The 54,812-nt window shown below is 69.6% G+C and carries 57 protein-coding genes (2 of these 57 only partly in view); 8 read left to right on the top strand and 49 right to left on the bottom strand.

Annotated features, from left to right (window positions below; translation table 11 throughout):
• The 6 genes from ACFWZU_RS04210 to ACFWZU_RS04185 form a co-directional block, all read right to left on the bottom strand.
• On the bottom strand, window positions 1–262 hold the beginning of the coding sequence (locus ACFWZU_RS04210; protein ID WP_439700154.1) for a CheR family methyltransferase. The gene continues 614 nt to the left of window position 1, outside the view; only the first 262 of its 876 coding nucleotides appear in the window; it begins with the start codon at window positions 260–262; its stop codon lies beyond the left edge, outside the window.
• Window positions 263–265: 3 nt separating this feature from the next.
• Window positions 266–1,984, bottom strand: coding sequence for a methyl-accepting chemotaxis protein (locus ACFWZU_RS04205; protein ID WP_439700153.1), 1,719 nt, complete (start codon window positions 1,982–1,984; stop codon window positions 266–268).
• A gap of 12 nt (window positions 1,985–1,996) precedes the next feature.
• Window positions 1,997–2,515: a chemotaxis protein CheW gene (locus ACFWZU_RS04200; protein ID WP_439700152.1), complete on the bottom strand. Its 519-nt coding sequence runs from the start codon at window positions 2,513–2,515 to the stop codon at window positions 1,997–1,999.
• Window positions 2,516–2,807: 292 nt separating this feature from the next.
• The gene (locus tag ACFWZU_RS04195) at window positions 2,808–4,781 is read right to left on the bottom strand and encodes a chemotaxis protein CheA (protein ID WP_439700151.1); all 1,974 of its coding nucleotides are present in this window, start codon (window positions 4,779–4,781) and stop codon (window positions 2,808–2,810) included.
• An 18-nt stretch (window positions 4,782–4,799) separates the two neighbouring features.
• A complete protein-coding gene (locus ACFWZU_RS04190) occupies window positions 4,800–5,162 on the bottom strand; it encodes a response regulator (RefSeq protein ID WP_439700150.1) in 363 nt (120 codons plus the stop codon).
• Window positions 5,163–5,180: 18 nt separating this feature from the next.
• The gene (locus ACFWZU_RS04185; RefSeq protein WP_439700149.1) at window positions 5,181–5,495 is read right to left on the bottom strand and encodes an STAS domain-containing protein; all 315 of its coding nucleotides are present in this window, start codon (window positions 5,493–5,495) and stop codon (window positions 5,181–5,183) included.
• A gap of 298 nt (window positions 5,496–5,793) precedes the next feature.
• Between ACFWZU_RS04185 and fliK the strand changes: the two genes are divergently transcribed.
• The 5 genes from fliK (at window position 5,794) to ACFWZU_RS04160 (ending at window position 9,862) form a co-directional block, all read left to right on the top strand.
• Window positions 5,794–6,951, top strand: coding sequence for a flagellar hook-length control protein FliK (gene fliK, locus ACFWZU_RS04180; protein WP_439700148.1), 1,158 nt, complete (start codon window positions 5,794–5,796; stop codon window positions 6,949–6,951).
• Window positions 6,948–7,214 carry a flagellar biosynthesis protein gene (locus ACFWZU_RS04175; protein ID WP_439700147.1) on the top strand — a complete coding sequence of 89 codons (267 nt, stop codon included), beginning with the start codon at window positions 6,948–6,950 and terminating at the stop codon, window positions 7,212–7,214. The genes fliK and ACFWZU_RS04175 overlap by 4 nt, the downstream gene beginning before the upstream one ends.
• Window positions 7,215–7,529: 315 nt before the next feature.
• Window positions 7,530–8,183, top strand: coding sequence for a c-type cytochrome (locus ACFWZU_RS04170; RefSeq protein WP_439700146.1), 654 nt, complete (start codon window positions 7,530–7,532; stop codon window positions 8,181–8,183).
• The gene (locus ACFWZU_RS04165) at window positions 8,180–9,091 is read left to right on the top strand and encodes a c-type cytochrome (RefSeq protein WP_439700145.1); all 912 of its coding nucleotides are present in this window, start codon (window positions 8,180–8,182) and stop codon (window positions 9,089–9,091) included. Before ACFWZU_RS04170 ends, ACFWZU_RS04165 begins: the two co-directional genes overlap by 4 nt.
• Before the next feature lie 138 nt (window positions 9,092–9,229).
• Window positions 9,230–9,862, top strand: coding sequence for a DsrE family protein (locus ACFWZU_RS04160; protein ID WP_439700144.1), 633 nt, complete (start codon window positions 9,230–9,232; stop codon window positions 9,860–9,862).
• A 269-nt stretch (window positions 9,863–10,131) separates the two neighbouring features.
• Here the strand turns inward: ACFWZU_RS04160 and ACFWZU_RS04155 are convergent, their stop codons facing one another.
• The 43 genes from ACFWZU_RS04155 to ACFWZU_RS03945 all read right to left on the bottom strand — a co-directional run bounded on the left by ACFWZU_RS04155 (window position 10,132) and on the right by ACFWZU_RS03945 (window position 52,190).
• The gene (locus ACFWZU_RS04155) at window positions 10,132–10,599 is read right to left on the bottom strand and encodes a chemotaxis protein CheW (protein ID WP_439700143.1); all 468 of its coding nucleotides are present in this window, start codon (window positions 10,597–10,599) and stop codon (window positions 10,132–10,134) included.
• Between the two features lie 28 nt (window positions 10,600–10,627).
• A complete protein-coding gene (gene motD, locus ACFWZU_RS04150) occupies window positions 10,628–11,638 on the bottom strand; it encodes a flagellar motor protein MotD (RefSeq protein ID WP_439700142.1) in 1,011 nt (336 codons plus the stop codon).
• A 127-nt stretch (window positions 11,639–11,765) separates the two neighbouring features.
• The gene (locus ACFWZU_RS04145) at window positions 11,766–12,506 is read right to left on the bottom strand and encodes a flagellar motor protein (protein ID WP_439700141.1); all 741 of its coding nucleotides are present in this window, start codon (window positions 12,504–12,506) and stop codon (window positions 11,766–11,768) included.
• A 1-nt stretch (window position 12,507) separates the two neighbouring features.
• The gene (locus ACFWZU_RS04140) at window positions 12,508–14,466 is read right to left on the bottom strand and encodes a chemotaxis protein CheA (protein ID WP_439700140.1); all 1,959 of its coding nucleotides are present in this window, start codon (window positions 14,464–14,466) and stop codon (window positions 12,508–12,510) included.
• A gap of 2 nt (window positions 14,467–14,468) precedes the next feature.
• Window positions 14,469–15,110 carry a protein phosphatase CheZ gene (locus tag ACFWZU_RS04135; RefSeq protein ID WP_439700139.1) on the bottom strand — a complete coding sequence of 214 codons (642 nt, stop codon included), beginning with the start codon at window positions 15,108–15,110 and terminating at the stop codon, window positions 14,469–14,471.
• On the bottom strand, window positions 15,107–15,514 hold the full coding sequence (locus ACFWZU_RS04130) for a chemotaxis response regulator CheY (protein ID WP_439700138.1): 408 nt from the start codon (window positions 15,512–15,514) through the stop codon (window positions 15,107–15,109). The genes ACFWZU_RS04135 and ACFWZU_RS04130 overlap by 4 nt, the downstream gene beginning before the upstream one ends.
• A 47-nt stretch (window positions 15,515–15,561) precedes the next feature.
• Complete coding sequence (locus ACFWZU_RS04125) at window positions 15,562–16,365, bottom strand: RNA polymerase sigma factor FliA (RefSeq protein ID WP_439700137.1); 804 nt, start codon at window positions 16,363–16,365, stop codon at window positions 15,562–15,564.
• 1 nt (window position 16,366) lies between these two features.
• The gene (locus ACFWZU_RS04120) at window positions 16,367–17,311 is read right to left on the bottom strand and encodes a MinD/ParA family protein (protein ID WP_439700136.1); all 945 of its coding nucleotides are present in this window, start codon (window positions 17,309–17,311) and stop codon (window positions 16,367–16,369) included.
• Entirely contained in the window at window positions 17,308–18,744 is a 1,437-nt protein-coding gene (gene flhF, locus ACFWZU_RS04115; RefSeq protein ID WP_439700135.1) for a flagellar biosynthesis protein FlhF, read from the bottom strand. Before flhF ends, ACFWZU_RS04120 begins: the two co-directional genes overlap by 4 nt.
• Before the next feature lie 120 nt (window positions 18,745–18,864).
• Window positions 18,865–20,958: a flagellar biosynthesis protein FlhA gene (gene flhA / locus ACFWZU_RS04110; protein ID WP_439700134.1), complete on the bottom strand. Its 2,094-nt coding sequence runs from the start codon at window positions 20,956–20,958 to the stop codon at window positions 18,865–18,867.
• Window positions 20,959–20,970: 12 nt separating this feature from the next.
• A complete protein-coding gene (flhB, locus tag ACFWZU_RS04105; RefSeq protein WP_439700133.1) occupies window positions 20,971–22,107 on the bottom strand; it encodes a flagellar biosynthesis protein FlhB in 1,137 nt (378 codons plus the stop codon).
• Window positions 22,108–22,111: 4 nt separating this feature from the next.
• Window positions 22,112–22,882 (bottom strand): flagellar biosynthetic protein FliR, encoded by a 771-nt coding sequence (fliR, locus tag ACFWZU_RS04100; RefSeq protein ID WP_439700132.1) that lies wholly within the window; start codon window positions 22,880–22,882, stop codon window positions 22,112–22,114.
• The gene (gene fliQ / locus ACFWZU_RS04095; RefSeq protein ID WP_325165549.1) at window positions 22,879–23,148 is read right to left on the bottom strand and encodes a flagellar biosynthesis protein FliQ; all 270 of its coding nucleotides are present in this window, start codon (window positions 23,146–23,148) and stop codon (window positions 22,879–22,881) included. The genes fliR and fliQ overlap by 4 nt, the downstream gene beginning before the upstream one ends.
• Before the next feature lie 62 nt (window positions 23,149–23,210).
• Window positions 23,211–23,975 carry a flagellar type III secretion system pore protein FliP gene (gene fliP, locus ACFWZU_RS04090; protein WP_439700179.1) on the bottom strand — a complete coding sequence of 255 codons (765 nt, stop codon included), beginning with the start codon at window positions 23,973–23,975 and terminating at the stop codon, window positions 23,211–23,213.
• 62 nt (window positions 23,976–24,037) lie between these two features.
• Window positions 24,038–24,418, bottom strand: coding sequence for a flagellar biosynthetic protein FliO (fliO, locus tag ACFWZU_RS04085; protein ID WP_439700131.1), 381 nt, complete (start codon window positions 24,416–24,418; stop codon window positions 24,038–24,040).
• 4 nt (window positions 24,419–24,422) lie between these two features.
• Window positions 24,423–24,758 carry a flagellar motor switch protein FliN gene (fliN, locus tag ACFWZU_RS04080; protein WP_439700130.1) on the bottom strand — a complete coding sequence of 112 codons (336 nt, stop codon included), beginning with the start codon at window positions 24,756–24,758 and terminating at the stop codon, window positions 24,423–24,425.
• The gene (gene fliM / locus ACFWZU_RS04075) at window positions 24,755–25,768 is read right to left on the bottom strand and encodes a flagellar motor switch protein FliM (protein WP_439700129.1); all 1,014 of its coding nucleotides are present in this window, start codon (window positions 25,766–25,768) and stop codon (window positions 24,755–24,757) included. Before fliM ends, fliN begins: the two co-directional genes overlap by 4 nt.
• A gap of 10 nt (window positions 25,769–25,778) precedes the next feature.
• Window positions 25,779–26,288: a flagellar basal body-associated FliL family protein gene (locus ACFWZU_RS04070; protein WP_439700128.1), complete on the bottom strand. Its 510-nt coding sequence runs from the start codon at window positions 26,286–26,288 to the stop codon at window positions 25,779–25,781.
• A 611-nt stretch (window positions 26,289–26,899) separates the two neighbouring features.
• Window positions 26,900–27,916: a flagellar hook-length control protein FliK gene (locus ACFWZU_RS04065; protein WP_439700127.1), complete on the bottom strand. Its 1,017-nt coding sequence runs from the start codon at window positions 27,914–27,916 to the stop codon at window positions 26,900–26,902.
• 67 nt (window positions 27,917–27,983) lie between these two features.
• Entirely contained in the window at window positions 27,984–28,415 is a 432-nt protein-coding gene (gene fliJ, locus ACFWZU_RS04060; protein WP_439700126.1) for a flagellar export protein FliJ, read from the bottom strand.
• A complete protein-coding gene (gene fliI, locus ACFWZU_RS04055) occupies window positions 28,412–29,752 on the bottom strand; it encodes a flagellar protein export ATPase FliI (RefSeq protein WP_439700125.1) in 1,341 nt (446 codons plus the stop codon). The genes fliJ and fliI overlap by 4 nt, the downstream gene beginning before the upstream one ends.
• A 172-nt stretch (window positions 29,753–29,924) precedes the next feature.
• A complete protein-coding gene (locus ACFWZU_RS04050; protein WP_439700124.1) occupies window positions 29,925–30,539 on the bottom strand; it encodes a FliH/SctL family protein in 615 nt (204 codons plus the stop codon).
• On the bottom strand, window positions 30,539–31,543 hold the full coding sequence (gene fliG / locus ACFWZU_RS04045; protein ID WP_439700123.1) for a flagellar motor switch protein FliG: 1,005 nt from the start codon (window positions 31,541–31,543) through the stop codon (window positions 30,539–30,541). Before fliG ends, ACFWZU_RS04050 begins: the two co-directional genes overlap by 1 nt.
• Window positions 31,544–31,549: 6 nt before the next feature.
• Window positions 31,550–33,223 (bottom strand): flagellar basal-body MS-ring/collar protein FliF, encoded by a 1,674-nt coding sequence (fliF, locus tag ACFWZU_RS04040; RefSeq protein ID WP_439700122.1) that lies wholly within the window; start codon window positions 33,221–33,223, stop codon window positions 31,550–31,552.
• A gap of 47 nt (window positions 33,224–33,270) precedes the next feature.
• Window positions 33,271–33,594 (bottom strand): flagellar hook-basal body complex protein FliE, encoded by a 324-nt coding sequence (gene fliE / locus ACFWZU_RS04035; RefSeq protein ID WP_439700121.1) that lies wholly within the window; start codon window positions 33,592–33,594, stop codon window positions 33,271–33,273.
• A gap of 151 nt (window positions 33,595–33,745) precedes the next feature.
• The gene (locus tag ACFWZU_RS04030) at window positions 33,746–35,173 is read right to left on the bottom strand and encodes a sigma-54 dependent transcriptional regulator (protein WP_439700120.1); all 1,428 of its coding nucleotides are present in this window, start codon (window positions 35,171–35,173) and stop codon (window positions 33,746–33,748) included.
• Window positions 35,174–35,553: 380 nt separating this feature from the next.
• Complete coding sequence (locus ACFWZU_RS04025) at window positions 35,554–36,108, bottom strand: PilZ domain-containing protein (RefSeq protein WP_439700119.1); 555 nt, start codon at window positions 36,106–36,108, stop codon at window positions 35,554–35,556.
• A gap of 348 nt (window positions 36,109–36,456) precedes the next feature.
• On the bottom strand, window positions 36,457–36,735 hold the full coding sequence (locus ACFWZU_RS04020) for a flagellar protein FliT (protein WP_439700118.1): 279 nt from the start codon (window positions 36,733–36,735) through the stop codon (window positions 36,457–36,459).
• Complete coding sequence (gene fliS / locus ACFWZU_RS04015; RefSeq protein WP_439700117.1) at window positions 36,732–37,142, bottom strand: flagellar export chaperone FliS; 411 nt, start codon at window positions 37,140–37,142, stop codon at window positions 36,732–36,734. Before fliS ends, ACFWZU_RS04020 begins: the two co-directional genes overlap by 4 nt.
• 16 nt (window positions 37,143–37,158) lie before the next feature.
• Complete coding sequence (gene fliD / locus ACFWZU_RS04010; RefSeq protein WP_439700116.1) at window positions 37,159–38,556, bottom strand: flagellar filament capping protein FliD; 1,398 nt, start codon at window positions 38,554–38,556, stop codon at window positions 37,159–37,161.
• 68 nt (window positions 38,557–38,624) lie between these two features.
• Window positions 38,625–40,028: a flagellin N-terminal helical domain-containing protein gene (locus ACFWZU_RS04005; protein WP_439700115.1), complete on the bottom strand. Its 1,404-nt coding sequence runs from the start codon at window positions 40,026–40,028 to the stop codon at window positions 38,625–38,627.
• Window positions 40,029–40,212: 184 nt separating this feature from the next.
• Entirely contained in the window at window positions 40,213–41,406 is a 1,194-nt protein-coding gene (gene flgL / locus ACFWZU_RS04000) for a flagellar hook-associated protein FlgL (protein WP_439700114.1), read from the bottom strand.
• 5 nt (window positions 41,407–41,411) lie between these two features.
• Window positions 41,412–43,283 carry a flagellar hook-associated protein FlgK gene (flgK, locus tag ACFWZU_RS03995; protein ID WP_439700113.1) on the bottom strand — a complete coding sequence of 624 codons (1,872 nt, stop codon included), beginning with the start codon at window positions 43,281–43,283 and terminating at the stop codon, window positions 41,412–41,414.
• Window positions 43,284–43,499: 216 nt separating this feature from the next.
• The gene (gene flgJ / locus ACFWZU_RS03990; RefSeq protein WP_439700112.1) at window positions 43,500–44,597 is read right to left on the bottom strand and encodes a flagellar assembly peptidoglycan hydrolase FlgJ; all 1,098 of its coding nucleotides are present in this window, start codon (window positions 44,595–44,597) and stop codon (window positions 43,500–43,502) included.
• Between the two features lie 18 nt (window positions 44,598–44,615).
• The gene (locus ACFWZU_RS03985; protein WP_439700111.1) at window positions 44,616–45,698 is read right to left on the bottom strand and encodes a flagellar basal body P-ring protein FlgI; all 1,083 of its coding nucleotides are present in this window, start codon (window positions 45,696–45,698) and stop codon (window positions 44,616–44,618) included.
• A 365-nt stretch (window positions 45,699–46,063) separates the two neighbouring features.
• Complete coding sequence (gene flgH, locus ACFWZU_RS03980; protein WP_439700109.1) at window positions 46,064–46,741, bottom strand: flagellar basal body L-ring protein FlgH; 678 nt, start codon at window positions 46,739–46,741, stop codon at window positions 46,064–46,066.
• Window positions 46,742–46,753: 12 nt separating this feature from the next.
• Window positions 46,754–47,539 carry a flagellar basal-body rod protein FlgG gene (gene flgG, locus ACFWZU_RS03975; protein WP_439700108.1) on the bottom strand — a complete coding sequence of 262 codons (786 nt, stop codon included), beginning with the start codon at window positions 47,537–47,539 and terminating at the stop codon, window positions 46,754–46,756.
• Window positions 47,540–47,556: 17 nt separating this feature from the next.
• Complete coding sequence (flgF, locus tag ACFWZU_RS03970) at window positions 47,557–48,297, bottom strand: flagellar basal-body rod protein FlgF (RefSeq protein ID WP_439700107.1); 741 nt, start codon at window positions 48,295–48,297, stop codon at window positions 47,557–47,559.
• 21 nt (window positions 48,298–48,318) lie between these two features.
• Entirely contained in the window at window positions 48,319–49,539 is a 1,221-nt protein-coding gene (gene flgE, locus ACFWZU_RS03965) for a flagellar hook protein FlgE (RefSeq protein WP_439700105.1), read from the bottom strand.
• A gap of 19 nt (window positions 49,540–49,558) precedes the next feature.
• Window positions 49,559–50,203, bottom strand: a complete 645-nt coding sequence (locus ACFWZU_RS03960) for a flagellar hook assembly protein FlgD (protein ID WP_439700104.1) — start codon at window positions 50,201–50,203, stop codon at window positions 49,559–49,561.
• Between the two features lie 9 nt (window positions 50,204–50,212).
• The gene (gene flgC / locus ACFWZU_RS03955; RefSeq protein ID WP_439700103.1) at window positions 50,213–50,635 is read right to left on the bottom strand and encodes a flagellar basal body rod protein FlgC; all 423 of its coding nucleotides are present in this window, start codon (window positions 50,633–50,635) and stop codon (window positions 50,213–50,215) included.
• Entirely contained in the window at window positions 50,635–51,039 is a 405-nt protein-coding gene (gene flgB / locus ACFWZU_RS03950) for a flagellar basal body rod protein FlgB (protein WP_439700102.1), read from the bottom strand. The genes flgC and flgB overlap by 1 nt, the downstream gene beginning before the upstream one ends.
• Before the next feature lie 221 nt (window positions 51,040–51,260).
• Window positions 51,261–52,190 (bottom strand): chemotaxis protein, encoded by a 930-nt coding sequence (locus tag ACFWZU_RS03945; protein ID WP_439700101.1) that lies wholly within the window; start codon window positions 52,188–52,190, stop codon window positions 51,261–51,263.
• A 347-nt stretch (window positions 52,191–52,537) separates the two neighbouring features.
• On the opposite strand from ACFWZU_RS03945, the gene ACFWZU_RS03940 reads away from it, so the two are divergent.
• From ACFWZU_RS03940 to flgM, 3 genes are all read left to right on the top strand, one after another.
• Entirely contained in the window at window positions 52,538–53,842 is a 1,305-nt protein-coding gene (locus ACFWZU_RS03940) for a methyl-accepting chemotaxis protein (protein WP_439700100.1), read from the top strand.
• The gene (gene flgA / locus ACFWZU_RS03935; protein WP_439700099.1) at window positions 53,842–54,537 is read left to right on the top strand and encodes a flagellar basal body P-ring formation chaperone FlgA; all 696 of its coding nucleotides are present in this window, start codon (window positions 53,842–53,844) and stop codon (window positions 54,535–54,537) included. The genes ACFWZU_RS03940 and flgA overlap by 1 nt, the downstream gene beginning before the upstream one ends.
• 98 nt (window positions 54,538–54,635) lie before the next feature.
• Window positions 54,636–54,812, top strand: partial view of a flagellar biosynthesis anti-sigma factor FlgM gene (gene flgM / locus ACFWZU_RS03930; protein ID WP_439700098.1) — the 5' portion only. 150 nt of this gene lie beyond the right edge of the window; the window shows 177 of its 327 coding nt (coding positions 1–177); it begins with the start codon at window positions 54,636–54,638; its stop codon lies off the right edge, out of view.

Genomic DNA, 54,812 nt, shown 5'->3' with positions numbered 1-54,812 from the left:
TGGTGCTGATCGCGCTGGCCAGCTCGCCCATCTCGCCGTCCGGGTCGCTGCGCAGCAGATTGCAGTACGCGTCGAACCCCTTCATGCCGAGCGCACGCAGGCGGCGCGCCAGGCGCCCCTGCACCAATTGCCGCTTCTGTTCGCTGAGTGCGATCCCGCAGTGCTCGTAGACGAACGCGCGCAGGAACTGGAACTCGCCGTCGCCGAGCACCGGGCCGATGGCGCCGGCCGTCGCGTGGTCATGGCTGGCGAGCGCGCTCATCGCTCAGAACTCCTTCCAGGCGCCCGCATCGGCAACGACTTCGGCCCTGCGCGGGGCGCGCGCCGGCGGCGTGTTGCGCACGGCGGCGAACACCGCCTCGGCTTCGGCCACCACCGAGGAGGCCTGCGGCCTGGCTGGCGCGGGCGCCGGCGCGGCGTCGCCCTCGAGGCGGAAGAACGCGACCTGGCGAGCCAGCTCGTTGGCCTGCTCCTGCATGGCGCGGGCGGCCGCGGCGGCCTCCTCGACCAGCGCGGCGTTCTGCTGGGTCATCTCGTCCATCTGCGACACGGCGTGGTTGACCTGGTCGATGCCGGCCGACTGCTCCTGGCTGGCCGCGGCGATCTCGGCCACGATGTCGGTGACCTTCTTGACGCTGTCGACGATCTCGGCGAGCGCCTTGCCCGACTGGTCGACCAGGTCGGAGCCGGCCTTGACCTTCTCGGCGCTATCGTTGATCAGCGTCTTGATTTCCTTGGCCGCGCCAGCGGAGCGCTGCGCCAGGTTGCGCACCTCGGTGGCGACCACCGCGAAGCCGCGACCCTGCTCGCCGGCACGCGCCGCTTCCACGGCCGCGTTGAGCGAGAGCAGGTTGGTCTGGAAGGCGATCTCGTCGATCAGGCTGACGATGTCGGAAATCTTGCGGCTGGAGGCATTGATCTCCTTCATCGCCACCACCGCCTGGGAAGCCACCTCGCCGCCGCGCTCGGCCTGCTCGCGGGCGCCGCGGGCCAGCTGGTTGGCGTGGCTGGCGTTCTCGGCGTTCTGCTTGACGGTGGAGGTCATCTCCTCCATCGAGGACGCGGTTTCCTCCAGGCTGGAGGCCTGCTCCTGCGTGCGCTGGGACAGGTCGTCGTTGCCGCGGGCGATCTGCTGCGCGGCGGTGCTCACCGCGCCGGAGCCGTGGCGTACCTCGCCGACGATGGCGGACAGCCGTTCGTCCATGCTGCGGAAGGCTTCCAGCAGCTGGCCAAGCTCGTCATTGCGCTTGACCTGGATCGCATGGCCAAGCTTGCCCTGGGCGATTTCACGGGCGACGCGGCCGGCGTAGGCGAGCGTGCCGATGATCGAGCGGCTGAGCGAGAGCGCCATCCACACCGCCAGCAGCAAGCCGGCGGCCAGCGCGCCGATGCTGATCGCGCGGATCAGCTTGAAGCGGCTGACCTGCGCCTGGTAGATGCTCTGCGCCTCGGCGCGCTGCAGGTCGGCCAGCTTGGCCAGCGATTGCTGGCGCAGCATCAGCAGCGGGCGCACTTCCATGTCGAGCACGTCCAGCGCACCGGTGTCGTTCTGGGCGAGCGCGTCGAGCATGTCCTTCTTGGCGCTCTGGTAGTCCTCGTTGGTCGAGAGGTAGTCCTTGTACTGCTTGGCGATCGCTTCGCTCTTGGGGAAGCCGCCGAGCAGCTTCTTGTACTTGACCACGTTAGCCTGGTGCTCGGCGAACTCGGCCAGCTTCTGCTTCAGCGCCGGCTTGCCGACCAGGTTGCCGGCCTCGCCCAGCACGATGAAGGACAGCAGCGAGCTCTGCTGCAGCTGCGCCACGACCTGGGCGGGAACGATCTCGTTCTCGTAGGTGGCGCGCATGCTTTCGTTCTGCAGCTGCATCGAGCCGATGCCGATCACGGCGCCGCCGACCAGCATGAGCATCAGCATGCCCATGACCAGGCGCAGCCGCCCGCGCACGGTGAGGGAGGGAATCTTGAACTTGAACTTGGGCATTTTCATCGGTGGTTCCTGTCAGGCCACGGCTTTAACGTCATTGGCCGCGGGCAAGGCGGCGTCCAGCATCTGTGCGTCCTGCGGCTGCAGCAGCTTGTCGACGTCCAGCAGCAGCACCATGCGCTCCTCGACGGCGGTCAGTCCCTTCAGGTATTCGGTATCCACGGTGGTGCCCATGTCGGGCACCGGGCGCAGCTGGTCCGCCTGCACGTCCAGCACGTCGGAGACGGCGTCGACGACCACGCCGAACAGGCGCTCGGCGACGGTCACGATCACCGTCACGGTGGTCGCCGTGTATTCCTCGCGCACCAGGCCGAAGCGCAGCCGCAGGTCCAGCACCGGCACGATCGCGCCGCGAAGGTTGAGCACGCCCAGGACGTAGTGCGGCGCCTGCGGGATGCGCGTCACCGGCGTCCAGCCGCGGATCTCGCGCACGGCCAGGATGTCGATGGCGTATTCCTCGTGCGCGAGGTTCACGGTGAGGTACTGGGCCGCCGCAGCCGTTTCGGGAGCGGCGGGGTTCGCTGGATGGTTCATTTGCGTTTCCGCGGTGAGATGCCGAGACATGGGTCTATCGGCCACCGGGCGGCGTTCTTGAGAGGTATCGGCGATGCGGAGCGGGACGTGCGTCGCACGCAGGAGCGCGCTTGGGCGCGACCGCGCGGCTCCTCTGGAGCGTGCGGTCGCGCACAGGTGTGCTCCTGCATGGGATCAGGCGAGCTCGCGCTGCTTCGTGCGCCAGCCTGCCGACGATGGGCAGCACGGGCCTCGAGCTGGATCGGTTGCACATAGGCAGGAGCGCACCCGTGCTCCTGCATGGATCGGGCGGTCAGGCGGCCTTGCGGCGGCTGTGCAGGCGTACCAGGCCGGCGATGTCCACGATAAGTGCCACCGCGCCGTCGGCCAGGATGGTCGCGCCGGAGACGCCCTGCACGCGGCGGTAGTTGGCTTCCAGCGACTTGACGACGGCTTGTTGCTGGCCGACCAGGCCGTCGACGAACAGGCCCACACGGGAACCGTCGCCCTCGACCACGATCACCAGCCCCTCTTCGATCGAGCGCTTCGCTCCGTCGCAGCCGAACAGCTCGTGCAGGCGCAGTACCGGCAGGTACTCGCCGCGGAAGCGGAACAGCTCGCCGCCCCCGGCCACGGTCTTGAGCCCCTCGGGCTTCAGCTGCACCGATTCGACGATCGACACCAGCGGCACGATGTAACGCTCCTCGCCCACCGCGGCGGTAAGGCCGTCGATGATGGCGAGCGTGAGCGGCAAGGTGATGGTGAATACGCTGCCGTGCCCCGGCTTGCTGCGGATGGTGACCGTACCGCCGAGGTCGGAGACGTTGCGGCGGACCACGTCCATGCCGACGCCGCGACCGGACAGGTCGGTAGTGACCGCGGCCGTGGAGAAGCCCGGCTGGAAGATCAGTTCGCCGACCGCCTCGTCGCTCAGCCCTTCACCGCTGGCGATCAGCCCGCGCTCGATCGCCTTGCGCACGATCGCATCGCGATTGAGGCCGGCGCCGTCGTCGGACACCTCCACCACGATGTTGCCGCCGCGGTGGAAGGCGTCGAGCTTGAGCGTGCCCATCTCGGGCTTGCCTGCGGCGCGCCGCCTGTCCGGCGTTTCCAGGCCATGGTCGATGGCGTTGCGCACCAGGTGCACCATCGGGTCGCCGATCTTCTCCAGCACCGTCTTGTCCAGCTCGGTCTGTTCGCCATGCAGGTCGAGCCTGACCTGCTTGCCCAGCTTCTGGCTCAGGTCGCGGACCAGGCGCGGGAAGCGGTTGAACACCGAGGCGATGGGCAGCATGCGGATGCCCATCACGCTTTCCTGCAGCTCGCGCGCGTGGCGGGCGAGCTGGGTCAGGCCCTGCTGCAGCAACGGCAGGCGGGCCGGGTCGAAATCCTCGCGGAAGGTGTCGAGCATGGCCTGGGTGATCACCAGCTCGCCGACCAGGTTGATCATGCTGTCGATCTTGTCGATCGCCACGCGAACCGAGCTGGACTCGGCGCTCGCCTCGCGCGTGCCGCGTGCGGCGGCGGCATCGGCGATGTTCGCCGGGGCGGGCGCCGGGGCCGCGGCAGGCGTCACGACGGCGCTCGGCCTGGGCTCGATGGACAGGTCGCACTCGTCCTCGACCCAGTCGAATACCGCGGCGATGTCCTCGCGCTTGACCGGCGCCTTGAGCTCGATGGTCCAGCCCAGGTGGCATTGGGACGGATCGAGCTTGTCCAGCGCCGGCAGGCGCGAGAGGTCTGCCTCCACCACGAGTTCGCCCAGCCCGGCCAGTTCGCGGATCAGCCGCAGCGGGTCATTGCCGCCGGCGAGCATGCCCGCATGCGGCTTGAACTGGATGATCCAGGCGCCCGCCTGGTCGCCGGCACGACGGGCGGGCCCCGCCTGCGGGGGCGCCTCGCGGCCCATCATCGCGGCCAGTTCGCCGCGCACGCCGTCGGCGGCGGCATCGTTCAGAGGCTCGCCGGCCCTGGCACGGTCGAACATGCCGCGCAGGCAGTCGACCGAGCGCAGCAGCAATTCGATGATCGGCTTGTCGATCGCCCGCTTGCCGCCGCGCACCTCGTCCAGCAGCGACTCGGCCTCATGGGTGAACGAGGCCATCTCGGGGAAACCGAAGGTGGCCGCGCCGCCCTTGATCGAGTGCGCCGCGCGGAAGATGGTGTGCACCAGTTCCCCGTCGCCACCCTCGTCCAGCGCAAGCAGCGAGGATTCCATCGTGTCGAGCCCTTCCAGGCTCTCCTCGATGAACACTTGTTGGAACTGCGCCAGGCCCGCGTTGCTCATGGGGTGTTTCTCCGCGGCTTAGCCGAGCACGCGCTTGACCGTGGCCAGCAGCTGGTCCGGGTCGAACGGCTTGACCAGCCAGCCGGTGGCGCCGGCCGCCTTGCCTTCCATCTTCTTGTCCGTGTGTGACTCGGTGGTCAGCATCAGGATCGGCACGCCCTGGTAGGCCGGGCGCGTGCGCAGCTCGCGCACCATGCTGATGCCGTCCATCACCGGCATGTTGACGTCGGCCAGCACCAGGTCGAAACCGCCGGCCGCCGCCGCGTCCAGCGCGAGCTGGCCGTTCTCCGCCTCGGTCACCTCGTGGCCGGCGCCGCGCAGGGTGTAGGCCACCATGCCGCGCATCGACGCCGAATCGTCCACCGCAAGAATCTTCGCCATTTCTGTCAACCTCTTGTTTTACGCCGGCACTGCTGCCGGCAGATCCAGTGCCTTGACGAGGCCGAGCGTGTCCGCCGCCTCGCACAATGTGTTGCTCGCGCCCCGCCAGCTCACCTCGCAGCCGCGCGAGAGCGCCTCGCGGCGGAACAGCGTCAGCAGCTGCAGCGCGGCGGTGTCCACGCGCTCGACGGCACTGCCGTCGATCTGCGTCGAAGGCGCGTCCAGCGCGCCCAGCAGCTCGGCCAGCAAGGCCGACTGCGCCGCCATGCGGCAGTCGGCCGGCAAGCCGATCTCGACCGTTCTGGGCTGTTTGATCTCTCGTTTGCTGCCCATGCTTACCTCCGCGTCGTACCGGGCCCCTGCGTGAGGCTTATCGGCGCGAGGGCCGAGGGCTTTAGCCAGTTTTCCCATCCTTCCCCCGTTCACGGGGGAAGGTGCCCGGAGGGCGGATGGGGGGAGGCCCTCGCCAAAAGCGCCCCCATCCGCCTGTCGGCACCTTCCCCCGCATTCGCGGGGGAAGGCCCACCGCGGTAGCGCCCGGTACCGCTCAAGTTATCGTCCCCTCCGCCGATTCCTGTACCGACTGCACGGAACCGGTCCCAACCGCCCGGCCGGCAGGCAGGAGAGCCGCGTGATCATCCAACCCACCAGCCTCGCCGCGATGACCTGGGCGGGTGCCGCCTCCGGCGCCGCGTCGGAAAGCTGGCGCGTGGGCACGGTGCTGTCCGCGCGCCCGCTGGGCATGGGCGAGCAGGGGCGGATGGTGTTGCAGATCGGCGCGCTCACGGTGGAGACCGACCCGCTGGGCATCCCGCTGCCCTCGCAGTTCCAGGTGCGCGTGCTCGCCATGGGCAACCCGCCGCTGCTGGAGATCCTCGCCGGTGCCGGCAGCGACCCGCGCGTGCAGCAGGCGCTGCGCGAACGCCTGCCGCAGCAGAACGGTTACGCCCCGCTGCTCGCCACCCTCGGCGCGCTGGCGCAGCGCCCGGTGCTGCGGCAACTGCCGCCGGAAGTGCGCTCGGCGCTGGCCCTGCTCGACCAGGGCGTGCGCACGCCGCAGGACATCAGCCGGCCCGAGGGCCTGCGCGAGGCGATCTCCCGCAGCGGCCTGTTCCTCGAATCCCAGCTCGCCCGCCCGCGTGCCAACCCGCTGCCGCTGGCGGATGAGGACTTCAAGGCGGTGCTGCTGCGCCTGGCCGCAATGCTCGACCGGCAGCCGCGCCTGCCCACCCACGCGCCGGCCAGCAACGCCGACACCCCGCCGCCGCTGCGCCAGCGCGGCCTGCAGGCACAGCCGCGCGTGCCGCTGGCCGTGCCCCTCCCTGAGCCACCGGCGGACGAGGACATCAACCAGTTGCTCGGCCGCCTGCGTGGCGACGTGCATGCCGCGCTGGCCCGGCTGGAAATCGCCCAGCTCGATGCGGCCGGCGCGCAGGCCTGGATGATCGACATCCCGCTGCAGGGCCCGGACGGTCGGGACGTGCTGCAGATCCATCTGGAACAGGGCCAGGATGCCGAAACCGGCGCCGGCACCTGGACGCTGGGCTTCGCCATCGACCTGCCCTCGCTCGGGCCGCTGCAGGGCGAGCTGCAACTGCGCGACCTGCGCCTGAACGTGCGCCTGTGGGCCGAACGCAGCGCCACCACCGAGCGGCTGGAACGCCAGTTCACCCCGCTGCGCCAGCGCCTTGCCGCCAGCGGCCTGCAACTGGAGCAGCTGAGCTGCCAGACCGGCCTGCCGCAGGGTCGCAGCCACGCCAGCGCGCTGCTGCTGAAGGCGACCGCATGAGCAACGCCCTGCCGCCTCCGCAGCGCCGCGTCACCCTGCGCCTGGCCGGCCCGGAAACCAAGGCTGCGCCGTTGCCGCCGGAGGCGCTCGAGCTGTTGCTGGCGCGCGCCCGTGCGCTCGGGCTGCCGCTGCACCACGATCCGCAGATCGCCGCGGTGCTGGCCGCCCTGCGCCTGCGCGAGGATGTGCCGGTACTGCTGTACGCGGCGGCTGCCGCGGTGCTTGCCAGCGTGTACGACGCCAGCGGCGAAGCTGCGGCCTGATTAGGCGATAGCCGTCCGCCGGGGAGCCGAGTCGGAACGACCGCGCGTTGCACCCGTTCGTCACGCTCGGCTCCCTCTCCTTCCTGCGGGGAGAGGGTTGGGGTGAGGGGCCGGGCTCGCGGGAATGTCTGCAGCAGCGTTGCGTTGCTCGCCGTCTGCCTGGCCTCCCCGCGGCTGGGTTCGCCTGCGCCGATTACCGCCATACCGCGGCGGCCGCTGACGTTTTATGCACGCCGCGCCGGCTATTTCTCACGCCTTTGACGCCCGCGGAAGCCGTCCGCCTTGGGGGAGCATCGCGATGTCCGGAGTGAGCGTGTGCACAAGGGATTGATCCTGCTGGGAGGCGCGCTGTTCGCGGGAGCCTGGCCGCTGCTGGCACATGCCGCGTCGGTGCCGGCACTGGTCACCCGGGGCAACGGCCATGGCGCGCCACCCTGCCAGTCCTGCCACGGTGCCGACGGTGGCGGCCAGGCAGCTGCCGGCTTCCCGCGGCTGGCCGGGCTGGATGCCGCCTATCTGGCCAGGCAGTTGGCCGACTACGCCACCGGCACGCGCAGCAACGCCGTCATGCAGCCGATCGCGCGGGCGCTGTCGGCCGATGAGCGGCAGGCGGCCGCGGCGTACTACAGCCAGTTGCCGGCGCCGGTGATACCGCCCTCGCCACGGACGCCAGCGAACGTGCTGGGCGCAACGCTCGCCACGCGCGGGCGCTGGTCGCAACAGGTGCCGGCCTGCGAGCAATGCCACGGACCAGGCGGCGTGGGTGTCGGCGCACACTTCCCGCCGCTGGCCGGACAGCCCGCGGCATACCTCGCGGCGCAACTGGAAGCATGGCAACAGGGCACGCGCCGCAACGACCCGTTGCAGCTGATGCAGCAGCTGAGCCGCAAGCTCGACGCAAAGGACATCGCAGCGGTGGCGCAATGGTTCGCCGCGCAACCGCTGCCGGCCGGGAGCGGCGGACGATGAGCGCGCGCCTCCCCCTCCTGCTGCTCGCCGCCCTCGCACTCGGTGCCTGCACGGATCGCACGCCGCTGGACGCACATGCGGCCGAAGCCATTGCACCCACGGCGAAGGCGCCCGCCTTCGCCCCGCCGTCCGAGTCGGCCATTCCGGACGGGCCCTACGGCGACATGGTGCGCCTGGGGCGCGAGATCTTCCTGCACACGCGCAAGGCGGCGCCGGCCTACGTCGGCAATGGACTGGCCTGCGTCAACTGCCATCTCGACGCGGGAAGGCTCGCCAATTCGGCGCCGCTGTGGGGTGCTTATGGCATGTACCCGCAGTACCGCAAGAAGAACCACCACGTGAACAGCTACGGCGAGCGCCTGCAGGGCTGCTTCATGTACAGCATGAACGGCAAGGCCCCGCCGCTGGACGACAAGGTCATCCTCGCGCTGGAAACCTATTCGTCGTGGATGGCCCAAGGCGCGCCGCATGGGGTAAAGCTCGCGGGCGCCGGCTATCCGAAGGTGCCGGCGCCGGCGAAGGCGCCGGACTACGCGCGCGGCCAGGCGGTGTTCGGGCGCGATTGCGCGCTTTGCCACGGCGCGGACGGCCGCGGCCAGAAGGTCGCCGGCGACTACGTGTTCCCGCCGCTGTGGGGGCCTGACTCGTTCAACTGGGGCGCCGGCATGCACGAGCTGGACAAGGCGGCGGCCTTCATCAAGGCGAACATGCCGCTCAGCCGCGGCGGCCTGCTGAGCGACCAGGAAGCCTGGGACGTGGCGATGTTCATGGATGCGCACGAGCGCCCGCAGGACCCGCGCTACAAGGGCGACCTGGCCGCCACTCGCAAGGCCTTCCACGACACGCCGATGTCGCTGTACGGCCAGCGCGTCAACGGGCACCTGCTCGGCTCGGAGCCGGCGGAGTGAGCCCCTTCGCCGCGCGCAGGTGTGCGCGGCGTCACAACCACGGCAGCGGGCCCTGCCCTTTGCCCGTCAGTTCACGCGCCCTTTCTACACTGGCGCACTGCGCCCCGGGGCAACCCGGCCGAAGGAGACAGCCCAGGGATGTCCTACAGCAAAGCGACCACCATGTCCGACGATGACCTTGCCCCTTCGCCGATCCGCCGCGCGCTGGCGTGGAGCGGCATTGCGCTGCTGCTGATCGCCTGCGCCGCCGCCCTGGCCTTCACCGCCTCGCGCCCGCAGCCCGACCCGCGCCTGACCTACCCGCGCATCCATGGCGCCGGTGGCGTGCTGCCGGTCGGGCCGGATGCCCTGATGCCCTCGACCACGGCGGACCACCGCCTGTACATCGACGTCGACAGCGACGAGGCCACCCATGGCGAGATCAACCGACGACTGCACACCGCGGCCAAGCTGCTCAACCTGTATGCGCTGGCGGGCGTGCCCAACGAGAAGGTGCACCTGGTCGTGCTGTTCTACGGAAGGGGCGTCGACCTGGCGCTGTCGGATGCCGCCTACCAGAAGAAATTTGGCCATCCCAACCCGAACGCCGGATTGATCCGCCAGTTGCACCAGGCCCACGTCGACATGGTGGTGTGCGGGCAGGCGCTGGGCCACCAGAACTTCGTCGCCGCCAATATCCGTCCGGGCATGTCGCTGGCGCTCTCCGCGCTGACCACGCGCGAGGAACTGCAGGCGGCCGGTTATGGCGAGGTGCCGAAAGAGCCGGATTGATCCCGCAGCGCGGCGGCCTCCCGACGCGGCGGCCTTTCCAGCCTCCGGACGAGCGGTTCAGTCAATGGCCGCGGCAAGATCCACCCCATCCGCCTGTCGGCACTTTCCCCGTAAACGGGGGAAGGCTCACCTGGGAGTTGTCGTGCGGAGGCGCTTTCCCGCGCTTGCGGGAAATTCGCCAGGGAGCGCAGCGCCAGTGCTTTCCTCCCCCGTTTACGGGGGAAGGCGCCCGCAGGGCGGATAGGGAAAGCCTTGCGGCAAGACCCCGCTCACGCCGCATCCGACTCCGGCAGCCGGCACAGCCGGCGCACATCCAGCAGCGCGACGAAGCCGCCCTTCCACGGCAGCACGCCGACGACCGGATCGTCCACGCGCACGGCACGCCCGGGCGGCGGTGGCGCGATCGCGTCGGCGCCCGGCAGCAGCAGCTCGCCGACCGCATCCACGCGCAGGCCGACGGCATGGCTGGCGTGGCTGAGCATCACCACACGCGCGCTGTCCGTGTCGCCATCGCGCGGCGGCAGGCCCAGCCGGCGGCGCCCGTCGAGCACCGGCAGCACGCGTCCGCGCAGGTGGCGGACGCCGAGCAGGTCAGGCGCGGCGCCGGGCACCGGCGTCACCTCGCCGACCCGGATCACTTCGCTCACCTGTGCCAGCGGCGCGGCATAGGCCTGCCCGTCGAGCTGGAAGGTGAGCCAGTGCCGGGTGTTGCCGGAAGGGGTGGCCGGGGAATTCATGGCCTTCGCTCCATGGTGGGGGCGCGGCTCATTTGCCGTGCCCGGGCGTGACGATCAGGGGTGGCTCGACCAGGTGCACCGCCGGTTTGGCCAGGTGCTCCTGCGCGCCCGCTTTGGCAAGGCCATCGGGCGGCGCGTCGGTGGGGGACGCGGCATCGGCGAGCTGGCCCGCCTGGTCGGCGTCGCCCGAATAGCGGGTCGGCATGGCATGGTCACTCAGCACGACCACCAGCACGCGGCGGTTGCGGTTGCGGCCTTCCAGGGTCGCATTGTCGGCTGCCGGGCGGAACTGGCCCCAGCCGATGATGCCCAGCCGCGCGGGGCTCACGCCGTGTTCGGTGAACAGCCGCGCCACGCTGGCGGCGCGTGCGGCGGAGAGTTCCCAGTTGGACGGAAAGACGGCCGTGTTGATCGGCTTGTCGTCCGTGTATCCCTCGATACGCAGCGGGTTGCCGAACGGCGCGAGGATACCGCCCAGGTTGCTGAGCACGGCGTCGGCCTGGTGCGAGAGCTGCGCCACACCGCTGGGAAACAGGATGTCGGTGCGGATCTCGATTTCCAGCCAGTTCGGCGTGCGCCGCACGACGACCTGCTGTTTGTCGATCAGCGGCTGCAGCGCCTTTTCCACTTCGTGCTGGATGCGCGTGAGGTTGGCCTGGCGCTGTGCCTCCTGCGCAGCCTGCACGTCGCGCATGGTCTCGTGCGGGGCGCGTTCGGCGACCATCCGCCGCGGCGCCGGGCGCAGCGGGATCGGCACCGCGACCGGCGCCACGGCGGCGCCGGGCTGGCTCTGCGGCGCGGCGATGGCCGGGTCGACGTTGTGCGGCTTGGCGCTCTGCGGCGGCATCGGCGCGATCACATGGCTGGAGCCGTTGAACGCCTCGATGATCGACTCGGACATCACGCGGTACTTGCCCTCGTTGACGACCGAGACGGCGTACATCACCACGAAGAAGGCGAGCAGCAGCGTCATCAGGTCGGCATACGGGATCGCCCATGCCTCGTGGTTGACGTGGTCTTCGTGGTGCTTGCGTTTCATGGCCACAACTCCTCCCCCTGCTGGCAGGGGAAGGTTGGGAGGGGGTAGGTGGCACGGGCCGAAGAGCACCCTTCCCCAACCCTCCCCTGCACGCAGGGGAGGGAGACAAGGCGGCGCGGCGCCCGGCTCACGACAGATACCCCTGCAGCTTGGCCTCGATCTGCCGCGGGTTGTCCCCCTCGGCGATCGACACCAGCCCCTCGACCAGGATCTCGCGCATCTGCGTCTGCTTGCGCACCAGGCCCTTGAGCCGTGAGGACATCGGCAGCATCAGCAGGTTGGCCAGCGCCACGCCGTAGATCGTGGCGACAAACGCGGCGGCGATGCCGTGGCCGAGCTTGCTGGGGTCGGCAAGGTTCTGCATCACCGCCATCAGGCCCATGACGGCACCGATGATGCCCATGGTGGGCGAGTAGATGCCGGCGTTCTCGAACACCTTGGCGGCGACCAGTTCGTTGTGTTCGCGCGCCTCCATCTCGACCTCGAGCACGCCGCGGATCGCGTCAGGCTCGCCGCCGTCGACCAGCATCTGCAGGCCCTTGCGGACGAAGCCGTCGTGCTCCTCCTCGATCTGCGGTTCCAGGCCGAGCAGGCCCTGGCGGCGTGAAATCTCGCTCCAGCCGATGATCCGCGTGATGAGGTCGGACGGCTGGAATACCGGCGGCCGGTAGACCATCGGCAGCATGCCCAGCGCACGGCGCAGCACGCTGCCCGGCGTCTGCACCATCAGTGCGGCGATGGTGCCGGCGAAGACGATCACGAACGCTGCCGGGTTCACCAGGGCGCCGACTGTCGAGCCCTTCAGAATGGTGCCCACGATGATGACCAGGAAGGCCAGGATCGTGCCGACGAGGCTCACCAGGTCCATGTCAGCCCGCCGCCCTCAGTGACGGCAGCAGTTGCCCGCCGTCGTCGGCCAGGCCGGCCAGGTCGAGCACCAGCGCCAGCCGCCCATCGCCGGTGACGGTCGCGCCGGCGATGCCGGGCACGCCTTCGAACAGCGGCCCGAGCGGCTTGGCCATGACGTCCTCGCGGCCGAGCACTTCGTGCACCAGGCAGCCCATGCGCTGGTGGCCGATGTGCAGCACCACGACGTGGCGCGGCGCGGCACCCAGTACGCCGGCCCAGCCGGCCAGGTCGCCCAGCGGCAGTGCGCGGCCGCGGTGGTTGGCGACCAGGCGGCCGTCGAGCATGCGGTCCTGACCGGCGGTCAGCTCGAACACTTCCTCCACGTTGGAGAGCGGCAGCGCGAACAGGCGCGGGCCCACGCGCACCATCAGCACGCGCAGGATCGCGAGCGTCAGCGGCACGGTCAGTTCCAGTTCGCTGCCGTGGCCCAGCTTAGAGCGCACCTGCAGCGTGCCGCCCAGCTCCGCCACGCGGGTCTTGACCACATCCATGCCCACGCCGCGGCCGGAGATGTCGGAGATCTGCGCGGCGGTGGAAAAGCCGGGGCGGAAGATCAGCTCGTAGCACTCGTTCTCGGTCAGGCGCGCGGCCTGGGCCTCGTCGATGACGCCCTTCTCGACCGCCTTGCGCTTGAGCACCTCGGGATTCATGCCGCGGCCGTCGTCGCTCACCGCGATGACGATGCGCTCGCCGCGCTGGCTGGCGGACAGCCGCACGATGCCGCGGCGGGACTTGCCCACCCTGGTCCGCTCCTCGGGCATTTCCAGGCCGTGGTCGAGCGCGTTGCGCAGCAGGTGGATCAGCGGATCGGCGAGCGCCTCGACCAGGCTGCGGTCCAGGTCCGTGCCTTCGCCTTCGGTGACGAGGTCCACTTCCTTGCCCAGCTGGCGGGCGAGGTCGCGCACGATGCGCGGGAAGCGCTGGAACAGGCGGCCGACCGGCTGCATGCGCATCGCCAGCACGGCGCCCTGCATCTCGTCGGCGACACGATCGAGCTCGGCCGCGGCCTGCGCCAGCGTTTCGTCGCCGCTTTTCTGGGCCAGGCTCTGCAGGCGGTTGCGCACCAGCACCAGTTCGCCCGCGCGGTTGACCAGCGCGTCGAGCCGGCCGGTGTCCACGCGAACGCTGGTTTCGGCCGCCGCGGCGGCGCGGGCCGGGGCCGGGGCCGGGGCCGGCGCAGGCGCAGGCGCAGGCGCAGGGGCAGCAGGCACCGGCGCCGGCACGGCGCCAGGCGCACCGCCCTTGCCGTGCAGGTTGTCGAGCAAGGCCTCGAATTCGTCGTCGGCGATGCTGGTGCCGGGCGTCGGCGCGGCGCTGGCACCCGGCGCGGCAGTGCCGTGCAGGTTGTCCAGCAGCGCTTCGAACTCGTCATCATTGATGGTCGCGGGCGCAGGCGCGGCCGGCGGCACGGTGCCTGGCGCGGCGGTGCCATACAGGCTGTCGAGCAGGGCTTCGAATTCGCTGTCGTCGATGCTGCCGTCGGCCGGCGGCGCGGCGACCGGCGCGGCCACCGGCGGCGGAGCCGGTGCGGGCACCGCGGCGCCGGGCATCAACCGCTTGAGCAGCGCCGGCGGCGGCATCGCCATGGAGGCGCCGCTGCGCAACGCATCCATCATCGCGTTGAGCAGGTCGAGTGCTTCGAGCAGCGCATCCATCCGCGCCGAGTCCAGCACCAGCGCGCCGTTGCGGGCGACGTTGAGCAGGTCCTCGGCGTGGTGGCACAGCTGCACCATCGGATCGATGGCGAGGAAGCCCGCGCCACCCTTGACCGTGTGGAACGCGCGGAACACCGCGTTGAGCAACTCGGCGTCGCGGGGGTTGGCCTCCAGCTCGACCAGTTCTTCCGACAGGCGCTCGACCAGCTCCCCGGCCTCGACCAGGAAATCGTCGCGCAGTTCGGCGTCGAGCGAGGGGTCCATGCTCAGAACCCGAATTCGCTGAGCAGGCGGTCCGCCTCGTCCTGTCCGGAGATCTTCTCCACCACCGGCGGCGGTTCGCGACCGGAGAGCGCGCCGGTCAGGCGAACCAGTTCCAGCAGCGACGCCTCGACCGACTCGATGAAGTTGACCACCTTCTTGATGCGCTGGCCGGACAGGTCCTGCCAGGACTGCGCCATGACCATGTCGTTGAGGCCGTCGCGGCAGTTGCCGGCGAACGCGTTGGCCTGGCGGGCCAGGTCGGCGACCGGGTCGCACGGCGCGGCCGAAGCGAGCACCTGTTCGGCGCTCTGCGCCAGCGCGTCCGCTTCGGGGCTCATGCGCTCGGCGAAGTCGATGCTGCGATGGGCCGCCTGCGCGCTCATCTCCAGCACGTCGTTCAGGTGCTTGCGCACGTCGGCGACCTTGCCCGGCACGCCTTCCTGCGCCAGGTCGTTGCCGAGCCGGCTGACCGCGCCATGCAGGTCGCGCGCGAGCAGGCCCAGCGCACGGAACAGGTGCTGCTCGCGCTGGCGCACCAGCGCGTCGAGCGCCTGCTCGAAGGCGGCGCCGTCCTGGCTGTTGAGCAGGTCCTGCAGCTCGACCGGCAGCGCGCTCTCGTCGAAGGTGGAGAGGACGGCGCTCATGCGCTGGCCCCCGCGGCGGCGAGGCGCTCGAAGATCTTGGTGAGCTTCTCCTTGAGCGTGACCGCGTTGAACGGCTTGACGATGTAGCCGTTCACGCCCGCCTGGGCGGCGGCGATGATCTGGTCGCGGTTGTTCTCCGCGGTGACCATCAGCACCGGCAGGCCCTTGAGCGAGGGCTCGGCGCGGATCGCGCGCAGCAGGTCGATGCCGGTCATGTTGGGCATGTTCCAGTCGGTCACGACCATGTCGAACGGCTGGCTTTTCAGCATGGTCATCGCATTGTTGCCGTCGTCGGCTTCCTGGATCAGCGTGTTGGTGAAGCCCAGCTCCACCAGCAGGTTCCTGACGATGCGCCGCATGGTGGAGAAGTCGTCCACCACGAGGATTTTCATGTTCTTGTCCATTTTTTCCTCTGGAAAAAGGGGAATGGGGAATCGTTAATGGTCAATCGTCAGCGGGGCGAGGAGCGATCGGGTTGGGCACGGCGGCTTTTGCCTTTGCGATTGCCCATTTCCGATTCCCCATTCCCATCCCGCCAATCGCCCAGGCGCGCGCGCAACCGCACGATCGCCTGGCCATGGATCTGGCACACGCGCGACTCGGTCACGCCCAGCACGGCGCCGATTTCCTTCAGGTTCAATTCCTGCTCGTAGTACAGCGACATGACCAGTTGCTCGCGCTCGGGCAGGCCGGAGATGCCGTCGATCAGCGCCTGGCGCAGGCCTTCCTGTTCGATGCTCTCGGCCGGACCCAGGTTGCCCTGGTCGACCACGTCGAAGGCCGGCGCACCGTCGCCGTCGTCGGGCGCGGTCAGGCTGAGCAGGCGCGCGCTGGCGGCATCGGCGAGGATCTGGTGGTACTCCTCCGCGCTCACGCCCAGCCGCTTGATCACCTCGGCGTCCTCGGCGTCGGCGCCGGTCTCGATCTCGATCTGGCGCACCACCTCGGCCACTTCGCGCACCTTGCGATGCACCGAGCGCGGGGTCCAGTCGGTCTTGCGCAGCTCGTCCAGCATGGCGCCGCGGATGCGGATGCCGGCGTAGGTCTCGAAGCTCGCCGAGCGATCGGTCGCGTAGTGCCGCGCGGCCTCGAGCAGGCCGATCATGCCCGACTGGATCAGGTCGCCCACGTCCACGCTCGGCGGCAGGCGGCCCATCAGGTGATAGGCAATACGCCGCACCAGTGGCGCGTGCTGGCGCACCAACTCGTCTGCACTCTGTTTTTGCAGCTGGAGATATTCCGATGCCACGCTCATGTCACCACCCCGACGCCGTCACGGCCTGGCCACCGAAAAACGCGATGCGGTCCAGGCCCGCGCGCGCGGGTTCCTCCCAGTTATCGACCGCACCCGCCAATTGCTTGAATGCCTGCGACGAACGCGCCGCCGGCCACAGGTCCACCACCGCGCTCTGCCGGCGGATGGCCTGCTTGAGCCGCTCGTCCTGCGGCACGAAGCCGAAGAAATCCAGCACCACGTCCAGGAAGCGGTCGCTGACCTTGGCCAGCTTCTGGTGCAGCGCCCGGGCCTCGCCCAGGTTGCGCACCAGGTTGGCGACGAAGCGGAAGCGACGCACCCCGAAGTCGCGCGAAAGCACCTTGATCAGCGCGTAGGCGTCGGTGAGCGAAGCCGGTTCGTCGCAGACCACCAGCACCACGTCGTCGGTCGCGGCGGCGAACATCGCCACGTTGTCGGACAGGCCCGCGGCGGTGTCGACCAGCAGGTAGTCCGGCGGCCTGGGCAGCTCGTCGAACGCGCGGATCACCGCGGCATGCTCGCCGTTGCCCAGTTGCGCCAGGCGCCGCGCGCCGGATCCGCCGGGAATGACCTTCAGCCCGTGCGGCCCCTCCAGCACCAGCTCCTCGAGCGTGGCGGTACCGTCGAGCAGGTGGCCCAGGTGGCGCGAGGGCGCCAGGCCGAGCAGCACGTCGACGTTGGCCAGGCCCATGTCGGCGTCGAGCAACATCACGTCACGGCCGGCCATCGCCAGGCTCATGCCGAGGTTGACCGCCACGGTGGTCTTGCCGACGCCACCCTTGCCGCCGGCCACCGCGATCGCGCGGCAGCGGCGGCGCGGTGCGCCGGCGTTGGCCGCCTGGTGCGGCCGGTGCGGTGCGGGCGGCGCGCTGTCGCGCTCGCCCGTGATCGCGTTGAACATGTCTTTCAAGCCCCACGCCTGGTTCATTGCAAGGATTCCGCTCATGCCTGGGCCACCATCGTCCCGAAGCGCTCGGCCAGCACCGCCTCGTCGGCGGCCGGCGTGTTGCCCTTGAGCGCCTGCGCGGCGCGGCATACCAGCAGGCGTGCGTCGGCGGCGGCGATGTCCTCGGGCACGCGCTGGCCGTCGGTGGTGTAGTCCAGCGCCAGCCGGTGGCGGATCAGCACCGACAGTGCGCCGCCGAGGCTGGGCGCCTCGTCGAGTTTGGTCAGGATCGCCGCGTGCGGCTTGACCGGCAGGTACGCACGCACGGCGTCGTCCAGCGACTGCGCCTGCGCGTTGGCGGCCAGCACCAGGCAGGCGCGCAGCTCGCCGGCCTCGCGCAGCGCGTCGAGTTGTTCGGCCAGCCGCGGGTCGTTGCCGGCCAGGCCGGCGGTGTCGACCAGCACGGTGTGGCAGCCCTTCAGCAGTTCCAGCACCTGGCGCAGGCTCTGCGCGTCGTAGGCCGGATACACCCGCACGCCGAGCAGGCGACCGTAGTGCTCCAGCTGCGCGGCGGCGCCGATGCGGTAATGGTCGGTACTGACCAGCGCGACCTGCGAGGCGCCATGGCGCACCACCGCGCGGGCGGCCAGCTTCGCCAGCGTGGTGGTCTTGCCCACGCCGGTCGGGCCGACCAGCGCGGTAACGCCGGCCTCATCCGAGCGGCCGCGGCCGCTGACGGCGATGCCACGGCTCAACATGCCCAGCGGCAGGTAGCGCGCCTGTTCGGGCGTCATCTGCGGCGGCAGCTCGTCGGCCAGCGCGCGGGCGACGTCGGCGTCGATGCCGAGCCGGGTCAGCTCGCGCAGCACGCGGGTGTGCATCGGCTGGCGGCGTTCCATGTCGTTCCAGGCCAGGCTGGAGAGCTGCATCTCGAGCATCTCGCGCAGGCTGGACAGCTCGGCGCGCATGCGCACGGTGTCCTGCGCGGCGCGCTCGATAAGCGGGTGGACGACCGGCTCGGCCGGGATCTCCGGTGCTTGCTGCGGCTGCGGCGCCTGCGCCCTGGCCTGGACCAGGCCCTCGGCCTGGGCGCCGGTCGCGGCGCGCGGCGCGCGAGGTTCGGGCCGTGCCGTCTTGTGTGCTTCCCCGGACGCGACCGCCTGCGCGGGCCGCGGGGCAGCCTCGGCGGGCGACGGACGAGTGGCGGGCGCCAGCGTTTCGACGCGGGCCTCGCCCACCGGGGGCGGGGGCGGCGGCGGATTCGCCGCGGCGGCACGCGGCGGCAACGCCGGCGGCTCCACGGCCGGCGCAGGCGCCGCGCCATGGCGCGCGGCCTCGCGCACCAGCGCCTCGTCGTAATCGACGGCGGCAATGATCTCGATGCCCTCGTCAATCCTGCGCGTGGACAGGATCACCGCATCCGGGCCCTGCTCCTCGCGCACTTCGCGCATCGCCTGGCGCATGTCCGGCGCTACGAAACGTTTGATCTTCATTGCTTGCTCCGCAAGCGGGAATGGGGAATGGTCAATGGGGAATGGTTGAAGCGGTTCGCGCCAACCCATGGCGTGCGCGCTTTTGCGATTCCCGATTTGCTATTCACGATTCCCGGCTCCTCAACGTCCCAGCGCCTGGACCAGCCGCACCCTGCGGTTGTCCGGCACCTCGTTGTAAGCCAGTACGTGCAGGTTCTGTGCCACGTGGCGGGTGAAGCGGGCGAGCCACGGACGAAGCTGCGGCGCGACCAGCAGCACGGCCGCTTCGCCGCTCATTTCCTGGCGCCGCGCGGCGTCGGCGACGCTCTGCTGCAGGCGGTCGGCCAGGCCCGGTTCCACCGCCGCGCCGGCCACGCCGCCGCCGGAGAGCGAATTCATGAGGATCTGCTCGAGTTCCGGCGCCAGCGTGATGACCGGCACCTCGGTACCCAGGCCGGTGATCTCCTGCACGATCTGGCGGCCCAGCGCGACGCGCACGGCGGCGGTGAGCATGCCGGGATCCTGACTCTGGCCCGCGTGCTCCGCCAAGGTTTCGACGATCGTGCGCATGTTGCGAATCGGCACGCGCTCGGCCAGCAGGTTCTGCAGCACCTTGACCACCACGCCCAGCGCCATGCGCTTGGGCACCAGGTCCTCGACCAGCTTGGGCGCGGTCTGCGCCAGGCGGTCGAGCAGTTGCTGCACGTCCTGGTGGCTGATCAGTTCGTGCGCGTGGGTTTGCAGGATGTGCGACAGGTGCGTGGCCACCACGGTGGCCGGATCGACCACGGTGTAGCCCAGGCTCTGCGCCATCTCGCGCTGGCCCTGCTCTATCCATACGGCTTCCAGGCCAAACGCCGGGTCCTTGGTCTGGATGCCCTGCAGCGGCCCGTGCACGCGACCGGGATTGATCGCCAGCAGCCGCTCGTTGTGCACCTCGGCCTCGCCCATCGGCACGCCCATCAGGGTGACGCGGTAGGTATTGGGTCCCAGGTCCAGGTTGTCGCGGATGTGCACTGCCGGGACGAGGAAGCCGAATTCCTGCGACAGCTTGCGTCGGACGGACTTGATCCGGCCCATCAGCTCGCCGCCCTGGTGCGTGTCCACCAGCGGGATCAGCCGGTAGCCGACCTCCAGCCCCAGCGGATCGACGCTGGCCACGTCGTCCCAGTTGAGTTCCATGCGCTCGGCCGGGACGGCGGGCGTCGCGGCCGGCTCGGCGACCGCCTCGGCGAGCTTCTCCTTCGTCTCGCGCTCACGCTTGATCATCAGGTACGCCGCGCCGCCGCAGCAGCCGCCGAGCAGCAGGAAGGCGAGGTTCGGCATGCCCGGGATCAGGCCCATCACGCCCAGCACCGCGCCGGCCACCGCCAGCGCGCGCGGCTGGCCGAACACCTGGCCGATCACCTGCTTGCCCATGTCCTGCGACTTGGACACGCGGGTGACGATCACCGCCGTGGCGATCGAGAGCATCAGCGCGGGCACCTGCGCGACCAGGCCGTCGCCGATGGTGAGCAGGGTGTAGGTCTTGGCCGATTCGCCGGCGCCCAGGCCGTGCTGGAACATGCCGACGAAGAAGCCGCCAATGATGTTGATGAACAGGATCAGGATGCCGGCCGTGGCGTCGCCGCGGACGAACTTCGAGGCACCGTCCATCGAGCCGTAGAAGTCCGCTTCCTCGCGCACTTCCTGGCGGCGCTCGCGCGCCTGCTCCTGGGTCAAGAGGCCCGCGTTGAGATCGGCGTCGATCGCCATCTGCTTGCCGGGCATCGCGTCCAGGGTGAAGCGGGCGGTCACTTCCGACACGCGGGTGGCGCCCTTGGTGACCACCACGAAGTTGATGATGGTGAGGATCGCGAACACCACCAGGCCGACGGCGAAGTTGCCGCCGATCACGAACTCGCCGAACGCCTCGATCACCTTGCCGGCCGCCCCCGGACCGTCGTGGCCATGCAGCAGCACCACGCGGGTCGAGGCGATGTTCAGGGCGAGACGTAAAAGAGTCGCCATCAGCACGACCGTCGGAAAAGCGGCGAATTCCAGCGGCCGCATCACGTAGATCACCGCCAACAAAATGACGAGCGACAGCGCGATGTTGAAGCTGAACAGCATGTCCAGCAGGAACGGCGGCATCGGCAGCATGACCATCGCCAGCATCGCCAGCATGACCACCGGCGCGCCGACGCCGCGGCGTCCGAGCTGCTTGAGAGATTCCATTGCGCCAGCGGCGGCCATGCGTCGTTCCCCTTAGATCTTGTAAGGGCCCATCAGGTCAGGATCGACCTCGGGCCTGGGCGCCGGCGGCGGCTCGTCGCCGCGTGCCGTCGCCTGCTTCAACTGGTAGACGTAGGCCAGCACCTGCGCCACCGCCACGTACAGCGAGACCGGGATTTCCCGGCCCAGCGAGGTGGTGGCATACAAGGCGCGTGCCAGCGGCGGCGCCTCGACCATCGGGATGCGGTGGCCGCTGGCCACCAGGCGGATCTGCTGGGCGAGCACATCCACGCCCTTGGCGATCACGCGCGGCGCGCCAGTGCCGTTTTCGTCGTACTTGAGCGCGATGGCGAAGTGGGTCGGGTTGGTGACGATCACGTCGGCCTTGGGCAGCTCCTGCATCATCCGGCGGCGCGACATCTCGAACTGCACCTGGCGGATGCGGCCCTTCAGTTCCGGGTTGCCCTCGGTCTCCTTCGACTCGTCCTTGAGCTCCTGGCGCGTCATGCGCAGGCGCTTGGCGTGGTCGAACTTCTGGTAAAGCGCGTCCGCGCCGCCGATCAGCAGGAGCAAGGCCCCGAACAGCAGCGCCGAGCGACCCAGCAACGACATCGCGCGGGCCACGCCCAGGGCCACGTCCGCACGGCCCAGCGCCTGCAGCTCGTCCACCGAGTGCTTGAGCAGCAGCGCCAGCGCGCCGCCGATGAAGAGCAGCTTGACCAGCGACTTCACCAGCTCGACCAGCCCGCGCATGGAAACCAGCCGGCCCAGGCCGGCGACCGGGTTGAGCCGGTCGAACTTCGGCTGCAGCGCCTGCCCGCTGAAGTGGATGCCGCCCAGGAGCACCGGTCCGGTCAGCGCCGCAAGGATCGTCGCCAGCGCCACCGGCATCAGCAGCATCATCGCCTCGCGCACCGCCATGCCGAGTACGCGTGCGGGCAGCGCATCGGAGAACAGGGCCTCGCGGCTGTAGGAGAGGCCGAGGCCGTAGATGGTGCGCGCGTGTGCCATCGCGCCTTCGCTACCGGAGAGCAACGCTGCCACGCCGGCCAGCACCACCAGGGCGCCGGAAAGGTCCCGTGATCGGGGTACGTCGCCTTTTTCGCGGGCCTCTTTGAGCCGTTTTTCCGATGGTTGTTCTGTGCGTTCCTGGTCGTCGTTCTCGGCCATGACATCAGCCTCCGACCAGTTCGTGCATCAGCGACCAGGCGCTGTCCTGCAGCGTTTCGAACGCACCCGGGAGCGCGCGCAAACCCATCCACAGCGCGATCGACCCCAGGCACAGGGTGATCGGGAAGCCGACCGCGAACAGGTTCATCGAAGGCGCTGCGCGACTGATCGCGGCAAAACCGATGTTCACCACCAAAAGCGCGGTGACCGCCGGCAGCGCGACGCGCACCGCGCCGGCGAAAAGATGCGTGCCGAACAGCACCACCGCGTGCAGCCCTTCGGCATTGATCGCGACGGGGCCTGGCGGCAGCGTCTGGAAGCTGTCGGCCAGCAGCTGGATCAGCCGCAGGTGGCCGTTGAGCGCCAGGAACAGCAAGGTCACCAGGACCATGTAGAACTGGCTGAGCACCGGCGTACTGCCGCCGCCGCCCGGATTGACCACTTCGGCGAAGCCCAGGCTCATGCCCTGCCCTACCAGCTCGCCGCCAAACGCCACCGCCTCGAACACCAGCTTGAGCACGAAGCCGACCGAGGCGCCGACCAGGATCTGGCTGACCATCGTCGCCAGGCCCGCGGCGCTCAACGGATCGACCGCCGCCGGTGCGAGCGGCGCCAGCACCAGCGTCAGCATCACCACCAAGCCGACGCGGATGCGCGCGGGGATCACGCCAGAGCCCAGCACGGGTGCGATCAGGCACAGGCCGCCGACGCGGCCCAGCGCCCACAGCAGGCCGCCCAGCCAGTTCTCCAGCTGGGCCAGATCCACCGTGGTCATTTCACCGCCCCGGGCAGCCCCTCGATCAATTGCCGCGTGAACTGCACCAGCGTGCGCAGCATCCACGGGCCGGTAATCAGCGCGACCACCGCCATGGCGATCAGCTTGGGGATGAACGAGAGGGTCATCTCGTTGATCTGCGTGGCCGCCTGGATCACGCCTACCAGCAGGCCCACGGCGAGCGCGGTGAGCAGCAGCGGCGCGGCGACCAGAATCGCCACGTAGAGCGCGTGCTGGCCGAATTCGATGACGGATTCAGGGGTCATGGGCGGGAAGTTCGGACACTTGGCTCCCTCTCCCCGGAGGGGAGAGCGCGCAAAAGCCCCGCTCACGTGTAGAAACTCCCCGCCAGCGTCCCGATCAACAGCGTCCAGCCATCCACCAGCACGAACAGCATGATCTTGAAGGGCAGCGAGATGATCATCGGCGAGACCATCATCATGCCCATCGACATCAGCACGCTGGCCACCACCAGGTCGATGATCAGGAACGGGATGAACAAGAGGAAGCCCATCTGGAACGCGGTCTTCAGCTCGGAGGTCAGGAACGCCGGCATCGCCACGCGGAAGGGCACGGCGTCCTTGTCGGCGTAGGGCTTCTCCCTGGCCAGCTGGGTGAACAGCTGCAGGTCGGCGTCGCGGGTCTGGTCGAGCATGAAGCGCTTGAACGGCGCACTGGCGGCGGGCAGCGCCTGCTCGGCGGTCATCTGGCCGTCCATGTACGGCTTGACGCCATCGCTGTAGGCCTTGTTGAAGACCGGGCCCATCACGAACAGCGTCAGGAACAGCGCCAGCCCGAGCAGCACCTGGTTGGGTGGCGTCGACTGCGTGCCCAGTGCCTGGCGCAGGAAGCCCAGCACGATGATGATCCGGGTGAACGAGGTCATCATCAAAAGGATCGCCGGCAGCAGCGTCAGGACCGTCATCAGGCCCAGCAACTGCAGCGACAGCGTCCAGTTCTTCGCACCGCCCGGCGCGTCGTGCACGGTCAGCACGGGAATGCCGCCGGGCGCCGCGGGGCTTGCCGGCATGCTCAGCGCGGGCACGGCCGGCGCGGGCGCCGCCTGCGCGAAGGCGAACAGCGGCAACAGCATCAGCACCAGCGCGAGCACCCAGCGCGCGCCGCGGAACGGCGCCACTTTCAAGACCTGCGGTTTCACGACTTGCCTTTCCAGCGCGACAGCAGTTGCGCGAAGTTGGGAGCGGCCGGCTGCGGCGCCGGCGGATTGGCGTCGACCGGAGCCGCGCCCTCGTACACATGCAGGGTGCGCAGGCCGCCCTGCCCCACGCCGAGCAGCAGGCGCTTGCCGTCGGCGTCGATCAGCAGCACGCGCTCGCGCGCGCCGACCGCCATCGATTCCACGCAGCGGATACGCCGGCCACCGGGCAGGCTGCGGGCCTGCAGGCGGCGGCTCATCCAGCCGGCCACGAAGATCAGCGCGATCACCGCCGCCAGGCTGAGCAGCACGCGCAACAGCTCGCCGCCGACGTTGATGTCGGGCGTGGCGGCGGGCGCGGCGAAGATCAGGGCGAGCATGGGATCAACGCAGCTTGCGCACGCGCTCGGCCGGACTGACCACGTCGGTCAGGCGGATGCCGAACTTCTCGTTGATCACCACCACCTCGCCGTGGGCGACCAGGGTGCCGTTGACGAACACGTCCAGCGGTTCGCCGGCAGCACGGTCCAGTTCCACCACCGAGCCCTGGTTGAGCTGCAGCAGGTTGCGGATGCTGATGCGGGTGCGACCGACCTCCATCGCGACCGTCACCGGCACGTCCAGGATCATGTCCAGGTTGACATCGCCGCCTTCGACGGCAAAGCCGTTCAGGGCGTCGGATTCGATGCGGTCGGCGACCGCGGCGTCATTGGCAGTCATGCGCTTTTCTTCTCTGTGAACTCGCCGGACGCACGCCTCTCGCGTCGGCCGACATGGGTCTGGAACTGGATCGCCGTCTGGCCGTTGGCCTGGCCGTAGCGGCCGCGGAACACCGGCACGTCCTCGGCGAAGACGGTGCAATGCTCGGGCAGCGCCACCGGGATCACGTCGCCCGGGCGCAGCTGCAGGAAGTCGCCGATCGAAAGCTCGGTTTCCAGCAGCAGCGAACTCAGCTCCACCTCGGCGTCGAGCACTTCCTCATGCAGGTGCTCGGTGAATCGGTCATCGCGGTCGGCCAGGTCGCTCTGCACGCCGGCGTCGAGCAGCGTGCGGATCGGCTCGACCATCGCGTACGGCAGCGTCAGGTGGATCTCGCCACCGCCACCGTCGAGCTCGACGTGGAAGCGCGACACCACGACCGTCTCGGTCGGGCTGACGATGTTGGCGAACTGCGGATTGATCTCGGAGTTCATGTACTCGAACTCCAGCGGCAGCACCGGGTTCCACGCCTCGCTCATGGCGCCGAACAGCTCGGTCAGCATGATCTGGATCACGCGGTTCTCGGTCGCGGTGAAGTCGCGCCCCTCGATGCGTGCGTGGAAACGGCCGTCGCCGCCGAAGAAGTTGTCGATCACGGTGAACACCAGCCGCGGCTCGAACACCACCAGCGCGGTGCCTCGCAGCGGCTTGATCTTGACCAGGTTCAGGTTGCTCGGCACGGCCAGGCTGTGCACGTACTCGGCGAACTTGACCATCTTCACGCCCAGCACCGACACCTCGCAGCTCTTGCGCAGGACGTTGAACACGCCCAGGCGGAAAAAGCGCGCGAAGCGGTCGTTGACCATCTCCAGCGTGGGCAGGCGGCCGCGGACGATGCGGTCCTGCTGGGTGAAGTCGTACGCCTGCACCGCCTCGGTGGGCGGCGGCTCGTCCTCGCCGGTGGCGACGCTGCCGCCGGTGACGCCGTCGAGCAGCGCGTCGATTTCGTCCTGGGAAAGCAGGTCGCTCATGGGCGATGCCTCACTGCATCACGAAGCTGGTGAAGTACAGCGCGTCGATGCCCGGCTTGCCGGTGCGCGCCTGGACGATCTTGCGTACCGCGTCCAGCGCCTCGGCCTGCAGCTTCTGTTTGCCAGCCGGGTCGCTGAGGATGGAATAGCTCTGGCGACTGAACAGCATCACCAGCGCGTTGCGCACGACCGGATCGACACCCTTGACGGTGTCCAGCGCGGCCTGGTCGTGCGACATCAGCGTGACGCCGACCTGCAGGTAGCGCATGGCGTCGTCATCGCGGAAATTGACCACGAAGGCCGGGTCCAGCGGCAGGAAGAACTCCGGTTGGGTCTTGGTCGGCGCGACGACACCGCCTTCCTTGTCGGTGGCCGCGGCGGCGGGCTTGTCGTGTCCGCGCGCGGCGAACAGATAGGCGCATGCGCCGGACACCGCCAGCAGCGCCACTACCAGGCCGATCACCAGCGGCGAGCGCTTCTTCTTCGCCGGCGCCACCGCTTCCTGTTCCGTACTTGCCATGCCTCAACCTCGGTTGTCGTTTTTCTTCGGCTGGCACCTGGGGCGCCGCCTTGCACGGGCCTCGTTGCAATCCGCGTGCCACGGCGCAAAGCGTTGGTCCTGCGGGGTTTGCGGCGGGCGTGGCGCTTTCTTGACGCGTGCCGGGGAACGGGCGCGTCGCGATCACGGCGGGCGCCTGGAAATCGGCGGGGGCGTGAAGGGGCGGATGGTGGGTGGGGGGCTTTTCGCAAGGCCTCCCCCATCCGCCCTTCGCGCACCTTCCCCCGTGAACGGGGGAAGGATCGAAACGTGGCGCCCGCGCCCGAGTCCTTCCCCCGCGAACGCGGGAGAGGAAGGATCGAAATCGCGGCGCCCGTGCTCGAGCCCTTCCTGCGAACGCGGGAGGGGAAGGATCGAAGTCGCGGCGCCCGTGCCCGGGTCCTTCCCCCGCGAACGCGGGGGAAGGTGCCGACAGGCGGATGGGGGCGCTTTTGGGCGGGATACCGGACTCACACGGCGGTGCATGCATGCCTGCGTGCGACGAGCACGCTTCGGCGCCTGCACTCAGCGCGAACGGATCTCAGCCCCGTTCACCGTGGACGTAGCCCAAGCGGAGTCGAGGGGGTGAGCCCTCAGGCAAACGTATCGAGCATCCCGAGCGCCGCGACCGGCGCGCTCGCCATTACGGCCGGCTCGGCCTCGATCTCTCCGATCGTCCCGCTCGCCTCGCCGCCGCGCCCGCCTTCACCCTGCTGCTGGCGCTGCCCCACGTCCGCCTGGCCGAGCGTCAGGCCGTGCTGGGCCAGCAACGCGTCAAGCTGTGGCAGCGTCTGCTGGACAGCGTGCACGGCCGCCGGATGCTGCACGGCGAAGCTCACGTCGACGCGGTCGTGGTTCATGCTGACCTTGACGTCGACCGCCCCCAAGTCCTCCGGATGCAGGCGGATGCGCGCCTGCTTGACGTCCTGCAGGCCCAGCCAGACCACGTGCTGGCCCAACTCCTGCGCGAACGCCGGTGTGCCGGCCGGGCTGGCGACACTGAGGCTGTGCGCCGGGGCGACGGTCGTGGCGGCCTCGGGGGCCGGCATCGGGTTGGCGGACAGGCTGCCGAGCTGCGCCAGGTCGATCGGGGCGTCTTTTTGCTCGGCGGGCTTGGCGATCATCGGCGCCAGCGCTTTGGCATCGACGTTGATCGAGGGCCTGGCCGCCGCCGCGGTGGCCGCGGCGGCCGCGGTGTTGGCGAGCAACACCATCGCGGCCGGTGTTTTCACGTCGGCGCCGGCGGTCACCGACTTGTTCGCCGCATGAGCCACCATGCCGGCTGCAGTCAGCGGCTTGGCCGGTGCAGCCTGGCCGATCAGCGCGAGCATGGCCGCGGCCAGCGCCGCGGCGTCGGGGTTGCCCTCGTCCTTGGCGGGTACCTCGGCCGGCTTCTGTGTTTCGGCTTTCGCAGGCGCCTTGGCCGTGGCCGCCTCGTGCTTGCCCTCGTCCTGCGCCGGCTTGTCCTGCGCCTGCCCGTGTTGCTGGCGGGCGGCATCCAGGTGGCGGTCGAAGCGGCTCTCGTCCGCCTGGGAAGCCGGGCTGGCAGCGGGACGGGCCGGCGGCGGGGCCGGCTGGACGGGGTTCACGGCGGCGGTGGTCGCGCTCATGGGCACTTCCTCATCAAGGCTTCAGGCGGCATGCGTCGAGTCAGGCCAGCAAACTTCGCGCCAAGCGCTAGCGCGCGGGACGACGGTGCTGCATGCGCTCGTCGATGTCGTTCTGTTCGCGCCGCTCCTCGGCCTTGCGGTCCTGCTCGCGGTAGCGGTCGATCACGTTGTCCAGCGCGGCTTCGCGGGCATGGGCGTCGCGCCACAGGCCGCGGATCTGGTCGAGCAGGCGGCGCTGGCGTTCGATCTCCAGCACCTGCTGGTCGATCGCCCGGTCGATGCGCTCGACGAAATGCTGGCGGTTCATCAGCGCCGTGGCCGTCAAACCACCGACGCCGGGCGGGCTGGCATATTCCTGGCGGTAGCCGCGCAACTCCATCAACTGGCGTTCGGCCTTGGCCAGCCGCTGCTGCTGTTCGGCGAGCTTGAGCACGGCGTCGTCGCTGCGCTGTTTCGCCTGGTCGGCAGCCGGCTGCAGGCGGTCGGCGCGCTTGCTCACGCGGCGGCCTCGGCGGCGAGCGCGTTCAGCGCGGCGATGCCGTCGGCCAGGTTCATCGGCTCATCCACTTCCTGCTGCAGGAACCCGCGCAACCGCGGCCACATCACGATGGCCTGGTCGACCTGCGGGTCCGAGCCCTTCTGGTAGGCGCCCACCGCGATCAGGTCGCGCTGCTGGCGGTAGGCCGAATAGACCTGGCGGAAACGCTGCGCGGCGCGCTGGTGCTCGCGCGCGGTGACCGCCGGCATGACGCGGCTGATCGAGGCCTCGATGTCGATCGCCGGGTAGTGGCCGGCCTCGGCCAGGTCGCGCGAGAGCACGATGTGGCCGTCCAGGATCGCGCGCGCGGCGTCAGCGATCGGGTCGTGGCGGTAGTCGTCGCCTTCGGTCAGCACGGTGTAGAACGCGGTGATCGAGCCGCGGCCTTCGGCATCGTTGCCGGCGCGTTCGACCAGCGCCGGCAGCATGGCGAACACGGACGGCGGGTAGCCCTTGGTGGCAGGCGGCTCGCCGATCGCCAGCGCAATCTCGCGCTGGGCCTGGGCGTAGCGGGTGAGCGAATCCATCAGCAGCAGCACGCGCTGGCCGCGGTCGCGGAACCATTCGGCGATGGCGGTGGCGTACTGCGCGCCGCGCAGGCGCTTGAGTGGCGGCGCATCGGCCGGCGCGGCGACGATGACCGCGCGGCGCCGGCCTTCCACGCCCAGGGTGTGCTCGACGAATTCCTTCACCTCGCGGCCGCGCTCGCCGATCAGGCCCACGACCACGACGTCGGCATCGGTGTACTTGGTCATCATGCCCAGCAGCGTGGACTTGCCCACGCCGGAGCCGGCGAACAGGCCCAGGCGCTGGCCGCGGCCGACAGTGAGCAGCGCGTTGATCGCGCGCACGCCGGTGTCCAGCGGGGTGTCGATCGGCTTGCGCGCCATCGGGTTGATCGGTTCGGCCTTGAGCGCGGCGTGCTCGCCGGTGTCCAGCGGGCCTTCGCCATCGAGCGGCACGCCGTCGGCGCCGATCACGCGGCCCAGCAGGCCCGCGCCGACCGGCAGGCCGCCGGCGTGGGCGAGCGGGCGCACGCGGGCGTTGGGCAGCACGCCGTGCATGTCGCCGACGGGCATCAGCAGCAGGCGTTCATCGGCGAAACCGACGACTTCGGTGTCGAGCTGGCTGCCGTCGGCGGTGTCGACCAGGCAGCGCGCGCCGAGCGCGGCTTCGCAGCCTTCGGCCTCGAGCGTCAGGCCGACCACGCGGCGCAGCCGGCCTTCGACGGTGAGCGTGTGGGCCGCCTGCGCGCGCTGGCGCCGGCGGGCGAGTTGTTCGGTCCAGGCGCGGGTCATCGGGTGGCCACGTGGAGCATCCGGCGGGTTGCCCCCATCCGCCCTTCGGGCACCTTCCCCCGCGCGCGGGGGAAGGATCGAACCTGAGCGCTCGCTACCGGGTCCTTCCCCCGCCCGGCGGGGGAAGGTGCCGACAGGCGGATGGGGGAACGCTTGCCGCAGCCCATCACGCTCACGCGCCTACCTCGTCGCCGAGCACCGCGTCGATCATCACCGCCATGCGTGTTTCCAGCCGCGCGTCGAGCCGCGAGCGCTCGCTCTCCAGCTGGCAGTCACCACGCGCGAGCGCAGGATCGGCGATCAATTGCCAATGTGTCTCGGCCGCCTCCAGCTCGCGCATCAGCGCCAGATCGTCCGGATGCAGACGCACGCGCAGCTCGCGCGTGGCGGCCGGCAGCGCGGCGGCAGCCTGACGCACGGCCTGCGCGATCAGTTCCGGCCGCGTCGCAAGTTCGGCGGCGATCACACGGCGCGCGACGAGCAGCGCCAGTTGCGCCAGTTCCTGTTCCACCGCGGCATCGAGCGTTTCGAGCGGGCGCGCCGCCTGGGCGCAGATCGCTTCCAGCCGAGCGACGCGCTCGCGCCCCTGCGCGCGTGCCTCGGCCAGGCCCTGGGCCAAGCCGGCGGCATGGCCTTCCTCACGCGCCTGGCGCTCGAGCGCTTCCAGGTCGCTGACGGTCGGGTGGTTCGCCGGCTCGGCGGGCGCCGGCGCGGGCGCGCCGCCGACCTGCGGCGGCTCCCAGCGCTGGTAGCCGGCCACCGCGTCGCGGTTGAGGACGGCGCTCATCAAACCAGGTCATCCGAGCTGCCGAGGGTGATCTGGCCCGCATCGGCCAGGCGCCGCGCGATGCCGAGGATTTCCTTCTGCGCCGCATCGACTTCGGATACGCGCACCGGACCGGCGACTTCCAGGTCGTCACGCAGCATGTCGGCGGCGCGTTTGGACATGTTGGCGAACATCTTTTCGCGGATCGATGGCTCGGCACCCTTGAGCGCCACGATCAGGCGCGGCGAGGGCACTTCGCGCAGCAGCGCCTGCATCGAGCGGTCGTCGAGCTCCACCAGGTCATCGAAGACGAACATCAGGTCTTCGATCTTGCTGCCGAGATTCGCGTCGTGGCTGCGGATGGCGGCCATCAGTTCGGCCTCGCGGCTGGTCTCCATCGCGTTGAGGATGTTGGCCGCGGCCTTGAGCCCGCCGACGGTGGCGGACTTCAGCTTGTTGGTGTTGCCGGAGAACTGGCGCTCCATGATCTCGTCCAGCTCGTTGAGCGCATGCGGCTGCACGCCATCGAGCGTGGCGATGCGCATGATCGCGTCCGAGCGCGTGCGCGCCGGCAGGTAGCCGAGCACTTCGGCGGCCTGGTCGTGCTCCAGGTGCGCCAGCACCAGGGCGATGATCTGCGGATGTTCCTGGCCGATCATTTCGGCGATGGCGCGGCCTTCCATCCACTTGAGCGATTCCAGCCCCTTGCTGGAGCGGCCCAGCAGAATGCGGTCGATCAGGCTGCCGGCCTTGGTTTCGCCCAGCGCATTGGTGAGGATCTTGCGGATGTAGTCCTCGGTGCCGACGCCCAGCGCGGTCTGCGAGCCCATGTCGTCGTGCAGGCGGGTAAGCACCTTGTCGACCTGCTCGCGCGAGACGGACGTCAGCACGGCCATGGCCTGGCCGACCGCCTGCACGTCGCGCGCGGACAGGTGCTTGAGCACCTCGGCGGCGTCCTGCTCGCCCAGGGTGAGCAGCAGGATGGCGGCGCGCTGGGCACCGGTGATTTGGGGTTCCTGTTTCATCGACGTTTAGCCGCCGTCCTCGCTGACCCAGTTCCTGACCACCTGCGCCACCTGCTTGGGGTTGTCGCTGACCATGCGTCGCGCCAGGCCCACTTTCTGCTCATAACCGATCACCTGCGGGCCCGACAGCCGGTTCCCCTCGTCATCGTCATCGGCAATCCGCACCGAAACCGTAGGCACGTGGCCGGCCGCGGCCAGCGCCGGTTGCGGCGCGCTGCGCAGCAGGCCCTTGAGCAACGGGCGCAGCAGGCCGAACGCGACGATCAGCGCGATCAGCACGCCGATCGCCTGCTTGATGAGGTCCAGCGCACCGGGACGCTGCCACAGCGGCAGCTGTTCGGGCGCATCGGCCGCCGGCGCGGTACGGAAGGCCTGGTTGATCACGCTCACGCTGTCGCCGCGCGAGGAATCGAAGCCGACCGCGTTCTTGGCAAGCTGGGTCAGGTGGTCCAGTTCCTGCGCGGTGAACGGCACGCTGGTGTCGCCCTTGGGGCCGCTCACGGTCTTGTTGTCGACCACCACCGCCACGCTCAGGCGCGCCAGCCGGCCGGCCGGGTCGCTGGTGTGGCTGATGGTGCGGTCCAGTTCGTAGTTGCGGGTGGCGCTGGAGGAGCTGTCGCCGGTGCTGGTCTGCGCGGTGGCGGCCGCTGGCGCGACCGCAGCCTTGCCGCCGGCGTTGGGGTTGGCGGCAGTCGGCTGCGCGGCCATCACCGGCGGCTGGTTGCTGAGCGCACCGGGCACGCCGCCGTCGGCGGCACTGCCATCGGCGTGGCGTTCGCTGCTGGTCTGCTCGCTGCGCAGCGCGGGATGGTCGTGGTCGAAGGTCTCGCTGGCCTTTTCGGTGGCGCTGAAGTCCAGGTCGACCGACACCTGCGCATGCACCTTGCCCGGGCCGACCAGCGGCGTGAGCAGCTCCTCGATGCGTTGCGCGTAGCTGTTCTCCATCCGCGTGGCCAGGCGCAGGCGGCTGTCGCCCACGGCGGCGGCGCTGTCCGGGTCGCTGCCGGTCAGGAGCTGGCCCTGCTGGTCGATCACCGACACCTGCTTGGCATCGAGGTCCGGCACCGAGGCGGCGACCAGGTGCACGATCGCCGCCACCTGGCTGGCGTCGAGCTGGCGACCGGGATAGAGCGTGACCAGCACCGAGGCGCTGGCCTCGCGGCTGTCGCGGATGAAAGCCGACGGCTTGGCCAGCGCCAGGTGCACGCGCGCGGCGCGCACACCCTGCAGGCTGCCGATGGTGTTGCCCAGGTCGGTCTCGAGCATCTGCTGATAGCGCGTGCGCTCGGCCAGATCGCTCATGCCGAAGGGCGAATCGGCCTGGGGCACGGAATTGGTCGCGGTGCCTTGCGGCAGGCCCTGCCCGGCCAGGCGCAGGCGCACGGCGGCGAGGTCGGACGCCGGCACCATGATCGAGCCGCCGTCGTCGCTGAGCTTGTAGGGCGTGCTGGTGGACTGCAGCGCCTGCGTGATCGCGGCGGCGTCCTGCTGGCCCAGGCCCGCATAGAGCAGGCCCCAGTTGGGACCGCGCGACCACAGCACCACTGCCACGCCGAGCGCCACGGCCGCGGCCATGCCGACCAGCAGCAGCAACTGGCGCGAGGCGGGGCTGCGCGCGAGCTGCTTGAGGTCGAAGCGATTGGCCGGGCTGTCGGTGGTGGCGATGGCGTTGTCAGCCATGGGTACGAATCATCCGTAAAGCGGGAGAGAGAACGTCAGGCCGGTGCTCACACCGGCATGTTCATGATTTCCTTGTAGGCATCGACCAGCTTGTTGCGCACTTCGGTCATCGTGCGCAGCGAGAGGTCGGCCTTCTGGATCGCCACCATCGTGCGGCCCAGGTCCGCGCCCGGATCGCCGCGCTCGAACGCCGCCGCCATCTGTCCGGCCTGCTGCTGGCTCTGCCCCACGCTGCCGATCGATTCCCTCAGCAGCGCACCGAAGTCCGCCTTCGCCGCCGGCGCCGCCCTGAATGCGGTTTCCGCCGGTCGCACCTGGCTGGAAAGCTGGCGCATCTGGGCGAGCAGGTTGTTGACGTCGATGGTGCTCATGTCGGGTTTCCGGCGCGTGGCGGGTTCTTAAGGGGGGTGACTGCACGAGGTGTGCCAGAAGCGGGAATCGCCCGTGGGGATGGGAATCGAAGAGGCGCACACCCTGCGCGGGCAACGATTCCCGATGGACCCTCGCCGATCGACGCGTCGATCAGGCCGCCAGGCTGTTCTGCAGCCCGTACTTGCGCAGCTTTTCCACCAGCGTGGTGCGCTGCATGTGCAGCAGTTTGGCCGCATGGGCGACCACGCCGCCGGTGACGTCCAGCGCCTGACGGATCAGGCCCACTTCGATGTCGGCCAGGTGGTCCTTGAGGTCCAGCCCGCCCTCGGGCAGCAGCGTGGCGTCGGGGGCGACCGCCACGGCGGCGGCCATCGACGCCGGCATCGGCGCGCCGTCCATCATGGCCAGCAGCGAGGCGCCCGGCACTTCCTCCACGGCCTGGCGGCCGCGGTACTTTTCGGGCAGGTCGCTGGCGCGGATCTCGCCGTGCGGATAGAGGATCGCCAGGCGCTCGACCAGGTTGCACAGCTCGCGCACGTTGCCCGGCCAGGCGTACTGGTGCAGCGCGTTCACCGCACCGGCGGAGAAGCGCACGCTGCCCAGGCCGCGGCGGGCCAGGCGCTGGTTGAACTCGTTGATCAGCACCGGCAGGTCGTCCAGGTGCTCGCGCAGCGCGGGCATCTCCAGCGGGAACACCGAGAGGCGGTAGAACAGGTCCTCGCGGAACTTGCCCTCGGCGATCGCCTGCTCCAGGTTGCGGTGGGTGGCGGCGATGATGCGCACGTCGCAGCGCTGGGTCTTGTTGCCGCCGACGCGCTCGTACACGCGCTCCTGCAGCACGCGCAGCAGCTTGACCTGCATGGTCAGGCTCATGTCGCCGATCTCGTCGAGGAACAGCGTGCCGCCCTCGGCCATCTCGAAGCGGCCCTTGCGGGTGCTGATCGCGCCGGTGAAGGCGCCCTTCTCGTGGCCGAAGAGCTCGCTTTCCAGCAACTCGGCCGGGATCGCGCCGCAGTTGATCGCCACGAACGGCTTGTCGCGACGGGGCGAACACTCATGGATGGTGCGCGCGACCATCTCCTTGCCGGTGCCGGACTCGCCCAGCACCAGCACGGACGAGTCGAACGGCGCGACCTGGCGGATCAGCGCGTTGACGCGGCGCATCGGTGCGGATTCACCGACGAAGCGCAGCTCGCCGCGACGGCCGCCGAGCAGGCGGGCGTACAGGCTGCGCATGACCTCGGCCAGTTGCTCGTAGCGCAGCGGGAACTCGACCATGCCGATGCGGGCGGCGAACGGCGAGCTGGCGGCGCACAGGCGCGCGGCCCAGGCCGAGTCGCTGGCCAGCAAGACCGGCACGTGGCTGGCGGCATCGCCCAGCAGGGCGAACTGGCGCTCGGCTTCGGCAGCGTCCTCGACCGTACCGACGTAGACGGCGCGCCAGGCGTGGGTCGATTCCTCCACCGCGGTGCAATCGTCGCCCCGCTGCGGGTGGTAACCGAGAAAGTGCAGCGCCGACAGGATGGATTCGGCACGCGCCTCGTTCGACTCGATCACCAGGAAATCGACTTTGCTCATTGTTATGCCCTCTGCCTTGACGCTTTGAACGACGAACCGCCGACTGTCCTGCAGTGTTCGTATTTCTTGGACCGCCGGCTTTCCGTCACCGGTCACGCGAGGGAAGGAGCAAGAAGAAGGCCAGCGTTGGCAAGCTTTGCCGCTGTCCGCGGACGGGCGAGTGGCCCCAAAGCGTCACATGTGACGATCGTGTGGAGAGGACGTTACGGAGGAACTGAGCAACGGCGACGGTTTGCCGGCGCCGGGACCTCCGCCGGCGGGGTGACACGGCACGACACCGTCGCCCCGCGGACCGTCAAACGGTCGGCGCGGGATGTCGTGGTTTTGTGAAGTACTTCACGAGTGGGCCGCGGACGGCTTCACGCTGTGCCGACAGGCGGTCACGCACCGGCCTGGCGCGCACCTGCCACTTTGCGTCGGTGGTGACGAAACACGAACCGTTCGAGTGACGCAGCGACGCCATCGCCCAGTGCGTGGAACGCGACGAACGCACTGCCGTCGGGGAACCGGCGCTCCAGGTGCGCGGGCAACTCCAGCGGCATGCCGGGGCAGGCGTCAAAGCGCAGGCGCAGCAGCAGCGCATCGCCGGCCGGCACCAGCGCCGGCGGCAAGACCGCGCCGATCGCGTTGAAGCGCAACGCCTGGCGGGGCGGCAGGGCGTCGGCCGGGGTCGCCACGCGGTTGATCATGTCGATCAGCGCATTGAGCTTGGCATCCAGCCTCGACAGTTCCTGCATCACCGGACTGTCGTCGTCGTTGCTGTCGGCACGGCGCTCTTCCAGTGCGGCGACCGAAGCGAGCGCGGCGGTATTGCGCTCGGCCAGACGCGGGGCGAGCCCTTCGGGGAGCGGCCAGGCAAGCGCCTGGCTGTCCGCATGCCAGCTGTCCTCGCAGGCAAGCCGCTGCTCGAACTCGTCCCAGGCGCTGGCGGTCATGTCGTTTCTCCGACGGAGGCTTTCATCGGCGGTGAGTATGCAAGCTGCGGGCCCGTGGGCTCCTATGGAATCACGCTCGTCCGCAGGACGGCGATGGCTCCCTCTCCCCTCCGGGGAGAGGGTTGGGGTGAGGGGCCGCGGCTCGCGGGGAGCCGTTCGAGCCCCACCTGATGTTCGTCCCGACAACTAGACCTGATCTGGCCCGCACGGATTTCCGCGCCAGCCTTGGCCCCTCACCCCAGCCCTCTCCCCGGAGGGGAGAGGGAGCAAGGCTCTCTCATGGAGTTCCCCGCCAGCCTTGACCCCTCACCCCGGCCCTCTCCGCGGAGGGGAGAGGGAGCAAAGACCCTAGCCGCCGTAGGCGGCGATCGCGCGGGCGCGGTCCTGTCCCGCCTGCCACTGCTCGCCGGCCTGGTCGCGTGCGTGGGTGACCAGCACGCCCAGCTCGCGATCCATTGCCAGCAGTTCGCCAAGCTGGCGCACGCTGTCCTCGTCGCCGGCCACCGGTTGCATGACCAGCGGATGGCGCTCGGCTTCCAGCGCGACCACCTGCTCCCAATCGCCCGCGCGGGCCGCCTCGAGCATGGCGTGGGTCAGCGTGACCGCGAGCGGAAGTGCCTCGTTCATGCGGCGGCGCCGGCGGGCCGGCGGGCCTCCACCGGCACCATCACCCAGCTGTTGCGGATCTTCTGCAGCAGCGCGGCGACTTCATCCAGGGCCGCGACGTCGTTGCGCAGGTTGGCGTGCAGGAGTCGCCGGCTCATGTAGTCGTAGAGCTGGTCGAGCTGGCCGACCAGCGGCGTCTCGACCTTGGGGTCGAGCGCGTCGCGCAGTCCGCCGACGATCTCGATGACGCGGCCGATCACCTCGCCCTTGGGCGCGATCTCGCCGCGCTGCATGTGGCCGCGCGCGGTGACCAGGCGCTCCAGCGCGCCGTCCATGAGCAGCGTGATCAGGCCATGCGGATCGGCCGATTCGACGCCGCCGTGCGAGCGGACCTGCTGGTAGGCGTTGGCGCCCTGTCCGAATGCCATGGTGGGATTCCTCCGTCTACTTGTTCTTGTTCGCCGCGGTGAGCGCGTCGAATTGCTGGGTGAGGTAGCTGCTGGTGCTGTTGAGCTTGGTGAGCAGCGTGTCGAGCGTGCTGAACTGGCGCGTGTAGCGCGTGGTGAGCGCCTGCATGCGGCTGTCCAGTTCGCTCTGGCGGTCGTCCAGGTCGGACAACTGCTTGTTGAGGTTGTCGGTGCGCGTTTCCAGGATGCCGTCGCTGCCAACCCACTTGTCCAGCGCGCTGCCGAGCTTGCCGGCCAGGCCGCCGTCACCGCCGAAGAGCGACGACACCGCCGCGCCGCCGCCGGAAAGTGCCCCGCTCAGCTTGCCGCTGTCCACGCTCAGTGTGCCGTCCAGCTGCAGGCTCACGCCGATGTCGCTGAGCGTGGCACCGTTGGCGACGCCGCCCATGACGGCCGCCAGCGTGCTCTTGATGCTGTTGAGCGTGGCATCGCCGATCAGCGCGCCGGAGGTCTGGGTGGTCGCGTCGTAACGGGTCAGATTCTTGTAGATGCCGACGAAGCTGTTGTACGTGTCGACCAGGTTGGTGACCGCGCTGGTCGCCTTGGCGGTGTCGCTGCTGACCGTGACGGTGCTGGTGCCTTCGGCCGCCAGGTTGAGGGTCAGGCCGTCGATCGCCGTGCTGATGGAATTCCCGGCGCTGTGGCCGGGAAGCCCGTCGATGGTGTACTCGGCATCCTGCGCCGGGTCGATGACGGTCAGACCGTTGCCGGAGGTGGCGTTCGGGTCGTAGCCCAGCGCGGACAGGCCGCCGTCGCCGCCGCTCGCGCTCACGCTGAAACCGTTGTCCGTACCGGAGCGGGTGCCGCGCAGCACGAGGTGCGCGCCGTCGGTGCCGGTGACGATGGTGGCGCTGACGCCCGGATTGTCAGGGGACTTGTTGATCGCATCGCGGATCTGCGCCAGCGAGGCGTGATCGGTGTCGATGTCCAGGCTCATCTGCTTGTCGCCAACGGCGATGGTCAGGGTGCCCGTGCCGACCGCCGCGTCGCTGTCGGTGAACGCGCCGGACGAGGCCTTCATGGCACCGGCCAGTTTGGTCACCTGGATCTTGTAGCTGCCGTTGACCGCGCCGGTGCGGGCGGTGGCCGACAGCACGTCGCTGTCGCCGACGGCGACCGAGTGCGCCGCCAGGGCGCTGCCATCGCTCAGGGGGCTGAGCGCCGATTTCAATGCCGCAAGTACGGCGCTGACCTGGCCCAGGGCCGAAATCTGCGTCTGCGCCTTGTTCGTCTGGTTGTCGATCTGATCCTGCTGGGGCTTCTTCTTGGCCGCCACCAGCTGGCTGACCAGGGTATCCACGTCGAGTCCGGATCCGATGCCCGCGGCGGAGAACAGCGCGCTGGAGGAACTGGTGGAGCCGACGGTGATGGCCATGGTCTTGGAATCCTTTTAAGGGAAGGCGGCCGTGTCGCCACGGCCGCCTCCTCAGGTTGTCGCCGCTGTTACTGCAGCAGCTTCAGCACGCTCTGCGTGGTGGAGTTGGCCTGCGCCAGGACGGACACGCCGGCCTGCTGCAGGATGTTCGCGCTGGACATGTTGGCCGTTTCGGCCGCGAAGTCGGCGTCCTGGATCTGGCTGCGCGACGAATCGAGGTTCTGCGAGATGGTCTGCAGGTTGGCGATCGTCGAGTCGAAGCGGTTCTGCACCGCACCCAGGTCGCTGCGGATCGAGCTGATCGACTGCAGGGCCGAGTCGATGCGGTTGATCGTCTCGTTCGCACCGGCGACGGTCTTCACGTTGGCGGTGGTCAGGTCGCCCGCGGCGGCCGTCGTACCAGCGGTGAAGCCCAGCGTGGTGTTGCTGCCGCCCAGCACCAGGTCGTCCTGCGAGTCGATCGCCAGCTTGCCGGCGTCGTCGATGTAGGCCGACACGCCGCTGATGCCCGAGCTGTTGATCTGGTCGACGAGCGCCTTGGCATCCTTGAAGGTACCGGTGATGTCGGTGCCGTTGATGCTGAAGTCGCCGGCGGCCAAAGTAAGGCTGGTCGGGGTACCCGCAACAGCAGCGGTGCCGGCAGTGGCGGAACCGAACGTGATGCCGGTCAGACCACTGACCGTCATCGGGTCGGCGCCGGCGGTAACTGCATCGATCTTGAGGCCGCTACCGGACACGCTCACGGTGTATTTGCCGTCAACGGCAAGCTGCGTATTGACCTGCGTGGCAAGGTCATTGATGTCGGTGGCGCCCGTGACGTCCACGTTCGTGGCGCCAATGGAAAACTTTACGTTGGCCGTCGGATCAGCGACCGTGCCTGCAGCGACCGAACCCTTGGTTGCCGCGGTACCGGCGGTGGTGAACGCACCGCTGACGTCGGAGGCCTGCGAGGCGACCGCACCGATGTCCGAAGCGCGGGTGCCCTTGGTCAGGTCGACCGAGATGGTCTCGCCGACGTTGGCGCCGACCTGGAAGGCGGCCTGGCCGAACGAACCGTCCAGCACGTGGCGGCCGTTGAAGGTGGTCTGCTGCGAGATGCGGGTCACTTCCGCCAGGCGCTGCTGCACTTCGGCGTCGAGCGCGGAGCGGTCGGAGTCGGAGTTGGTCGCGTTGGCCGACTGCACGGCCAGCTCGCGGATGCGCTGCAGGTTGTTGGTGACTTCGTCCAGCGCCGACTCGGTGGTCTGCGACAGCGAGATACCGTCGTTGGCGTTGCGCACCGCCTGGTTCAGGCCGTTGATCTGCGTGGTGAAGCGGGTGGCGATCGCGAGGCCGGCGGCGTCGTCCTTGGCGCTGTTGATGCGCATGCCGGAGGACAGGCGGGCGATGGCGGTGGACAGCTTGCTCTGCGACTTCGCCAGATTGTTCTGGGCATTCAGCGAGCTGATGTTGGTGAGAACGCTCATGACCATGGGATTTGCTCCGTATCGGGTCGTTGCCGTTTGTCGGCGGTGGTTGTCAGCGGGATGCCGGTTGGTACACCGCCGCCTCAGAGCCTGTTTCGACGTCGATCATGGAAACTTGAGCAGGTCAATGGGTTTTTTTGCTTCGATGGCCTGATGCATGCACGGAACCGCTTGCGCGGCCCCGCCGGGACTACTTGATGTAGTCGAACAACGACAGGTTCTGCAGCTTGCTGAAGGTCATCTGCGCCGCCTGAAGGGCGGAACTTTGCAGGCTGAGCTTGCTCACCGCGTCGTAGTAGTTGAGGTCCTGCACGTCCGACAACGCGGTCTTGTACTGCAGCGTCAGGTCGTCGTTGAGCGCCTGCTGCTGGTCCAGTGCGTTCATGCGCGCGCCGACCGCCGCGCGCGCGCGGGTCAGCGAGCCGATCGACTGGTCCAGGTTGGCGAGCTGCCCGTTGAGCGCGTTCTGTGCGTCGGTGCCGCCGCTGTTGGTACGGGTGAACTCGGCGATGATCGCGTCCATGGTGTCGAACACGCTCTGCGTCGATGATGGCGCGACGCTGAAGCTGTCGCCGGCGGCGGGCGCGCCGGAGAACGCCACCTGCACGCCGTTGAAGGCGACCATGCCGCCCTTCTGCGTATCGTAGGCGCCGCTGGCCACCAGCGTGCCGCCGCTGTCGCGCACTTCGTATGCATCCGGTGCCGTGAAGCTGATCTGGTAGGTGTCGCCGTTCCACGCGCTGGCGTCGGTCACGCTGGTTGCGCCGGCCACCGCGGTCCCGGTGTTGCCGGCGGCGGCGCCGACGACGAACGTGCCGTTGCCGGTGGGGATGTTCATGAAGATGCTGCTGCCCGGATCGCCCGTGGCGACCTGCAGGCCGGGTCCGGCCGCGACCATGCGCTGGCCTTCGTCGCCCACGTAGCTCACGCCACCGGCCTGCGACGCGAACGGCGCGGCGCCGGTGCGGTTGCCGGCGAAGAGGTAGTCGCCCTGGGAATCCTTGCCGTTGGCGATGCCCAGCAGCTGGCTGCGCAGCTGCACCATTTCGGCGGCGATGTCGGAGCGCGACTCGTCGGTCTGCGTGGCGTTCATGCCCTGAAGGGTCAGCGTGCGGATGCGGTCGAGCACGTTGCCGACCGAGGACAGGGTCTGGTCCTCCAGCCCCAGCCGCGCGTTGGCCGAAGTGATGTTGCGCTGGTACTGCGCGGTGTCGGCGTCCAGGTGGGTGAGCTCGACCGCGCGCGCGGCGCCGACCGGATCGTCGGAGGGCTGGTTGATGCGCTTGCCGGTGCCCATCTGGGTCTGGATGTCGGACAGGTCGCCCTGCCGGTCCATCATGGTGTTGACCGACTGCTGCTGCATCCAGCTGGTGGAGACGCGCATGGCTCTTATCCCTTGAACGCGCCGAGCAGCGCGTTGAACACGGTGTTGGCGGCGCTGATGATCTGCGCGGATGCCTGGTAGGCCTGCTGGTAACGCACCAGGTTGGCCGCTTCCTCGTCCATGTTCACGCCGCTGACGCTCTGCTGCGCCGCCATCGCCTGGTTGTACACGGCGGTCTGCGTCGCGGCCGCGTCGTCGGCCAGCGCGCCGGCGCTGCCGACCTGGCCGACCAGCTGGGCATAGGCACGCCCCACGCTGGTGGCGCCGCCGTCGAGCACGCCCAGGTTGGCCACCGCGCCGAGCTTGAGCGCGTTGGCGTTGTCGCCGCGCGCGTTGGCGTTGGCCTTGACGCCGAAGCTGTCGCCGGCGGCCGGCGCGCCGTCCAGGGTCAGGCTCCAGCCGTTGTGCACGATCGGCGTGCCGGCGGTGAAGGTTTGCGCCGGACCGCCGTCGATGCTGTAGCTCGTCGGTGAGGAAAACACGATGTTCGACGCGGTGAACAGGTTGGGATCGGTGCCGTCGGCGACGGTGAGGGCGCCGATGCTCCCGCTGCCGGTGTTCGCGCTGGCCGCGCTGCCGAGCAGGGGCACGGCGGCCGCGATCCTGTTCGGATCGGTGATCGCCACGGCGACGCTGCCGGCCGCGTTGCGGCTTGGCTGGATGCGGTAGCTGTCGCCCGCACTGGCCGCGCCGCCGCCCACCGCGAAGCTGAGCCCCGCGGCGACGAACGGGTCGGCGGCCGTGCCGGTGCCGGTCATCGCGACCGCGGCGCCGCTGGTATCCTTGAGGTTCCAGGCGCTGCCGTCGAACGACAGGGTGTAGTCCTGGCTGCCCAGCGCGCCGAGGTCCGTGATGCCCGCCGAGATCGTCGCGCTGCCGGCGTTGCCGCTGGCCGCCTGCACGGTCGGGCCGGCGACGGTGAAGAAGTCCCCGCCGAGCTGGCCATTGAGGTCCACGCCCTGCGCGTGCTGGGCGTTGAACGCGTCGGCCATCGCCAGCGCGGCGCGCCCCAGCTGGTTCTGCGCCGGATCGAGCACGTTGCTGCGGAAGTCCAGCAGCGCGCCGAGGGTGCCGCCGCCGATGCGCCCGCTCAGCACCGCGCCGGTGCCCTTGTCGACGATTTCCAGTCGGGTGGCGTCGTAGCTGTTGGGGGACGTGCCCAATGCGTAGGACTGCGTGCCGCTGACCAGCGCCTGGCCATTGCCGATGAACACGCTCAGCGTGCCGTCGTTCTGCGTGGCCACGCTGATGCCCACCTCGCCCGAGAGCTTCCTGATGAGCGCGTCGCGCTGGTCGAGCAGGTCGGAGGGTTCGGCACCGCTGGAGGAGCGGATGCGCTCGTTGAGCTTGGCGATCGCGGCGCTGTCGCTGTTGATCGAGGCGACGGTGTCGGTCACCTGGCGCTGCACCTGGCCATCGAGGCTGCTGAACTGGCCCGACAGCGCGCGGAAGGTGCTTGCCAGCGCGCCGGCGCGCGCGAGCAGCACGCCGCGGGCGGAGGCGTCGGCCGGTGCGTTGGCCACGTCCTGCACGGCGCCGAAGAAGGTGTCCAGCGAGCTCTGCAGGTTGCTGCTGCCGGAGAGCTGGTTGTTGAGCTGGTCGGTCAGCGCCTGGTAGGCGTCGGCGCGGCCCTTGGATGAGGACGCCGACCACAGTGAAGTGTTGAGGTACTGGCTGTAGGCGCGCTGCACCGCCTGGGTATCCACGCCGGTGCCCACGTAGTAGCGGCCTTCGGCCTGCGGCGCGCGCGCGGCGAACGTCACCTGTTGGCGGCTGTAGCCGTCGGTGTTGGCGTTGGAGACGTTGTGGCCGGTGGTGCTCAGGCCCACCTGGGCGGCGAGCAGGCCGGAAACGCCGGTGGAAAGCAGGTCAGCCATGGAGGTTTTCCGTTCGGGTGACGCGCGGGCGCGGGGGGCGGGGCAAGGCCTCCCCCATCCGCCTGTCGGCACCTTCCCCCGTGGAACGGGGGAAGGCTCGGTAGGTCGCACTTCGAATCCTTCCCCCGTCCCACGGGGGAAGGTGCCCGAAGGGCGGATGGGGGAAGCCTTGCGGGGAGGCACGCGTCATGCCCCCTGTGACGGCAACTTGACGCGTCACTTGAACGTCCCCGCGTCCAGCGCCGCCAGCGCCTCGCGCATCTGCGGGCTGTTGGCGATGGCGGTGATCTTGGCCGCGTACGACGGGTCGGTGGCGTACCCGCCGCGGCTCAACGCATGGGCGAAACCGGCGATGTTCTCGCCCTTGCCCAGCGCCTGCGCGTAGCGCGGGTTGTCCGCCAGCATGCGCGCGTAATCGGCGAAGGCCTCGGAGGGGTTGTCGTAGGCGCGGAAGTTGTCGCGCTTGCGTACCGCCACGCCGCCCTCGTACTCGAGCGTGGGCACGCTGACCTTGTCGCCGTCCCAGCTGCCGCCGGCCTTGATGCCGAACAGGTTGAAGCTGCTGGAGCCGTCGTGCCGATGCGGCAGGTGCTTGCCCCAGCCGGTCTCCAGCGCGGCCTGCGCCAGCAGCGCGCGCACCGAGACGCCGAGCTTGTCGGCGGCCGCCTGCGCGTGAGGCGCCATGGCGCGCACGAAGCCGGCCGGATCGCCCGGAACGAATTTGCTGATCACGCTGACCGCGCCCTGGGCGAGCTCGCCGAGCGTGGTGCGCCAGCCCTGCGCCGGGTTGGCGTCGGCGGTGAGCGGCAACCGTCCGTCGCCCTGCCCGGCCGCGCTTTCGCCCAGGTGCAGCAGCGCGCGGGTACCGGCCTCGGCGCCCGCCGCGAGAGGCCCGAACAGGCTGGCGGCCGCAGTGCCCGGCAGCGCGCCGGCGGCGACGCTGGCGAGCAGCGCCTGGTTGTCCGTCGTCGGCGCGGGCTTGGGCTCGGCGTCCTTGCCGCCGAGCTGGCGCACCAGCATGCGGGCGATGCCCAGGCCGTTGTTGCCCTGCGAGAGCGAGAGCGAAAGCTGCTGGTCGAACAGGTCGCGGTAGGCCTTGCCCTGCTGGCTGTCGCCGACGTCGTTGTCGCCGAAGCTGGCATTCGCCTCGCGCATCGACTTGAGCATCATCTGGGTAAAGATCGCCTCGAACTGCTTCGCGACCTTCGGCAGTGCCGCCTTGTCGTCGCCCTTGGCCTGCGCGCGCAACTGGTTGAACCCGGACAGGTCGGTCCAGGTGTCGAGTGCCGGCAGGGAGGCGTTGGCGGGCGTCATGTTTCCGTCGCGCTTGGGCTAGATCACCACGAGCTCTGCATGAAGCGCGCCAGCCTGCTTGAGCGCCTGCAGGATCGAGATCAGGTCGCTCGGACCTGCCCCGACCTGGTTCACCGCACGCACGATCGTGTCCAGGCTCACGCCCGGGCCGAACTTGAACATGTGCGCGCCGTCCTCGCTGACCTGCACGTCGGAACTTGGCACCACCGCGGTCTGGCCGCGCGAGAACGGTTGCGGCTGGCTGACCAGCGGCTGCTCGCTGATGGTGACCTGGATCGCACCGTGCGCCACCGCGGCGGCGGTGACCTTGACGTCCGAGCCGATCACCACGGTGCCGGTGCGGGAATTCACCACCACGCGCGCCGGCGCATCGCCGGGCGTGACGTCCAGGTTCTGGATCATGCCCAGCCAGGCGACCTTCTGCGCCGGGTCCTGGGGGCCGCGCACGGAAATGGTGCCGCCGTCGACCGGCGTGGCGGTGCCCGCGCCGAAGGCGGTGTTGACGGCCTGTGCCACGCGCGCGGCGGTGGTGAAGTCGGGGGTGTTGAGATTGAGCATCAGGTCGCCGGCGCCACTGAATGCGCTGGGCACGCTGCGCTCGACCGAGGCGCCGTTGGGGATGCGGCCGCTGGCGGAAATGTTCACCTGCACGCTGGAGCCGCTCTTGCCCTGCGCGCTGATGCCGCCGACCACCACGCTGCCCTGCGCGATCGCATAGACGTTGCCGTCGGCGCCACGCAGGGGCGACATCAGCAGTTCGCCGCCGCGCAGGCTCTTGGCGTTGCCGATCGAGGCGACGGTGACGTCGATGACCTGGCCGGGCTTGGCGAACGGAGGCAGTTCGGCGGTAATGGTCACCGCAGCCGCGTTCTTCAGCTGCGGGCGTGCATTCGGCGGCACCGTGATGCCGAATTGCTGGAGCATGTTTTCCAGGCTTTGCGTGGTGAACGGGGCCTGGGTGGTCTGGTCGCCGGAGCCATCAAGGCCCACCACCAGGCCGTAGCCGATCAGCTGATTCGAGCGCACGCCGCCGACGGAGGCCAGGTCGCGGATCTTGTCGGCGTGGGCGGGGGCAGCGAGAAGGCTGAGCGCAATCCCCAAGGCGAGCCACGCACCAGCTCCCTCTCCCCTCCGGGGAGAGGGTTGGGGTGAGGGGCCGCTCTTGCGGAAAAGGTTGATCAGGCGATGCTTGAAGGAAGCGAAAGCAGAGCGCGCCATACGTGCGCCGCTCGCGACAATCGTCCACTCACCCCAGCCCTCTCCCCGAAGGGGAGAGGGCGCCTTGTTTCCCGCGAGTACCTGCCCCTCATCCCGAAGGGGAGAGGGAGCTTGGCTCCCCGCGAGCACCCGCCCCTCATCCCAACCTTCTCCCCGGCGGGGAGAAGGGGCGAAGGTGCCATGCGGGTTCGCACCCTCGTACTTGCCCGCGGCGTTCAGATGGCGGTTCTTGCCGGCAGCGGAGTTCATTAAAACGGCATCCACTTGGAATTGAAGAAGCGCGACAGCCATCCGCGCGTGTTCGCATCGGCCAGCGTGCCGCGGCCGGTGTAGCTGATGCGCGCGTCGGCGACGCGGGTCGAAGCCACGGTGTTGTCCTGGCCGATGTCCTGCGGGCGCACAATGCCGGCGATGCGCACCAGCTCCTGGCCCTGGTTGATGGTCAGCCACTTCTCGCCGCGCACGATCAGGTTGCCGTTGGACAGCCGCTGCGCCACGGTGACGGTGATCTGGCCGGTGAGCTGGTTGGACTGGCTGGACGAGCCGCTGCCGTCGAAGTTGCGTTCGCTGTCCAGGCCCACGCTCAGCGGGTTGCCGTTGATGGTCAGGTCCTTGCCCATGATGGTGGGCGCGGCGACGTCGGCCTTGTCCTTCTTGCTGGTGCTGGTGCTGGCCTTCTTGCTGGCCTGGGTGCTTTCCACCAGCACGATGGTGAGGATGTCCCCCACCCGGTGCGCGCGCGCATCGGAGAACAGTTCCATGTTCTGGTTGTCGTGGTAGATCGCGCCGTCGGCAGGGGCGGCGGCGACCTCCGGCTGCATCGGCGGGGTCGGTGCCCACTCGCCGTCGTCGCGTGCGGGCATGGCCATGCAGCCGGCGAGCAGCGACAGCGCGAGGGCAGCGGTGGGAAGGCGGAACAGGCTCATCGCGGCTTACGCTCAGGTCTTGTTGGTGAGGAACTGCAGCATCTGGTCGGCCGCGGAGATCGCCTTGGAGTTCATCTCGTAGGTCCGCTGCGTCTCGATCATGTCGACCATCTGCTCGACGACGTTGACGTTGGACGACTCCAGCGCGCCCTGCGCCAGCGTGCCCAGGCCGTTGAGGCCCGGCTGGCCGATCTGCGGCGAGCCGCTCGAGGCGGTTTCCAGGTACAGGTTGTCGCCGTTGGGCTGCAGGCCTGCAGGATTGATGAAGTCGGCCAGCTGCACGGTGCCGACCTGCTGCGGCGCGGCCTGGCCGGGCAGCGTGATGCTGACCGTGCCGTCGCTGCCGATGGTGATCGACTGGGCGTTGGCCGGGATGGTGATCGCCGGATCGACCGCATAGCCGTTGGCGGTGACCACCTGGCCGTTCTGGTCCATGTGCAGCGAGCCGTCGCGGGTGTAGGCGATGGTGCCGTCGGGCTGGGTCACCTGCAGGAAGCCGCGGCCCTGGATCGCCAGGTCCAGCGAGTTGCCGGTCTGTTCGATGTTGCCCTGGGTGAACAGCTTCTCGTTGCCGACCACGCGCACGCCGGTGCCCAGCATCAGGCCGGACGGGGCGTTGGTCTGCTCGGTGGTCTGGCCGCCGGGCTGGCGCAGGTTCTGGTAGACCAGATCCTGGAACGAGGCGCGCGAGCTCTTGAAGCCGGTGGTGTTGGCGTTGGCGAGGTTGTGCGAGACCACGTCCATGCGCGTCTGCTGCGCATCCAGACCGGTCTTGGCGACCCACAGGGAAGAGAACATGGTTGTCTCCTAATCGATCAGGTGAGCGACAGCAGGCGGGTCGCCGACTGCGCGTTGTCGTCGGCGTTCTTGATCGCCTTGACCTGGAGTTCGTACTGGCGCGAAAGCTCGATCATCTGCACCAGCGTCTGCGACGGATTGACGTTGCTCGACTCGAGCACGCCGGACTTGATGCCCACCGCCGGATCGGTCGGCGCGGTGGCGCCGCCGGCCAGGTGCATCAGGCCGTCGCTGCCCAGCGCGAGCTGGTTCGCCGGCGGGTTGACCAGCTTCAGGCGGCCGACCGAGGCGATCGTTTCCGGACCCTGGCCCGTCGGCACCACCGAGACCGTGCCGTCGTTGCCGATGCTCACCTGGGTCGCGGGCGGCAGGCTGATCGGGCCGCCGTCGCCGAGCACCAAATTGCCGCGCGAGTCCGTCAGCAGGCCGTCGGGGGTCAACTGCAGGTTGCCCGCGCGGGTGTAGGCCTCGCTGCCGTCCGCCGCCTGCACCGCGATCCAGCCCTCGCCCTGCACCGCGACGTCGAGCTCGCGGCCGGTCTGGATCTCGGCGCCCGAGCGCAGGTCCACGCCCTCGCCCTGCGCCACGCCGTTGATCCGCGTGGGCATGCCCGGGCCCTGCACCGGCAGCGCCTGGAAGGCCGACATCTGCGCCTTGAAGCCGACGGTGTCGGCGTTGGCGAGGTTGTGCGCCACTTCGGTCTGCGCCCGCATCATCTGCGTGGCGCCGGTCATGGCGACGTAAAGCGAACGATCCATGCGAGGCCTCGGACGTCAGCGTCAGTTGCGGATGTTGATGATGGTCTGGGTCAGCTTGTCGTCGGTGGAGATCACCTGCGCGTTCGCCTGGTAGTTGCGCTGCGCCTTGATCATGTTCACCAGCTGCGCGGTGAGGTCCGCGGTGTTGGACGCTTCCAGCGCGCCGGACTGCACGGCGCCGAAGGTGCCTTGGCCCGCCACGCCCATGATCGCGGTGCCGGAATCGAACGAGGCCGCCCAGCCGGTGTTGTCGAGCTGGCGCAGGCCCTGCAGGTTGTTGAAGTTGGCCAGCGCGAGCTGGCCCAGCGAGACGGCCTGGCCATTGGAGTACTTCGCCTGCACCACGCCTTCGCTGGACACGTCGATGCCCGAGAGCGTGCCGCTGGGGTAGCCGTCCTGGTTGATCGAGCTCAGCGCGTAGGCGTTGCCGAACTGGGTGACCTTGTTGACGTCGATCGACAGCGTCAGCGGATCGGCGCCGGGGGTCACCGCCAGCGCGGGGAAGTTGAGCTTGCCACCGGCCGGGGTGGCGAGCGCGCCACTGGTGTTGAAGGAAAGGGTCTGCGGTGCGCCGGCCGAGACGCCATCGACGTACAGGTAGGCGTTCCACGTATTCGGCGCGGCGCCCTTGACGTAATAGACGGTGCCGTTGTGGGTGGCGCCGAGCGAATCGTAGGCGGTGAACGGCGTGGCCTGGTTGTAGCTGAGCGCGTCGGTCGGGTTGAACGGCGTGGTGGTCGGCGCGGTCGCATCGGACGGCAGGTTGAGCGACATCTCGACGTTGCCGGTGGCCTTGGCCGCGCTCTGCGCGTTGGTCAGTTGCAGGTCGACCATGGTGCTGGTGTCGAAGCCGTTGCCGGCCGGCGGGAACACCTGCAGGTGTTGTCCGCTGGTGTTGACCACGTAGCCGTTGTTGTCCTGGTTGAAGGCGCCGGCGCGCGTGTAGGAGTAGCCCTTGCCGTCACGCATGGTGAAGAAGCCGTCGCCGCTGATCGCGAAGTCCAGGCTGTTGCCGGTGTTCTCCACGTTGCCGGCGGCGAACTGCTGCGCCACGTCGGCCAGCCGCACGCCGCTGCCGATGGCGGTCGCCGAGAGGTTGCGCCCGGCCGAGTTGTAGAGCTCGGCGAACTCTGCGCGCGAGCCCTTGAAGCCGGTCGTGCCGGTATTGGCGATGTTGTTGGCGGTGACCTCGAGGTCCTTGGAGGCCGCGTTCAGGCCGCTCAGCGCGATATTGAAAGCCATCGGTGTTTCCCCTGATGAATTAGTTGACGCGCGCGACCTGGCTCAGCAGCACGCCGCCGAAACCGTCCACGTCGAGATAGGCGCCATCGGCGCTGGTCATGCCCACGCCGGCGACCTTGCCGGTGACATAGGTGGCCACCGCGGTGTTGCCGGTCTGCGCAGCCAGGCCGTAGGTGCCCGGGGGCAGCGGCTGGCCGTCGTTGCCGGTGCCGTCCCAGTGGAAATCGGTGAGGCCTGCGGTCTGCGTGCCCAGGTCGATCGTGCGAACCACGTTGCCGGCGTTGTCCACGATCTGCACCAGCGTGCGGCCGCCGCCGTCCGGCACGTTGACCGCGCCATCGAGGCTGCCGCCCTGCAGGCGACCGACCGGCGACGGCACGGTGACGTCGCGGCCGACCATGCTGGAGGCCTGCAGCAACTGGTTGCCCTGCATCGACTGCGCGAGCGCGTCGAAGGAGGTCTGCAGGTTCTGCGTGGCCGATACCTGGTTGATCTGCGCGAGCTGGCTGACCATCTGCGAGGAATCCATCGGCTGGGTCGGGTCCTGATTGCGCATCTGCTGGATCAGCAGGCTCAGGAAATCGGACTGGCTCAGCGTCTTGGTCTGGCCGAGTGCGCTGGCTGCGCCGGCGGCGCTGCTGGAATTGATGGCGAGGTCGCTCATGGCCGCTCCTTACTTCCCGAGGTCCAGCGTCTTCTGCATCAGTTGGCGCGCGGTGTTCATCACCTCGACGTTGTTCTGGTAGGAGCGCGAGGCGGAAATCATGTTGACCAGCTCGTCCACCGGGTTGACGTTGCTCTGGTAGACGTAGCCGTCGGCATCGGCGAGCGGGTTGCCCGGCTCGTAGCGGCTGGTGATGGCGTTGGGGCTTTCGGTGACGCCGAGCACCTTGACGCCGTCGCTGCCGGCGTCGGCCGGCTGGCCGTTCAGCCCATTGCGGATCGCGGCGAACAGCGGCTCCTTGGCGCGGTAGGCGGCGTCAGGCGAGCTGGCCACGCTGTCGGCGTTGGCCAGGTTGCTGGCCACGGTGTTGAGCCGGGTGGACTGCGCCGCCATGCCGGAGCCGGCGACGTTGAAGACATTGAACAGCGACATCAGCCCTGGCCTCCGGTGATCGCGGTCCGCAGCATGCGGATCTGCGCGGTGATGAAGGCCATGCTCGCCTGGTAGTGGACGCTGTTGGCGGCGAAGGCGGCCTGCTCCTGCTGCGCGTCGACGGTGTTGCCGTCCATGCTCGGCTGGGTCGGTACGCGGTAGGCGAGCGTGTCGCGGGCCTGGGCGACCGGATCGATCTGGCCGGCGGTCGGCGCGGCCAGCGGCAGGCTGCCGTCGCCGCTGCTGCCGGCAGCGGCGAGCGCCTTGCGGAAGTCGACGTCGCGCGCGAGGTAGCCGGGCGTGTCGGCGTTGGCCAGGTTGCTGGCCAGCACTTCGGTGCGGCGCTGCCACAGCGCAAGCGCGCCGGTGTGCATGCCGAACAGGTTGTCGATGGATTGGCTCATCGCTTGCCTCCGCGCGGTCGATGTGTCCGCACGGGGCTGGAGGCAAGTTGTGTGCCATGGGGGCGCGAAGCCTTGCTGGAGCTGGCCTGGCGCGTTGAGCCGGATTTTCGTTTACGGGCAGAGTCGGATTTCCGACACCCACGTGTACCCCCTGTAGGAGCGCACTTGGGCGCGACCGCCGTGCACCCGGGTCGCGCCCAAGTGCGCTCCTACAGGGAGAGTCAGCCTTCGCCCTCTTGTGGCAGCAGGTCGATCACCGCCTGCGCCAGCAGGTCCGGCTGGAACTTGGCGATGAAGCGGTCGGCATTGACCTCGCGCACTATCGCTTCGTTGAACAGGCCGCTCAGCGAGCTGTGCAGCACGACCTTGAGCCGCCGCAGCGTGGGCGTTTCGCGGATAGCGCGGGTCAGCGCGTAACCGTCCAGCCGCGGCATTTCGATGTCCGACACCACCAAATTGACGCCCTCCTCCGGCTCCCCTTCGGCCAGCTCGGTGAGGCGGTCGAGCGCCTCGCGGCCATCCTGAGCCACCACGCACTCGATGTTCATCTGCTGGAAGATGCTGATCAGCCGGCGGCGCGCGACCACCGAGTCGTCCGCCACCAGCACGCGGCGCGGACGCAGCGTGTGCGCGCCGGCAGCCCGCTGCATCTGGGTGGAAAGCTCGCCGGGCGCACCATCGATGCTCGCCAGCACGTGCTCCACGTCCACCACCGCCACCAGCGCGCCGTTGATGCGGGTCACCGCGTTGACGCGCGGGCCGAAGCCGAGCGCGGCGCTGGGCGCGACCAGCGACTCGCCCTCGCAATGGACCATGTTCTTCAGGTCCGACACCAGGAAGCCCTGCACGGTGCGGCTGAACTCGGTGACCATCAGGTGCGCGGAGGGCTCCTCGATCAGCGCCGGATAGCCCAGTGCCGCGGCCAGGTCGATCACCGGGATGGTCTGCCCGCGGTAGTCGCAACTGCCGGCGATCAGCGCGTGCGCACCGGGCATGCGTTCCAGCGGCGGCCGGCGAAGCACCTCGCGCACCTTGAACACGTTGATGCCAAACAACTGCGCGTCGCCCAGGCGGAACAGCAGCATCGCCACCCGGTTGTGCCCGGCCAGGCGGGTCTGGCGTTCGACGTTTTCCAGCAGCGCGCCGGCCATGCATGTCTCCAGCAAAGTAAGGACTAGGCCCCCGCGTATCGGCCGCCTGTCCCGGCGCTTGAGGTCGTCTCTCGATGCGCGCATCCCACCCGCGTCTTCCCCCGTTCCACGGGGAAGGTGCCGACAGGCGGATGGGGGCGCTCCTGGGCGGGTTGTCCGGTGAGCTCCCCGCAAGACTTCCCCCATCCGCCCTTCGGGCACCTTCCCCCGCCCGCGGGGGAAGGAACAGAGCGGCGCTTCCACACAGGCGGGGACGCAAAGTCGGCACTGGCACACGCATTGCTTGTTCAAGTTTCGACGCATCCAGACGATGTCATGAACATTCATCCGCAGGAACCGCAATCCACATGAGCCTGATCCGTAGCCAGTCCCTGGCCGCGCTGGTCCAAGCGGCCGCCGCTGGCGACGAGGCCCGCCTCGCGCAGTTGTCGCACCAGCACCCGGCGGTCGCCCGCGCGCTGGCCCCGCTGCTGGCCCGCCTGGACGCCGGCCAGCCGTCGGTGCTGGCGCTGCAGACCCTGGAACAGCAGGGCCTGGTGCTGGCCGCCGCGCAATTGCTGGGGCGCGAACAGTCGTCGCTGGACAAGGCCACCCAGGAAAGCCGCGACGGCGTCGGCCGCTTGACGGACGCCAGCGCCGGAATCTCGACGGCCCTGCAGCAGGTCGCCACCGCCTTGACGCAGGTCGAGCAGGCGCGCCAGACCGGCAGCGCCGGCGTCAGCGAGCTGGATGGCCAGCTGCGCCTGCTGCGCAGCGCACTGTCGGCGATGAACCGCAACCAGGCCCGCCTGGCCGAGCAGGTCGAGCAGATCCGCAAGCTCACCGGCGTGGTGCAGGAAATCGCCCACCAGACCAATCTGGTCGCACTGAACGCGGCGATCGAAGCGGCGCGCGCCGGCGAAGCCGGGCGCGGGTTCGCCGTGGTCGCCGACGAGGTCAAGCAGCTCGCCGAGAAGACCACCCAGGCGACCACCGAGATCGAAACGGTCACCGGCTCCATCGGTGACTTCTCGCGGCAGCTCGACGTCGACGTGCAGCAGGGCATGCAGCGCCTGGAGCACGCACAGTCCGGCGTCAGCCAGGCCAACGGCGCGATGGGCAAGAGCGCCGAGGCGCTTGCCGGCGCCAGCGAGAAGGTCGCCCAGTTGCGCCAGGGCCAGGACGTGCAGCAGGCCCGCGCGGCTGCTGCGCAGGCGGCGCTCGGCGCGTTGCAGCGCCGCAGCACCGAAGCGCGCCGGCAGAGCGAGGCGCTCAGCCGCGCCGCGCTGCTCGCCCACCGTCTGGCGCTGGGCTGGCTGGAACAGGAAGCCGGCAACGACCCGGCGAGCCTCAGCCTGGCCGTGCGCGAATCGGCCCAGGGCCTCCGCCAGGCGACCGACCTGGCGCTGCTCGAACCGGGCGCGCTCGACCGCCGCTGGTTCGACACCGACGCGCTGGACCGCACCGTGCGCCGCCTGGCCGCCCAGCACCCCGATCATCCCGCCGCCAACGCCCTCAGCGAAGCCGGCGCGCGCCTGTCCGAGCACGGCAATGCCTTCGTCGGCCTGCTCTGCAACGGCCAGGTCGAACAGGCCCAGCAGCTCAGCCAGCGGCTGGAATCCGAACGCGAGGCACTGGTCACTCAGCTCGCCGCCCTGCTGGCGGAGGCCTGATGGGCCTGGCGCGCCGCTGCCTGCTGCTCGCGCTGCTCGGGACGGTTCTGCCGGCCCTCGCCGCGCCGCTGTCGGAGGCGGACTTGCGCGCCCAGGCCGAGCGCTTCGTCGAACAGCAATACGCCGCGCCGGCCAGCCGGGTCGAGGTGGCCTCCGAGGCGCTGGACCCTCGCCTGCATATCGCCGACTGCGCCATGCCGCTCACCGCCAGCCTGCCCGGCGGTCTGCGCATGACGCCGCGGTTGAGCGTGTTGATGCGTTGCCCGACCGCCGATGGCTGGACCTTGCGCGTACCGGTGACGCTGAAGGTCTGGCGCCAGGTGCTGGTGGCCAACCGGCCGCTGATCCGCGGCGACGGCATCGTGGCGGCCGATGTGCGCAGCGAGGAGCGCGACGTCACCCGCCTGCCCTACGGCTACATCGGCGGCCTGGACCAGGTGGCCGAGCGCAGCCTGTCGCGCCCGGTCGCCGCCGGCAGCGTGCTCACGCCCGGCGCGTTGGGCGGACGGCAGACGGTACGCGCGGGCGACCACGTGCAGCTGGTGGCCGAACTGGACGGGATCGCCGTGCGTGCCGACGGCGTGGCGCTGGGCAGTGGCGACGCAGGGGCCCGCCTGCGGGTGCGCAACGGCAGCTCCGGCCGGGTGGTGGACGCGGTCGTGCGCGGCCCCGGCGTGGTCGTGGCGCTACCTTAGAACGGTCGCCGAAAACCGATGTTCCCGAAAGCACTAAAGTTTTCTCCAGCCCGGCCGATTCCCCAAGGGACAGGGCCTAACCGACTCGAGAAGGACCGATGAACACGACCATTTCCAACAACGGCTTGCCGCTCCTGCCCCAGGCACCCGGCAACCAGGCCAACGGTGCCGCCGCCGGCAGCAGCAACGCCGCGACCGACGCTCCCGCCAGCGTGCCGGGCAAGGACGACAGCGTCCGCCTGACCGACTCGGCGCGCGCGTTGCAGGATGCCGCC

The sequence above is a fragment of the Frateuria sp. GZRR33 genome, from assembly GCF_051900425.1.
Lineage (GTDB): Bacteria > Pseudomonadota > Gammaproteobacteria > Xanthomonadales > Rhodanobacteraceae > Frateuria_A.
The sequence above is the reverse complement of the archived record's forward strand: the minus strand, read 5'-3'. Positions and strand labels throughout refer to the sequence as shown.

Coding starts and splice junctions, on each gene's coding strand:
- flhF (WP_439700135.1), bottom strand. CDS start 18,744: ATGAAGATCAAACGTTTCGTAGCGCCGGACATGCGCCAGGCGATGCGC.
- flgE (WP_439700105.1), bottom strand. CDS start 49,539: ATGGCTTTCAATATCGCGCTGAGCGGCCTGAACGCGGCCTCCAAGGAC.
- fliM (WP_439700129.1), bottom strand. CDS start 25,768: ATGAGCGACCTGCTTTCCCAGGACGAAATCGACGCGCTGCTCGACGGC.
- ACFWZU_RS04140 (WP_439700140.1), bottom strand. CDS start 14,466: ATGGACCCCTCGCTCGACGCCGAACTGCGCGACGATTTCCTGGTCGAG.
- ACFWZU_RS03945 (WP_439700101.1), bottom strand. CDS start 52,190: ATGGCCGGCGCGCTGCTGGAAAACGTCGAACGCCAGACCCGCCTGGCC.
- flhB (WP_439700133.1), bottom strand. CDS start 22,107: ATGGCCGAGAACGACGACCAGGAACGCACAGAACAACCATCGGAAAAA.
- ACFWZU_RS04195 (WP_439700151.1), bottom strand. CDS start 4,781: ATGAGCAACGCGGGCCTGGCGCAGTTCCAACAAGTGTTCATCGAGGAG.
- ACFWZU_RS04120 (WP_439700136.1), bottom strand. CDS start 17,311: ATGAGCGGAATCCTTGCAATGAACCAGGCGTGGGGCTTGAAAGACATG.
- ACFWZU_RS04020 (WP_439700118.1), bottom strand. CDS start 36,735: ATGAACGAGGCACTTCCGCTCGCGGTCACGCTGACCCACGCCATGCTC.
- fliO (WP_439700131.1), bottom strand. CDS start 24,418: ATGCTCGCCCTGATCTTCGCCGCGCCCGCCGCCACGCCCGACATCAAC.
- fliI (WP_439700125.1), bottom strand. CDS start 29,752: ATGACCCGCGCCTGGACCGAACAACTCGCCCGCCGGCGCCAGCGCGCG.
- ACFWZU_RS04065 (WP_439700127.1), bottom strand. CDS start 27,916: ATGAGCGCGACCACCGCCGCCGTGAACCCCGTCCAGCCGGCCCCGCCG.
- ACFWZU_RS04070 (WP_439700128.1), bottom strand. CDS start 26,288: ATGGCAAGTACGGAACAGGAAGCGGTGGCGCCGGCGAAGAAGAAGCGC.
- ACFWZU_RS03940 (WP_439700100.1), top strand. CDS start 52,538: ATGAGCCTGATCCGTAGCCAGTCCCTGGCCGCGCTGGTCCAAGCGGCC.
- flgF (WP_439700107.1), bottom strand. CDS start 48,297: ATGGATCGTTCGCTTTACGTCGCCATGACCGGCGCCACGCAGATGATG.
- flgH (WP_439700109.1), bottom strand. CDS start 46,741: ATGAGCCTGTTCCGCCTTCCCACCGCTGCCCTCGCGCTGTCGCTGCTC.
- fliE (WP_439700121.1), bottom strand. CDS start 33,594: ATGAGCACCATCGACGTCAACAACCTGCTCGCCCAGATGCGCCAGCTT.
- ACFWZU_RS04145 (WP_439700141.1), bottom strand. CDS start 12,506: ATGGACCTGGTGAGCCTCGTCGGCACGATCCTGGCCTTCCTGGTCATC.
- ACFWZU_RS04030 (WP_439700120.1), bottom strand. CDS start 35,173: ATGAGCAAAGTCGATTTCCTGGTGATCGAGTCGAACGAGGCGCGTGCC.
- ACFWZU_RS04125 (WP_439700137.1), bottom strand. CDS start 16,365: ATGAGCGTGGCATCGGAATATCTCCAGCTGCAAAAACAGAGTGCAGAC.
- ACFWZU_RS04175 (WP_439700147.1), top strand. CDS start 6,948: ATGAGCAACGCCCTGCCGCCTCCGCAGCGCCGCGTCACCCTGCGCCTG.
- flhA (WP_439700134.1), bottom strand. CDS start 20,958: ATGGCCGCCGCTGGCGCAATGGAATCTCTCAAGCAGCTCGGACGCCGC.
- fliD (WP_439700116.1), bottom strand. CDS start 38,556: ATGGCCATCACCGTCGGCTCCACCAGTTCCTCCAGCGCGCTGTTCTCC.
- flgK (WP_439700113.1), bottom strand. CDS start 43,283: ATGGCTGACCTGCTTTCCACCGGCGTTTCCGGCCTGCTCGCCGCCCAG.
- flgB (WP_439700102.1), bottom strand. CDS start 51,039: ATGAGCCAATCCATCGACAACCTGTTCGGCATGCACACCGGCGCGCTT.
- ACFWZU_RS04200 (WP_439700152.1), bottom strand. CDS start 2,515: ATGAACCATCCAGCGAACCCCGCCGCTCCCGAAACGGCTGCGGCGGCC.
- fliQ (WP_325165549.1), bottom strand. CDS start 23,148: ATGACCCCTGAATCCGTCATCGAATTCGGCCAGCACGCGCTCTACGTG.
- flgJ (WP_439700112.1), bottom strand. CDS start 44,597: ATGACGCCCGCCAACGCCTCCCTGCCGGCACTCGACACCTGGACCGAC.
- ACFWZU_RS04185 (WP_439700149.1), bottom strand. CDS start 5,495: ATGGGCAGCAAACGAGAGATCAAACAGCCCAGAACGGTCGAGATCGGC.
- flgL (WP_439700114.1), bottom strand. CDS start 41,406: ATGCGCGTCTCCACCAGCTGGATGCAGCAGCAGTCGGTCAACACCATG.
- ACFWZU_RS04160 (WP_439700144.1), top strand. CDS start 9,230: ATGTCCTACAGCAAAGCGACCACCATGTCCGACGATGACCTTGCCCCT.
- ACFWZU_RS04165 (WP_439700145.1), top strand. CDS start 8,180: ATGAGCGCGCGCCTCCCCCTCCTGCTGCTCGCCGCCCTCGCACTCGGT.
- fliF (WP_439700122.1), bottom strand. CDS start 33,223: ATGGCTGACAACGCCATCGCCACCACCGACAGCCCGGCCAATCGCTTC.
- ACFWZU_RS04005 (WP_439700115.1), bottom strand. CDS start 40,028: ATGGTCATGAGCGTTCTCACCAACATCAGCTCGCTGAATGCCCAGAAC.
- flgA (WP_439700099.1), top strand. CDS start 53,842: ATGGGCCTGGCGCGCCGCTGCCTGCTGCTCGCGCTGCTCGGGACGGTT.
- ACFWZU_RS04050 (WP_439700124.1), bottom strand. CDS start 30,539: ATGAGCGCCGTCCTCAACCGCGACGCGGTGGCCGGCTACCAGCGCTGG.
- ACFWZU_RS04025 (WP_439700119.1), bottom strand. CDS start 36,108: ATGACCGCCAGCGCCTGGGACGAGTTCGAGCAGCGGCTTGCCTGCGAG.
- motD (WP_439700142.1), bottom strand. CDS start 11,638: ATGAAACGCAAGCACCACGAAGACCACGTCAACCACGAGGCATGGGCG.
- ACFWZU_RS04205 (WP_439700153.1), bottom strand. CDS start 1,984: ATGAAAATGCCCAAGTTCAAGTTCAAGATTCCCTCCCTCACCGTGCGC.
- ACFWZU_RS04190 (WP_439700150.1), bottom strand. CDS start 5,162: ATGGCGAAGATTCTTGCGGTGGACGATTCGGCGTCGATGCGCGGCATG.
- fliS (WP_439700117.1), bottom strand. CDS start 37,142: ATGGCATTCGGACAGGGCGCCAACGCCTACCAGCAGGTCCGCTCGCAC.
- flgC (WP_439700103.1), bottom strand. CDS start 50,635: ATGTCGCTGTTCAATGTCTTCAACGTCGCCGGCTCCGGCATGGCGGCG.
- flgG (WP_439700108.1), bottom strand. CDS start 47,539: ATGTTCTCTTCCCTGTGGGTCGCCAAGACCGGTCTGGATGCGCAGCAG.
- fliR (WP_439700132.1), bottom strand. CDS start 22,882: ATGACCACGGTGGATCTGGCCCAGCTGGAGAACTGGCTGGGCGGCCTG.
- ACFWZU_RS03960 (WP_439700104.1), bottom strand. CDS start 50,203: ATGAGCGACCTCGCCATCAATTCCAGCAGCGCCGCCGGCGCAGCCAGC.
- ACFWZU_RS04130 (WP_439700138.1), bottom strand. CDS start 15,514: ATGGACAAGAACATGAAAATCCTCGTGGTGGACGACTTCTCCACCATG.
- ACFWZU_RS04155 (WP_439700143.1), bottom strand. CDS start 10,599: ATGAATTCCCCGGCCACCCCTTCCGGCAACACCCGGCACTGGCTCACC.
- ACFWZU_RS04135 (WP_439700139.1), bottom strand. CDS start 15,110: ATGAGCGCCGTCCTCTCCACCTTCGACGAGAGCGCGCTGCCGGTCGAG.
- fliG (WP_439700123.1), bottom strand. CDS start 31,543: ATGAAACAGGAACCCCAAATCACCGGTGCCCAGCGCGCCGCCATCCTG.
- fliN (WP_439700130.1), bottom strand. CDS start 24,758: ATGACTGCCAATGACGCCGCGGTCGCCGACCGCATCGAATCCGACGCC.
- fliP (WP_439700179.1), bottom strand. CDS start 23,975: ATGCTGTTGCCGCTGTTCGCCTTCGCGCAGGCGGCGCCCGCGCCGGCC.